This window comes from Lentzea sp. NEAU-D7 (assembly GCF_026242055.1).
In the GTDB taxonomy this organism is placed as follows: Bacteria; Actinomycetota; Actinomycetes; order Mycobacteriales; family Pseudonocardiaceae; genus Lentzea.
In genome coordinates this window covers 1-57671 of the sequence record NZ_JAPJDL010000032.1, presented here as the reverse complement: position 1 = coordinate 57671, position 57671 = coordinate 1, and the positions used below count along the sequence as shown (strand labels likewise).

The 57671-nt window shown below is 71.2% G+C and carries 27 protein-coding genes and 2 pseudogenes (1 of these 29 running past the window's edge); 22 read left to right on the top strand and 7 right to left on the bottom strand.

The features are described 5' to 3' along the window. From ORI60_RS40970 to ORI60_RS40925, 10 genes are all read left to right on the top strand, one after another. Positions 1-453, top strand: the 3' portion of a protein-coding gene (locus ORI60_RS40970) for an L-tyrosine 3-hydroxylase (RefSeq protein WP_266043396.1). The gene continues 315 nt to the left of window position 1, outside the view; the window shows 453 of its 768 coding nt (coding positions 316-768); its start codon lies off the left edge, out of view; it ends in the stop codon at positions 451-453. Beyond that, entirely contained in the window at positions 450-1136 is a 687-nt protein-coding gene (locus ORI60_RS40965) for an O-methyltransferase (protein WP_266043395.1), read from the top strand. The genes ORI60_RS40970 and ORI60_RS40965 overlap by 4 nt, the downstream gene beginning before the upstream one ends. Beyond that, positions 1133-1285: a hypothetical protein gene (locus ORI60_RS40960; RefSeq protein WP_266043394.1), complete on the top strand. Its 153-nt coding sequence runs from the start codon at positions 1133-1135 to the stop codon at positions 1283-1285. Before ORI60_RS40965 ends, ORI60_RS40960 begins: the two co-directional genes overlap by 4 nt. Continuing rightward, complete coding sequence (locus ORI60_RS40955) at positions 1282-3543, top strand: SDR family NAD(P)-dependent oxidoreductase (protein ID WP_266043393.1); 2262 nt, start codon at positions 1282-1284, stop codon at positions 3541-3543. The genes ORI60_RS40960 and ORI60_RS40955 overlap by 4 nt, the downstream gene beginning before the upstream one ends. Then, complete coding sequence (locus ORI60_RS40950; RefSeq protein WP_266043392.1) at positions 3540-4574, top strand: alcohol dehydrogenase catalytic domain-containing protein; 1035 nt, start codon at positions 3540-3542, stop codon at positions 4572-4574. The genes ORI60_RS40955 and ORI60_RS40950 overlap by 4 nt, the downstream gene beginning before the upstream one ends. Positions 4575-4734: 160 nt before the next feature. Beyond that, positions 4735-5619 carry an ester cyclase gene (locus tag ORI60_RS40945; protein WP_266043391.1) on the top strand — a complete coding sequence of 295 codons (885 nt, stop codon included), beginning with the start codon at positions 4735-4737 and terminating at the stop codon, positions 5617-5619. A 30-nt stretch (positions 5620-5649) separates the two neighbouring features. After that, entirely contained in the window at positions 5650-6183 is a 534-nt protein-coding gene (locus ORI60_RS40940) for a hypothetical protein (RefSeq protein WP_266043390.1), read from the top strand. A 19-nt stretch (positions 6184-6202) separates the two neighbouring features. Next, positions 6203-7681, top strand: coding sequence for a multicopper oxidase family protein (locus ORI60_RS40935; RefSeq protein WP_266043389.1), 1479 nt, complete (start codon positions 6203-6205; stop codon positions 7679-7681). A 217-nt stretch (positions 7682-7898) separates the two neighbouring features. Continuing rightward, positions 7899-9200: a glycosyltransferase gene (locus ORI60_RS40930; RefSeq protein WP_266043388.1), complete on the top strand. Its 1302-nt coding sequence runs from the start codon at positions 7899-7901 to the stop codon at positions 9198-9200. Positions 9201-9296: 96 nt separating this feature from the next. Then, positions 9297-10439: a hypothetical protein gene (locus tag ORI60_RS40925; RefSeq protein ID WP_266043387.1), complete on the top strand. Its 1143-nt coding sequence runs from the start codon at positions 9297-9299 to the stop codon at positions 10437-10439. Between the two features lie 63 nt (positions 10440-10502). On the opposite strand, the gene ORI60_RS40920 is transcribed toward ORI60_RS40925, so the two are convergent. Beyond that, the gene (locus tag ORI60_RS40920; protein WP_266043386.1) at positions 10503-13382 is read right to left on the bottom strand and encodes a helix-turn-helix transcriptional regulator; all 2880 of its coding nucleotides are present in this window, start codon (positions 13380-13382) and stop codon (positions 10503-10505) included. Positions 13383-14101: 719 nt separating this feature from the next. Here ORI60_RS40920 and ORI60_RS40915 point away from each other — a divergent pair. The 3 genes from ORI60_RS40915 to ORI60_RS40905 all read left to right on the top strand — a co-directional run bounded on the left by ORI60_RS40915 (position 14102) and on the right by ORI60_RS40905 (position 29964). Then, positions 14102-15325 (top strand): 2-isopropylmalate synthase, encoded by a 1224-nt coding sequence (locus ORI60_RS40915; RefSeq protein WP_266043385.1) that lies wholly within the window; start codon positions 14102-14104, stop codon positions 15323-15325. A 162-nt stretch (positions 15326-15487) separates the two neighbouring features. Then, positions 15488-29119 (top strand): type I polyketide synthase, encoded by a 13632-nt coding sequence (locus tag ORI60_RS40910; protein WP_266043384.1) that lies wholly within the window; start codon positions 15488-15490, stop codon positions 29117-29119. Between the two features lie 95 nt (positions 29120-29214). Further along, a complete protein-coding gene (locus ORI60_RS40905; protein WP_266043383.1) occupies positions 29215-29964 on the top strand; it encodes a thioesterase II family protein in 750 nt (249 codons plus the stop codon). A 53-nt stretch (positions 29965-30017) separates the two neighbouring features. On the opposite strand, the gene ORI60_RS40900 is transcribed toward ORI60_RS40905, so the two are convergent. Continuing rightward, positions 30018-32897, bottom strand: coding sequence for a BREX system ATP-binding domain-containing protein (locus ORI60_RS40900; RefSeq protein ID WP_266043382.1), 2880 nt, complete (start codon positions 32895-32897; stop codon positions 30018-30020). 1098 nt (positions 32898-33995) lie between these two features. Here ORI60_RS40900 and ORI60_RS40895 point away from each other — a divergent pair. The 3 genes from ORI60_RS40895 (at position 33996) to ORI60_RS40885 (ending at position 46358) form a co-directional block, all read left to right on the top strand. Further along, positions 33996-35336, top strand: a complete 1341-nt coding sequence (locus ORI60_RS40895) for an acyltransferase domain-containing protein (protein ID WP_266043381.1) — start codon at positions 33996-33998, stop codon at positions 35334-35336. Further along, the gene (locus ORI60_RS40890; protein WP_266043380.1) at positions 35333-40951 is read left to right on the top strand and encodes an SDR family oxidoreductase; all 5619 of its coding nucleotides are present in this window, start codon (positions 35333-35335) and stop codon (positions 40949-40951) included. Before ORI60_RS40895 ends, ORI60_RS40890 begins: the two co-directional genes overlap by 4 nt. A gap of 190 nt (positions 40952-41141) precedes the next feature. Beyond that, positions 41142-46358 carry a type I polyketide synthase gene (locus ORI60_RS40885; protein ID WP_266043379.1) on the top strand — a complete coding sequence of 1739 codons (5217 nt, stop codon included), beginning with the start codon at positions 41142-41144 and terminating at the stop codon, positions 46356-46358. 116 nt (positions 46359-46474) lie between these two features. Here ORI60_RS40885 and ORI60_RS40880 read toward each other — a convergent pair whose 3' ends face one another. Further along, on the bottom strand, positions 46475-46684 hold the full coding sequence (locus tag ORI60_RS40880; RefSeq protein ID WP_266043378.1) for a hypothetical protein: 210 nt from the start codon (positions 46682-46684) through the stop codon (positions 46475-46477). A gap of 300 nt (positions 46685-46984) precedes the next feature. Further along, positions 46985-47632 (bottom strand): isochorismatase family protein, encoded by a 648-nt coding sequence (locus tag ORI60_RS40875; protein WP_266043377.1) that lies wholly within the window; start codon positions 47630-47632, stop codon positions 46985-46987. A gap of 144 nt (positions 47633-47776) precedes the next feature. Between ORI60_RS40875 and ORI60_RS40870 the strand changes: the two genes are divergently transcribed. Next, positions 47777-49708 carry an anthranilate synthase family protein gene (locus ORI60_RS40870; protein WP_266043376.1) on the top strand — a complete coding sequence of 644 codons (1932 nt, stop codon included), beginning with the start codon at positions 47777-47779 and terminating at the stop codon, positions 49706-49708. Here the strand turns inward: ORI60_RS40870 and ORI60_RS40865 are convergent. Both ORI60_RS40865 and ORI60_RS40860 read right to left on the bottom strand, forming a co-directional pair. Further along, a complete protein-coding gene (locus ORI60_RS40865) occupies positions 49679-51214 on the bottom strand; it encodes an FAD-dependent oxidoreductase (RefSeq protein WP_266043375.1) in 1536 nt (511 codons plus the stop codon). The two genes, ORI60_RS40870 and ORI60_RS40865, sit on opposite strands and share 30 nt — an antisense overlap. Before the next feature lie 4 nt (positions 51215-51218). Continuing rightward, positions 51219-51713: a PhzA/PhzB family protein gene (locus ORI60_RS40860; RefSeq protein ID WP_266043374.1), complete on the bottom strand. Its 495-nt coding sequence runs from the start codon at positions 51711-51713 to the stop codon at positions 51219-51221. Positions 51714-51816: 103 nt separating this feature from the next. Here ORI60_RS40860 and ORI60_RS40855 point away from each other — a divergent pair, with 103 nt between their 5' ends. The 5 genes and pseudogenes from ORI60_RS40855 (at position 51817) to ORI60_RS44850 (ending at position 56476) form a co-directional block, all read left to right on the top strand. Beyond that, positions 51817-52674: a PhzF family phenazine biosynthesis protein gene (locus tag ORI60_RS40855; protein ID WP_266043373.1), complete on the top strand. Its 858-nt coding sequence runs from the start codon at positions 51817-51819 to the stop codon at positions 52672-52674. Positions 52675-53245: 571 nt separating this feature from the next. Beyond that, entirely contained in the window at positions 53246-54091 is an 846-nt protein-coding gene (locus ORI60_RS40850; RefSeq protein ID WP_266043372.1) for a polysaccharide deacetylase family protein, read from the top strand. Positions 54092-54140: 49 nt separating this feature from the next. Further along, positions 54141-54752 carry a GNAT family N-acetyltransferase gene (locus ORI60_RS40845; RefSeq protein WP_266043371.1) on the top strand — a complete coding sequence of 204 codons (612 nt, stop codon included), beginning with the start codon at positions 54141-54143 and terminating at the stop codon, positions 54750-54752. A gap of 45 nt (positions 54753-54797) precedes the next feature. Continuing rightward, positions 54798-55748: an LLM class F420-dependent oxidoreductase gene (locus ORI60_RS40840; RefSeq protein WP_266043370.1), complete on the top strand. Its 951-nt coding sequence runs from the start codon at positions 54798-54800 to the stop codon at positions 55746-55748. A 48-nt stretch (positions 55749-55796) separates the two neighbouring features. Continuing rightward, a pseudogene (locus ORI60_RS44850) lies at positions 55797-56476 on the top strand (hypothetical protein). A 490-nt stretch (positions 56477-56966) separates the two neighbouring features. Here ORI60_RS44850 and ORI60_RS40830 read toward each other — a convergent pair. Continuing rightward, positions 56967-57671 (bottom strand): annotated as a pseudogene (locus ORI60_RS40830) (3-deoxy-7-phosphoheptulonate synthase); the annotation flags it as partial.

Here is a 57671-nt window from a genome sequence, read left to right as displayed (position 1 = left end):
GCGCGGCACTCGGCGATGAGCGGGACGTGGGCGCGCGACCACCGCCACGCCGCCGCTCTGCTCGCGGGAGCGCGGCCCGCCTCAGGGTCGGCGCTGAAGGAGGCGGTGAAGTTCAACCGCCTCGTGCACATGACGGTGGCGGCCCGGCTCGTTCCGTCCGGCGGGTCGCTCCTGCGTGACGCCGGGTGGGACGTCCACCGCACACCCACCGAGGACGAACAGGCGCTGCTCGACGACTTCTTCCTCGTCGACCGGGTGCCGGTCTGCGCGCACGTCTTCACCGCGTCGCTGCAGGCCCGGGTGGCGGCGCTGCTGGCGGACCTCGCGGCGCGGCCCGTGCGCGCGACCTACGAGCGCGACGCAGTGAACCACTTCCAGACCGACCTGCCGGTGCACATCGGCCGCCTCGTCCTGATCGCCGAGGAGGCTCTCGCGGACGGAGTCAACGCATGACCGCAACAGCGGAGCAGCCCGAGAAGGCAGTGCTCCTCACTCCGCAGGTGCTCGAGTACGTCCGGGGACAGCTCCCGCCGTTCACCGACGTCCAGCGCGACCTGATCGAGGCCACATTCGCACTCGGCCAGGTGGCCGAGATGCAGGTTCCTCCGGAACAGGGGGCGCTGCTCACGTTGCTGGCCCGCCTGGCCGGCGCCCGCGTCGCGGTTGAGGTGGGAACGTTCACCGGGTACTCGACGCTCGCGCTGGCCGAGGGCGTGGGCGCAGGCGGCCGGGTGATCACCTGTGACGTGACCGACCGCTGGGCCGGGATCGCCACCGCCGCCTGGATCCGGGCAGGGGTCGCCGAGCGAGTGGAACCGCTGCTCGGGCCCGCCGCCGAGACCCTGCGCGGCCTTCCCCAGGAAGAGTTCGTCGACCTGGCCTTCCTCGACGCGGACAAGGTCGGCTACCTCGCCTACTGGGAGGAGCTCGTGCCCCGGCTGCGCCCCAACGGCCTGATCGTGGCTGACAACGTGCTCTACGCCGGCGAGGCGGCGTCACCCGACGCGGTGGGCAACGCCCGCGCCATCCGCGAGTTCAACGAACACGTGCGCAACGACGACCGCGTCGAGTCGGTGCTGCTGACCGTCGCGGACGGGCTCACCCTGGCCCGCAAGAAGGGCCTGGGGGAGCGATGAGCGCCGCGCAGCTGGTCGCACCGCGGGAGGTCGTCGGAGCCGGTGCCCGCGGCACCGCGGTCACCACCCCGACCGACGGCCACCCGCCGGCCCCCGCGACCCGGTTCGCGGCCGGGCGGGAAGCCGTCGAAGTGCTGGTGCGTCCATGACGGCGGCCTGGGAGGTACCCGCGGACGCGCACCTCGGGGTTTACGTCCTGCGGCCGGACGCGGCGGACGACGACCGCGTCGCGATCGTGGACCGCTCGCGGGGCGGGCGCCGGGAATGGACGTACGGACGGCTGCGCGCGGCCGTCGCCGGGCTCGCGGCCTGGTTGCGCCGGTCGGGGGTCGGCGAGGACGACACCGTGCTGGTGCTGGTCGAGAACAGCGCCGAGTTCGTGGTCGCCTACCACGGGATCCTCGCGGCCGGTGCGGTTGTGCTCGCGCTCGACCCGCGGGACACCGCCGAGCACTGGCGCTCCGCGATCGACGACGCCGGGGCGAAGGCGCTCATCGCGGAGACGTCCCTCGGACCGCCGAAGGTCTCGCTGCCGACCGCGTGCGTCGGTTCCCGCACGCCTGGCGGAACGCCGTGGGACGAGGCGGTCGCCACACCACCGCTGCCGCTGTCCGCGCGCGGGGGTGACCGGACGGCGGTGCTCATGAGCTCCAGCGGCACGCAGGGCACACCGAAGCTCGTGCCGGTGTCGCACCGCAACCTGACCTCCAACCTCGGGCAGATCGCCCACCTGCACCGCGTGCGCGGCGACGACGTCGTCCTGTCGGTGCCGCCGCTGCGGCACGTCTACGGGATGCAGATGGCGATGAACCCGGCGCTGCGGGCGGGCGCCACCCTGGTCATCGGCGCGACCCCGTTCTCGGCCGCCGACTTCACCCGCGACGTCACCGAGGACGGCGTGTCGCTGGCGTACCTGGTGCCGAGCGTGGTGACCGAGCTCGGCGCGGCTGGGAAACCCCTGACATCGCTGCGACTGGTCGTCTCGGGCGGTGCGCCGCTGCCCTCGGTGGACGCCGACCGCTGCGCCGCGGTCCTCGGCGTCCCCGTGGTGCAGGGGTTCGGGATGATCGAGGCGGGGTGCGTGAGCTTCAGTCCGGACGGGGTCGAGGTTCCGCAGGGCTCCACCGGTGTGCTCGTTCCGGGTACCGAGGTGCGGTTCACCGGTGGCGAGGAGGCGGAGTCGGGGGAGTTGTGGCTGCGCGGACCGCAGATCGCCCTCGCGTCCGCGGACGCGGAGGGCTGGCTGCGCACCGGCGACCTCGCGAGACGCGACGAGAACGGCTTCCTGCGGATCACCGGCCGGGTGAAGTCTCTGATCAAGTACAAGGGCCACCAGGTGTCGCCGACTGCACTGGAGGAGGTGGTCACCAGCCACCCCGCGGTGACCGAGGCCTGCGTTGCGGGGGTGCCCGACCGGGTCACCGGGGAGATCCCGAAGGCGTACGTCGTGTTGCACGAGCCGGTCCCCCTCGCGGAGATCACGGCCTACGTCGCGGACCGCGTCGCGCCGCACCAACGGGTGCGGGCGATCGAGCGCGTACGGGTGATCCCGCGCTCCTCGACCGGGAAGCGGACTCGGCCCCCGGCTCTGCGGGTGCTGCTCACGGGCGGCGGACGCGGGCTGGGACGGATGTTCGCGCAGGCGCTGGCCGCCGCCGGGATGTCCGTCGCCGTGGCGGGCCGCTGCCGGGACAGTCTGGTGGAGACCGTCGACGAGATCCGCCGGGCCGGGGGATCCGCGACCTGGGTGCACCTCGACGTGACGGACGGAGATTCGGTGACCCGCGGGGTCGACGAGGTCGTGGCCGAGTTCGGCGGCCTCGACGTGCTGGTGAACAACGCGGGCGTGCCCGGTCCGATTGGTCCTTTGTGGACTGTGAATGAGGCGGAGTGGCGGCAGGCGTTCGAAGTCTCGCTCTTCGGATCGGTGCGGATGACACGGGCCGTGCTGCCCGCGCTCACCGGCCGCGTGGTGAACGTGGTGAGCCGTGCGGGCGCGGTCGGCTGGCCGCACGTCAGCGCCTACGCCGCCGGCAAGGCCGCGTTGATCTCGGTGACGGCGAGCCTCGCCGGAGAGCTGGCCGAGTCGGCGCGGGTGGCGGTGGCGTTCCACCCGGGCCTGGTCGACGCCGGGATGACCCGGTCGCACCTGGAGCGGGGCCGGACCGGGAACCGCTGGGAGGACGACGTGCTCGCGTGGACGGTGAAAGCCCGGCAGTCCGGGCGGTTCACGTCGGCCGAGGACTCGGCCGACGCGCTGGTCGCCATCGTCACGGGGGCGGCGGACCACCTGTCGGGCCGGTACGTCCGGACGGAGGACGTGCTGTCGCGACTCCGGCCTGTGCCGTCCGACGCACCGGCAAGCCCGGACTTCATCGATTCGAGCTGGCGAAAGGTGTCCTCATGAAGGCCGCGGTGTTGCACGGCAAGCACGAGCTGACCGTGGAGAACGTCCCCGACGCGGTGATCCGGGAACCCGGTGACGCGGTCGTCCGCGTGGTCGCCGCCGGGATCTGCGGCACGGACCTGCACGGCTATCACGGGCTTCCCGGCCCGGTGACCGGGCCTCGCTGTGGGCACGAGTTCGTCGGTGTGGTCGAAGACATCGGCAGTGAGGTCTCCACGCTCCGCCGCGGGACGATGGTCGTCGCGCCGTTCAACTTCGCCGACGGGACCTGCCCCCCGTGCCGGACCGGTCTGCACAGCGCCTGCGCCGCGGGCGGCATGTTCGGTGTGGACGGTGACGGCGCCCAGGCCGAAGCGGTCCGCGTCCCCTTCGCCGACGCCACCCTGGTGGCGGTGCCGGTGGACCGGAACGACGAACGGCTGCCTTCGCTCCTCGCCCTCACCGACAGCATGGCGACGGGCCTGCACGCCGTCCGGACGGGCCGGGTCGCGCCTGGATCGACGGTCGCCGTCCTCGGTGACGGCCCGGTCGGGATGTGCGCCGTGCTCGCGGCAGGGGAAGCGGGAGCCGGCCGGATCATCCTCGTGGGCAGGCACGAGACGCGGTTGGGCAAGGGCCGCGACTTCGGTGCCACCGACACCCTGCAGGCCCGTGGTCCCGAGAGCGGTGCCGAGTCCGTCGACTTCGTCCGCACGATCACGCAAGGACTCGGCGCCGATGTGGTGGTGGAGTGCGGAGGCGGCCCGCCGGCGCAGAACACGGCTTTCGCGCTGTGCCGGACCGGCGGCACCGTCTGCGTGATGGGCGGCCCGCCGATCGGCGACGTGACCCCGGTCTTCTTCCGCGGCATCACCCTCACCGGCGGGCTCACGCCGGCTCGCGTCTACCTCCCCGAACTCGTCGATCGCGTGCTGGCGGGCACGCTCGACCCCGGTCCGATCTTCGACGAGGTCGTGGCCCTGGACGACATCGTGTCCGGCTACGAGGCGATGGCCGCGCGCACGGCCACCAAGGTGCTCGTGCGGCCGTAGGGCGACTTCCACCGAACCACACCTCAGCACGTCGAGAGCTGCCTTCGACCCAGCACGGTCAAGTTCTTCGACAACCGCAGAAAGCAGGAGCCAGATGCCACGAAGGACGTACCGATCCCGGACCCGCTCGCGCGTGGTCCTGCCGATCACCCTCTCCGCCATGATGATCGCCGCCTTCGTCCCGGCCGCCACCGCCGCACCGCCGCGGCACCAGCAGGGCGTCTTCGAGTCGATCGCCAGTCCGAAGGAGAACGTGAACAGGGCGATCGTCCTCGGCTTCTACGCCGCGCTGAACCGCGGGGACCTCGGACACCTCGACAGGGTGGTGCGCCCCGACCTCGTCCAGCACCACCCCGCGATCGCCAACGGCCGGTCCGCGTTCCGCGCCCACCACGCCGGGCTGCGCGAGCAGAACCCGAACCTCCGGTTCACCGTGAAGCGGACCATCGCCCAGAACGACCTCGTGGTGGTGCACAGCCACTTCGTCGGCAAAGCCGGCGACCTGGGTGTCGCCAAGGTCAACCTCTTCCGCCTCGACAGGGGCAAGATCGCCGAGCACTGGGAGCTCAACGAGGCCGTCCGGCCACAGGGCATCGGCAACGACATGTTCTCCACGCTCAGCTCGCCCAGGATCTCCCGGTCGCTGCCGTTCTCCACGGACGCTGAAAGCGCGCGCGTCGGCCGTGCGGCATTCGACGAGATCGTCAACCAGCCCGATGACGAACTCCGCCTGAAGGCGCTGGACCGCTACATCGGGGACAACACGTACTACCAGCACTTCCCGGACGTCCCGAACGGGACCGAAGCGCTGCAGCAGTTCCTGCACGCCGCGTACGCGGCGCGGCCGGACTACCGCGCCAACGTGAAGACCGTTGTCGCCGAAGGAGATCTGGTCGCGGTGTTCGTCCACCTGGAGAAGCTCTTCGACATGGAGAACGGTGTGGGCGCCGACCTGTACCGCGTCCGCGACGGAAAGCTGCTCGAACACTGGGCCGTCATCGAACCCACTCCGCCGACTTCGGCCAACCCGAACCCGATGTACTGATCCGCGGAACGTGGGCGGGAAGGTGGCTCAATGCAGTACGAGGTCGCAGTCCGGCAGGCGTCCACGCCGTCACCGGACCGCTCCTGGCCCACGGCCCCGCTGGCCCTGCTGGCGATCGTCCTCGGCGCGATCGTGGCCTGGCAGATCCGGGACTGGTCGTCCTATTTGGACGTGAGCTCGCGGTGGCTGCCCGTCCTCACCGCCGGTGCCGGACACCACTCCGAAGCGGAGGGAACGCTCACCCCACCCCCGGCGATCGTGGCGAACGCCGTTCCCAACTTCGTCGGCATCACGCTGCTCGCGGCGCACGCGACCATGGCGAGCCTGCTGCTCGCCGTGGTCGCCTCCCGGCGGTGGGCGGCAAGGCGCATTACCGCCCTGCTGGTCTTCGCCGCGACGTCGGCCGTCCTCAGCGCTTCGGTGACGATCCCCCTCGCGGGGCTCACCGTCGGCAACGCCATCGCGCCGGGTAACACGATGTCCGCGGCGATCACCGTGTTGCAGTACTCGTTCGTGCTCTCCCTGCTCGCCGCGGTCACGCTGCACCTGCGGCGTTCTCCCTGATTCCCCGAAGGTGATCGACGTGCTGAACAGAAGAGATGCGATCAAGCTCGGTTCCGTCGCCGGCGCGGCCCTGATCTTCCCGACGAAACAGCTGGCGTCCGCGTTCTCCGACGACCCGCCGCAGGTGCCGCCCTTCTCAGTGCCGTTGTCGATTCCCCCGGTGCTGAAGCCCACGCGGAGCACGGCGGACACCGACTACTACGACATGCGGATCGCGGAGACTGAACTGGAAGTCCTCCCCGGCATCCGGACGAGGACACTCACCTTCAACGGGAGCTTTCCCGGCCCGACCATCCGCGCCCGGCGTGGACGTGCCGCGGTGGTCAGGCAGGTCAACGGCCTGCCCGGGCCCGCGACAGTCCACCTGCACGGCGCTGACGTCCTCCCGTCAAGCGACGGGCACCCGATGGACCCGATCGCGCCCGGCCAGGCCAGGGTCTACCGGTACCCGAACGACCAGCGCGCCGCCACGCTCTGGTACCACGACCACACCCACCACCTGGAGGGCGAACAGGTCTACCGCGGCCTTTCCGGCGCGTACCTGTTGTCGGACCCCGTGGACGCACTGCTCCCGTTGCCTGGTGGCGAGTTCGACGTCCCCCTCGTGCTCAGGGACGCGAAGTTCGACAGCAGGGGTCAGCTCGTCTTCGTGCCGGACGACTTCATGAACCGGCCGACGATCCTCGTCAACGGACGGCCACAGCCCTACTTCGAGGTCAAGCGGAAGCTGTACCGCCTCAGGTTGATCAACGGGTCGAACCTGGAGATGTTCAGGTTCCGGCTCTCCACCGGAGCGACGTTCCTGCAGATCGCCTCCGACGGCGGCTTCCTGCGCGTTCCCGCGGTGCGGCAGGAGATCGACCTCTGGCCCGCGGAGCGCGCCGAGGTCCTGGTGGACTTCCGATCGGTTCCGCCTGGCACGGCGATCGTCTTGCAGAACGTGGCGGCCCTGTCCGAGAACAAGCGGGACATCCTGCAATTCCGGGTCGGTGCCGGGGGCCTTCGGTCCACACCGGAGTCGGTCGTCCCCGACTGGAACCGTGCACGTATACCGTTCGCGCCGGGAGGAATTCCGGGATGGCCGGCGAACGACCCGGCGCGGCGAGAGGTCACGAGAACGCGGCGGTTCGTCCTGCGGCTCGACCTCGCCCGCGGCCAGTTCGTCATCAACGACAAGGGATTCGACCCGGATCGCGTGGATGCCACGATCGAGCACGGCTCGACCGAGATCTGGGAGATCGTGAACGACGACGCCGCTCTCGGCATCCAGCACACGATGCACCTGCACCTCGTGCAGTTCCGGGTCCTCGACCGCAACGGCAGGCCCGAGCCCGCCTACGACTCGTACCCGAAGGACACCGTCCGGCTGTTCCCCGGCGACGTCGTCCGCATCCAGGCCACGTTCGACTCCCACCTGGGCCGCTACCCGTTCCACTGCCACTTCCTCGACCACGCGACCCACTCGATGATGGGCCAGTTCGAGGTCGTCCCACGCTGATGACGACACCGGACGACCAACCCGGCGTTCCGCGCACTCGCAGCACTGTCCTGTATGGACTTGAGAGTGTGAATTCTCGGGCCGCAGTGGGGAATTCAAAAGCAGGCACTGCGGAGCGCCAACGGTGACTGCGGAGTTCCGCAGGGTGGTCGCGGACACGGCCACTACCGTCGAGGACCGGACTTCTCTTCGAAAGCACGCCCCTGGAGGTCAAGGCATGACCCGCGTGATCATGGCAGCGATTCCCTTCCCCGGGCACGTGAACCCGCTGCGCCCCATCGCCGCACACCTCGTGACGCAGGGGTACGACGTCACCTTCGTCACCGGCAACAACCTGCGCGACGCGGTCATCGCCACGGGCGCCACCTTCCACCCGTTGAAGGGGTACGCCGACTACGACGGCCCGAACGTGTACCAGACCGTCCCGGCGCTCACCGCGGCCGAACCCGGCGTCGAGCAGATCGCCGTCTACCTTACCGAGGTGCTGGCCAAGCCCATGCGGGAGCAGCACGAGGCCATCCAGGAAGTCCTGGCGCAGCAACCGGACACGCCGACGGTCGTGCTGCACGAGATGTACTTCAACGGGCTGTGGCCGATCCAGCTGGGCGCGCCGGGCATCCGGCCGGCGCGGGTGCTCGGTCTCGGTGTCACGGTGCTTCCGCTCTACAGCGCGGACACCGCACCTTTCGGGATGGGTCTGCTTCCCGACGCGTCCCCGAGCGGACGGGAGCGCAACGCCCGGCTGAACTCGGAGGTGCGCGCGGCGTTCTCGTCCGCCCAACGCCTCGCGGAGCAACTGGTCCGCGACTGCGGTGGCACCGGCACGCTGCCCTCGTACTTCGACGCGCAGGTCGTGGTGCCCGACGAGCTGCTGCACCTGTCCATCCCCTCGATGGAGTACCCGCGCAGCGACCTGCCCGGCTCGGTCCGCTTCGTGGGCGTGCCGTGGGAGGAGGACCACCAGGACGTGCCCTTGCCGCAGTGGTGGGACGACGTGCTCGACGCCGAGAAGGTCGTCCTCGTGTCGCAGGGCACCGTGAGCAACGACGACTACTCCGAACTGATGCTGCCCACGATCGAGGCCCTGGCCGGTCAGGACTGCCTCGTGATCGCCACCACCGGCGGCCGGCCGGTGAGCGACCTCGGGGCCCTTCCCGGCAACGTGCGTGCCGCGGAGTACATCCCGTACACGCGGTTGCTGTCGCACGTCGACGTGTTCGTCAGCAACGGAGGGTTCGGCGGGATGCAGATGGCGCTCAGCCGTGGTGTGCCGCTTGTCCTGGCAGGGGAGACCGAGGAGAAGAAGGACTCCACCGCGCACGCCGCGTGGACCGGTGCGGCCATCAACCTCGCGACGAGCAGGCCTCGCGCCGCCGACATCGACCGGGCGGTGAACGCGGTGCTGCGGGACGACACCTACCGCGCCGCCGCACGACGGCTGCAGGCCGAGTACGCGGAGTACGACGCGCTGCGCACCATCACCGACATGGTCGAGATGGCCGGGAAAGCACTGGTGTGACGAGGAATCGGCCAGGTTCTCCACTCTGAGAACGCGCGAGCTCCCGCAACCCGGACCACGCACCTCTCCGACCACACGGCAGAACGGCACATCAAGATGCACATTTCGCGTACCAGCGGCCGCGAGCGGGCTGACCTGCTCGCGACCTTGCTCTCCGACGACAAGGAGCTCATCGCGGCACTGGAGACAACGCTCACGGAAAGCGACGTGGTGGGCAACGTGGAGAACTTCGTCGGTGCCGTACCGGTACCACTGGGGCTGTGCGGTCCCGTTCTGGTGCACGGGCAGCACGCGGTCGGCGAGTTCGTGGTGCCCATGGCGACCCTGGAGGGCACCCTGGTGGCGTCCTACAGCCGCGGCGCCAAGATGCTGAAGGCCTCCGGAGGCTGTGAGGTGGTCGTGACCGACGACCGCTTCCTGCGGGGCATCCACTACCGGGTGCGCAGCCTTGCCGCCGCGCAGGACCTCGTCACCTGGTGCAGGGCCCAGGAACAGGTGTTGCTGGCCGTCGCGGAAAGCACCAGCGGTCATCTGCGCGCCCAGCGCCTGGACTACGACCACGTCGGGTCCACCGTGCTGGTGTCGGTCGAGTTCACCACCGGGGACGCGATGGGCAGCAACATGGCGAGCAAGGCGATCGCCGCCGTCTCCGAGCACATCGTGCGGCACAGCGGCATCGAACTGGAGGAGTTCCTGCCGTACCCGGAGGACAAGAAGCCCATCCCGGCACGCCTGAAGGGCAAGGCGGTGACCGCGCGGGCGATCCTGTCGGCCGACGTCGTGGCGTCCCAGGGACGAACGGACGTGCGGCGCCTGGACCGCTACGTCCAGGCTTACCGCAGCACCCTGGCCCTGCACGGCAGCTCTTCGCTCAACATCCACGTCGTCAACGGCATGGCAGGCCTGTTCCAGGCCTTCGGGCAGGACATGGCCTACCTGGGCGAGTGCGCCAAGGCGATCGTGGACTCCCGCGTCACCGGCAGCGGCGACCTGGAGATCTCCCTCACCCTGCCGACCCTCGTCGTGGGAACGGTCGGCGGCGGCACCGGCCTGCCGGCCTTCCAGGCGACACTCGCCATGGTCGGCTGCGCCGGCACCGGCAAGGTCGGCAAACTCGCCGAGATCATCGCCGCGGTGCTGCTGGCCGGCGAAGTCGGCTGCGCGGTCGCCCAATGCGCGAACGAGTTCGTCGCCGCCCACGAGTCCCTCGGGCGCAACAACCCCGACGAGGTGAGCTGAGTCTCCTCGACCGGATCCGGCCGACGCCGGACACAGCACCCGCCGTGCGCGTTCCGGCGGAGGTCACCCCCGTGCGGTGTACCCCGCGAGTGCGGCGGGCAGCTGGGTTCGCCTGCGTATGCCGAGCTTGCGGTAGATGCCGGTGAGGTGGAACTCGACGGTGCGCCGCGAGACGCCCAGCTCGTGCGCGATCTCGTCGTTCGACTTCCCGTCGAGCACCAGACCGGCCACGCGGTGCTCGTGCGGTGTCAGGGTGAGCGCGTTGATCCGCGGGGCGGGTCGCGCGACCTTCGTCGGTTCGGCGGGCTGCGGGACCCGCGCGGGTGGTGCGCCGGTGGACGCCAGGCCGTGGATCCGCTTTCCCGGCTCCACTTCGACGCCGCACTGCCGGCCGAGCTCCTGTGCTTCCGCGAGGTGGTGCCGGGCGGTGTCGTGCTGTCCCTTCTCCCACCTCGTGGCGGCGAGTTCCAGCAGTACCTGTGCGTGCAGCATGCGCGCGGGTGACCGGCGCAGGACCGAGTCGGCCTCGGTGAGCCACGGGGTGGCGGCGGTGCCGCCGGTCGCGATGCCCACGGTCAGCAGCGCACGGCCGATCGTGGTGGGTGCGCCCCACTCCCGTGCCAGCGTCAGCTCCTGCAGTGCGAGGTCCAGGGCGGGCTTCGGTTGTCCGAGTCGCAGGTGGGCCAGCGCCGCGGAGGACCGCCAAGGGCGCAGCGTCGGACTGGGTCTGCCCCAGGACTGGAACCGTTCACCGCATTCGAGCTGGTCGGCGAGTGCTCCCTCGGTGTCGCCGAGTTCCAAGCGCACCGCGCCCCTGGCGTGCAGGAGTGCGGTGTGGTGCCAGGTCCGCGGCAGTTCCCTCGCCCCGCCGAACGGCCGGAGCGCGTTCTGAGCCGCGTTGACGTCACCCAGTGCCACCTGCGCACGAGCCAGGGCGTCGACGGCGTTGACCTGTCCGAAGTGGTCGTCCGGAAGCTTCGCTGTTCGCGCCAGGGATGACGCGAGCTCCGCGTCCGCCACAGCCTCCCCGAACGAACCGCGGAGGTGGTGCGCCCGCGACCGGAGGGTGTGCCCGAGCAGTGTGATCAGCGTCAGCTCGTGGCGACGGGCCTCGAACAGGATCTCGTCGCAGTGGCGCAGGACGAGGTCCGCCTCGTCGGCGCGGAGGAGAGCGTCGAGCACCGCGACCACCAGCCGCGGGTTCTGCAGGATGGCGGCCGCACCACCGGACAGGGCCGCGAGCGCCGCCTTCCGGCACGTCGGCAGGTCGGCGCCGCTGCTGCTCGCGTCCTCGGCGACCAGACCCGCCAGCGCGCGCCCGCGCGCGTCACCGCGGCGCCACTCCCGCTCGTCGGCTTGGCGGAAGTCCACCCGCCAGGCCTCCGGGTCGTGAGACGGCACGGTGACCCGTTCCAGCAGGCGGATCATGCCGGTGGTCACCGGGTCGTCCGGCCCGATCACGGCCTTGGCCCTGCGCAGCACCTCGCTCGCGGTGTCGTACGCACCGTCGAGGTAGAGGACCTGCGTGAGGCGGCAGGCCGCCTTCAGAAGCGGTTCCCGGTCGTCGAGTCCCGCCATCCCCTCCTCGAGGTGCACCACGGCCATCCGCGGGTCGAAGCAGGCCTCGGCCAGACCGAGCCGCAGCAGCACGTCCTTCCTCCTGGCGATGGAGAGGTTCTCGGTGAGGGCCCTGGTGAGGAGCCTCGCGCCCGAGCGGGCATCGCCCTCGCCGACCGCCGTGCGGGCGGCAGCTCCCAGGACCTCCACCGCCCACGCGCCCAACTGTGAGGACGTCCGCAGGACATGGTGTGCCACGACCGGAGCCGGGGTCCGCCTGTGGTGCAGGAACCGCGCGGCGCTGGCGTGCAGCTCCTCGCGCTCCCGGTAGCCGATCGCGCTCTCGATCGTGTTCTTGATGACCCGGTGCGTGAACCTCAGCCCGCCGTCCGGCATCAGCACGCCCATTCTGGCGAGCTGCCGCACCCGGTCGGCGGTCTCCCCGTCGCCCACGTCCAGGACGGCGGTCAGGAGGTCGAGGCCGGACGGCTCCACGACCGCCACCGCCTTGGCGACGTCGACGAGTTCGGGCGACTGCCGGTTGAGCCTCGCCAGCAGCGACTGACCCAGTTTCTCGGACTCGGGGCGGAGCAGGGTGCTCACGGCGTTCTCGTCAGGGACGACCGACCGGTCCCGCATCATGCTCAGGAAGTGGTGCGTCACTGTCGGACAGCCACCTGTGCCGTCGAGGAGGGCTTCGGTGAACTTGTCGTCCGGTGTGCGTCCGAGGAACTGCTCGGTGAGCCGCACGAGGTTCTCCGCGGTGAAGAACGGGAGCCTCACGCGCTCGGAGCAGAGCTCCAGCTCCGCGATCAGCAGGGGGTCGGTCGGCCGGATGCCGGGTGTGCGGGTCATCAGCAGCACGACCGGGAGCTTCGCCATGCGATGCGCGAGGTGGTTCAGCCAGCGCGACGACGGCACGTCCGCCCAGTGCACGTCGTCGACGAGCAGGCAGAGCGGCGTGCGCAGTGCGAGCTCCGCGGCGAAGCGGTAGAGGCTGTGGATCGCCCGGTCGACGTGGCTTTGCTCCCAGTCGTCCCCGTGCCCGGCGATGACGTCGCACGCGTGCTGCACGGCCTTGTCGTCGCGGCGGGCGGAGATCTCCTCGCGCAGCTGGTCGAAGAGCTGCTGGACGACGGCGAAGGGCACCTCCCGCTCCACCGGCGACGCCTTGGCACGGCAGACCGTGAACCCGCGCTCGTGGGCCAGCTCGTGCGCCACGTCCAAGAGGGCGGTCTTACCCAGGCCGGGTGTGCCCTCCACCAGGAGCGCGGAGGGTGTGGCGCGCTTCGCCGCCCTCAAGGCGTCGACGATCCGGCCCAACTCCGCACCGCGGCCGACCAGGGTGGTGCCAGCGGCCGGTGGGTGGTGTGCGTCGGAAATCATTGTGCGCTCCGTAGTTGGCAACTGGGCCAATCGGGTGGTGATCAGGTCGCGATTGGATTCACATTGCCAGCCAATCGATTCAAGATACATGTGCCCGTCCGATCGACTTCAAACCGCTGCGGAGAACAATGTGCGAGCTGAATTCGCAGGTGGGACCGGGTCAGGCTGGCCTGGGCGTGGCGACAACGACGTGCCGGTTCGTGAGTGACGCCGAGGTTCGTCACACAGCGACTCGCGCGGTGAACACCGTGTGCGGATGCGGATGAGGCGGTCGGGTGCTGTGGGCTACCGCAGCACTCCCGGCGGTGAGGAGCGATCTGCCTCACTTCCGGTGGGTAGGCGCGCCGTTTTCGGATCTGCGGTGAGGCCGGCGCGGTTCCGCCGCCGCTGGTGAGCGCGCGGTTCTCGAGATCACCGCCTTCGTTGACCGGATTCGAGGGGCGAAGCTGTGGACTTCCGCAGTTCGACCGGCGCGGAGCTGATTAGGGTCGTTCGTGTCCGGTCAGGGGGTGGACGCGCCTTCTGGGGAACTGCGGGCGGACCACTCGCGGAGCCTGCTGCCGAGGTGAATTTCCGCGATGTGCTTTTCGATCCTCCTCACGGTCGAGTTCGTCCATGCGGAGGGATTCACCACACCGGTCTGAAAAATCGATTCTGTGCGAAACGGCGGTGCGCGGAAGTCAGAGCTTTCGAGGACGAATCGGCAATGGTGGGTAGTGATGACTGAGTCGGATGCGGTGCGCGAGTCGGCGCTGGCCGGGAAGGTCGTGCTCTGGGAGGAGGCGGCGCGGGACGGCGCACAGGGCAAGACGCTGATGAGCCCGGACTTCCGGGTGTGGCTGGCCCGGGAGCAGGGTGCGCTGTTCGGCGCGGACGGTCCTCGGCACGTGGTGTTCGCCGCTGGTTTCCCCGCGGTGTGCAAGGAGGAGTTCGAGGCCGTGCGCCAAGTGGCGGTGGAGGCCGAGGAGACGGTGAGTCCCGCCGCCGTGTGCCGTGGCACCGCCGCGGACGTGCGGCAGGCGATCGCCTCCGTGCGGGGGGTGGCGCACGCGCGCGTGATGATCGTGATCCCGGCGTCGGAGGCCATGGCGCAGGCCACGACGCACCTGCCGGTCACGGAGGCCGTGCGCGCCGGTGCCGCCCTGGTGAGCGACTCGCGGGGTGCCGGGATCGCGGTGGACGTGTGCCTGGCCGACGCGTCTCGCGCCGATCACGGTCTGCTCGCGGACGCCGCGCGTGATCTGACGGACGCGGGCGCGGGTGTGGTCGTCCTCGCGGACACCATCGGGGACCAGCTGCCCGCCGAGTCGGGAGCCATGTTCGCGGCCGCGCGCTCCGAAGGCGTCGTGCTCGCCTCGCACGCGCACAACGACCTCGGCCTGGGACTGGCCAACACGCTGGAAGCACTGCGCAACGGCGTGCGGGTGGTGTCCTCCTCCTGGTTGGGCGTCGCCGAGCGGTCCGGACTCGTGGCCACGGAGCAGGTGCTGTTCCTGCTGGCCTACCGCGCCGACCGGGCCAAGGTGCTCCTCGGCGAGGACGCCGACCCGTGGTGCACGCCCCCGGACCTGACCCGGCTGCCTGATGTGGCCCAGGCAGTGGCCGAAGAGATCGGGGTTCCGCTGGGCGTGACCACCCCGGTGGTGGGAACCGGTGTCGGCACGATTTCCACCGGGACCCCGTTCGTGCACCAGGAGCTGTTCCAGCCCTTCGCCCCGGAACAGCTGGGCATCACCCCCAGCGTCGTGCTCACCCACCTGGCCGACGCCCGCGTCGTCACCGCCGTCGCCGCCCGCCTGGGCCACCGGCTCGACGTCTCCGCGGCGCGTGCGGCGACGTCGTGGGTCAAGTCCCGCGCCTTCCAGCAGGGCCACGCCGTGGTGGACGACCAGGCCTTCGCCCACTACCTCGACGGAATGCGTGCGGGAGCGGTTCAGCGGTGATCGTCGGTACCGAGGGCGCGCGAGCCGCGCCGGACACCACCGCCCACCTCGAACACCCGCGGTCCTGACCCGGTCCACGCGGCGTTCGACGCCAGACCCCCGATACCGCGAGACAACTCCCCCCGTACGTCCTCGCAGCCAGTCGAAGGAACCCAGTCGCACATGATCACGCCCGAACATCCTGCTGCCACCGACTCGGACGGAGTCGCCGTCGTCGGACTGTCCTGCCGCCTCCCGAGGGCGGCGAACCCGGACGCGTTCTGGGAACTGCTCGCAACGGGGGCGAGTGCCGTCACCGAGACCCCGGCCGCGCGGTGGGACGCGAACGCCCTCTACGACACCGACCTGTCGCGGCCCGGCAGGGCGAACTCGCGCTGGGGCGGCTACCTCGACGAGGTCGACCGGTTCGATGCGGCGTTCTTCGGCATCTCCCCGCGCGAAGCGGTGGACATGGACCCGCAGCAGCGGCTCGCGCTGGAACTGGCGTGGGAGGCGCTGGAGAACGCCGGCGTCGTCCCGGCAGCCCTGCACGAGCACGCCGTCGGCGTGTTCATGGGCGCGTTCGGATCGGACTACGCCACGCTCGCACAGCGCGGGGGCATCGAGGAGATCGGGCACCACACGGTCACCGGTCTCAGCCGCGCCCTCATCGCCAACCGCATCTCCTACACCCTCGGGCTGCGCGGTCCCAGCTTCACCGTCGACTCCGCCCAGTCGTCCGCGCTCGTCGCCGTGCACCTCGCCGCGCAAAGCGTCCGCTCCGGGGAATGCGAGCTCGCACTGGCCGGAGGTGTGCACCTCAACCTCGCGCCGGAGAGCACCGTCGGCGCCGCCAAGTTCGGGGGGCTTTCCCCGGACGGGCGTTGCCACACCTTCGACTCCCGCGCCAACGGGTACGTGCGCGGTGAGGGCGGCGGGATCGTCGTCCTCAAGCCGCTCGCGAAGGCGCTGGCCGACGAGGACGACGTCCTCTGTGTGATCCGCGGCAGCGCGGTCAACAACGACGGCGCCAGTGACGGTCTCACCACACCGGATGCGACCGCGCAGGCGGAGGTGCTCCGCGCGGCCTACCGCGCCGCGGACGTCGACCCGCGGCAGGTGCAGTACGTCGAGCTGCACGGCACCGGCACCAAGGTGGGCGACCCGGTCGAGGCCTCGGCTCTGGGGCAGGTGCTCGGTGCCGGTCGCGCTCCGGCCGACGCGGTGCGCGTGGGCTCGGTCAAGACGAACATCGGTCACCTCGAAGGGGCGGCCGGGATCGCGGGACTGCTCAAGGCGGTGCTCTCGATCAGCCGGGGACAGTTCACCCCCAGCCTCAACTTCGCCGAGCCGAACCCCGCCATCGCGTTCGAAGAGCTCGGCATCAGGGTCCAGACCGAGACCGAGGACTGGAGCGCCGAGCCCCGGCTGGCCGGGGTCAGCTCCTTCGGCATGGGCGGGGCGAACTGCCACGTCGTCCTGTCCGGACCGCCCCGGTCCCTGCACGGCGAGGCGACCCCGGACCACGCCGAGGCGACCCTTCCGTTCGTGCTCAGCGCGAAGACGCCCGAGGCGCTGCGCGCCCAGGCCGGGAACCTGCGCGGCCGGGGACTCGACCACGCCGGCCTGGCCTGGGCGCTGCTCACCCGCCGCACGGTGTTCGACCACCGTGCCGTCGTGCTCGCCGCCACCGCCGACGAGCTCGACTCCGGTCTCGCCGGGATCGAACGGGGTGTTCCCGGCCAGGGGGTCGTCCTGGGACACGGCGAGGAGGCGGACCTCGGCCCGGTCTTCGTCTTCCCGGGCCAGGGCGCGCAGTGGGCGGGGATGGGTCGCGACCTGCTCGACGTCTCCGAGGTGTTCGCGGAGTCCGTGGCCGCCTGCGAGAAGGCGCTGGCCCCGCACGTGAACTGGTCCTTGACCGAGGTCCTGCGCACCGGCGACGGCCTCCACCGCGTCGACGTGGTGCAGCCGGCGTCCTGGGCCGTGATGGTGTCGCTGGCCCGGCTGTGGGAGTCGGCCGGCGTCCGGCCCGCCGCCGTGCTGGGACACTCCCAGGGTGAGATCGCCGCCGCAGTGGTCTCCGGCGCGCTCGGCCTCGACGACGCCGCGACCGTCGTGGCGCTGCGCAGCAAGATCATCGCCGCCGAGCTGGCGGGCCACGGCGCGATGGCGTCGGTCGAGCTGCCCGCCGACGAGGTTCGCCGGCGCCTGGCAGGTCATCCCGGCGTCGAGGTCGCGGTGGTCAACAGCGTGCGCTCGACCGTCGTCTCCGGAGACGGGGACGCCGTCGACGACCTGGTGGAGCAGTGGAAGCGGGAAGGCGTCCGGGTGCGGCTGATCGCCGTGGACTACGCCTCGCACAGCCCCCAGATCGACTCCGTCCGCCGGCGGATCGTCGAGGCGCTCGCCGGAATCCGCCCGCGCCAGGGCAGCGTCCCGTTCTTCTCCACCGCGGACTGCGCCTGGACGGACCGGCTGGACACCGCGTACTGGGCGCACAACCTGCGAGCACCCGTCCGGTTCGGCGAGGCCGTCGAGGCGCTGCTGGCCCAGGGCTTCCGCCACTTCGTCGAAACCAGCTCGCACCCCGTGCTCGTCGGCGCCGTCGAGGACACCGCGACCGCCGCGGACGTCGACGACGTGGTCGTCGTCGGCTCACTGCGCCGCAACGAAGGGGACTTCCGCCGCTTCCTCACCTCGGTCGCGCAGGCCTTCGCCGGCGGGGTGGACGTCGACTGGTCCACTGTCGTCCCGTCGACGCCCACGCGGGTTCGCGGCGCAGACCTGCCGACCTATCCCTTCCAGCGGCAGCGGTTCTGGTTCGGCGACACCACCGGGACGCCAGCCGGGACGGGACCGGTGCTGCGCGGGATCGATCTCGTCCGAGCCCATGCCGCCGCCGTGCTGCGCACGACCGCGGACGCGGTTGGTGTGCGGGAACCGTTCAAGCGACTGGGTTTCGACTCCGTCATGGCCGTCGAGCTGCGCAACCGGATCAACGCGGCCGCGTCGCTGCGCCTGCCCGCCGGCGCCGTGTTCGACTTCCCGACCCCGGCGGCCCTCGCGGCGGAGATCGACCGGCTCCTCCCCGCGGGCACCTGGGAGACCCCCGTCGCTGTGGAGCCGGTCACCGCGGTCGAGGAGAAGCCCGAGGTGACGCCCGAGGACGACCCGATCGTCATCGTGGGCATGGGGTGCCGGTTCCCAGGTGGCATCCGCTCGCCCGAGGACCTGTGGCGGTTCGTCACCGCGGAGTCCGACGCGATCGGGCCGTACCCGTCCGACCGCGGCTGGGACCTCCGCGCGTTGTTCTCCGACGAGACCGAGATCGCCCGCACCGGTGGGTTCCTCCACGACGCCCCGGACTTCGACGCCGAGTTCTTCGGTGTGTCGCCGCGGGAAGCGCTCGCCATGGACCCGCAGCAGCGGCTGTTGCTCGAAGTCTCCTGGGAGGCGCTCGAACAGGCGGGGATCAACCCGGAACTGCTGCGCGGCGGCGACTCCGGCGTCTTCGTCGGCGCGATGGCCGGTGACTACGGCACCCGGCTGCACGAAAGCCCGGACTTCGTGGCCGGTCACCTCCTCACCGGTGTCGCCGGCAGCGTCACCTCCGGCCGGATTGCCTACGTGCTCGGCCTCGAAGGCCCCGCCCTGTCGGTGGACACCGCGTGCTCCTCGTCGCTGGTCGCGCTGAACCTCGCCGTCGAGGCGCTGCGGCGCGGGGACTGCTCACTCGCCCTCGCCGGTGGCGTGACCGTGATGAGCACACCCGGCATGTTCGCCGAGTTCAACCGCCAGCGCGGTCTCGCGCGGGACGGCCGCTGCAAGGCGTTCTCCGCCGCCGCGGACGGCACGGGCTGGTCGGAGGGCGTCGGCGTGCTCGTGGTGGAGCGGCTGTCCGACGCGCTGCGCCACGGCCACACCGTTCAGGCTGTCGTCCGCGGCACCGCGGTGAACCAGGACGGCGCCTCCAACGGCCTGACCGCGCCGAACGGACCCTCGCAGCAGAGGGTCATCCGCAAGGCGCTGGCCGACGCCGGCCTCTCAGCGTCCGACGTGGACGCGGTCGAGGCGCACGGCACGGGCACCTCCCTGGGCGACCCGATCGAGGCCGAGGCGATCATCGCCACCTACGGCCAGGACCGCGACCGCCCGCTGTGGCTCGGCTCCCTCAAGTCCAACCTGGGCCACACCCAGGCCGCGGCCGGGGTCGCGGGCGTGATCAAGATGGTCATGGCCATGCGGCACGGCGTCCTGCCGAAGACCCTGCACGTCGCCGAGCCCTCACCGCACGTCGACTGGGCCGGCGGTGCCGTCGAGCTGCTGACCGAGGCGCGACCGTGGCCGGAAGGCGCCCGCAGGGCGGCGGTGTCGTCGTTCGGCATCAGCGGCACCAACGCGCACGTCGTCCTCGAGCACGGGCCGGAGCCGGAACAGCGCGTGCGGCAGGAGCAGCAGGTCCCGTTCCTGCTGAGCGCCAAGACGCCGCAGGCGCTGACCGCACAGGCCAGGAGACTCCGCGACCACCTCGCCAGTCACCCGGACCTCGATCCGGCCGACGTCGCCTTCACCCTCGCCACCGGTCGTGGCCACTTCGACCACCGAGCCGCCGTCCTCGCCACGGACGCGACGGAGCTGCACGAACTCTGCGAAGGGCGCGGAGCCCGCGACCACGCCCGGTCCGACGAGCCGGTGGCGTTCCTGTTCAGCGGCCTGGGCGCCCGGCACCCCGGCACGGGCCGGGAGCTGTACGACGCCCACCCGGTCTTCGCCGCCGCCTTGGACGAGGTCGCCGATGAGCTCGACCGGTACCTGGCCGAGCCGCTGCGCGAGATCATGTGGGCCGACGACGCCGCGGTGCTGGACCGGCCGGAGCACGCCGAGCCGGCGCTGTTCGCCCTCGGGGTCGCTCTCTACCGCCTCGTGCGGTCGTGGGGTGTCGAGCCGGACTTCGTAAGCGGCCACTCGATCGGTGAGATCACGGCGGCGCACGTGGCCGGTGTGCTGACCCTGACCGGAGCGGCCGAGCTCATCGCCGCCCGCGGCCGGCTGACCTCCGGCGGGGAGTGGGAGGAGTTCCGCCGCGCCACCGAACGAATCGCCTACGCGGCACCGGCGATCCCGCTGGTGTCGACCCTGACCGGCACGCTCGCGACGGCCGGGCAGCTCCGCTCGCCCCAGCACTGGGCGCGGCACGTCCGCGACGCGGTGCTGTTCCCCGACGCCGTGCGGCACCTGCGCGAGCGAGGCGTGACCCGCTTCGTCGAGCTCGGCCCGGACGGCGTGCTCGCGGAGGAGGCGCGTGACTGCCTGACGGGCACCGACCAGCTCGTCCTGAACGTCCTGGAGAAGGGCAGGGCGGAGACCGACGCGCTGGTGCTCGCGCTGGCCCGGCTGCACACCGCCGGTGTCGCCGTCGACTGGCGCGCGTTCTTCGCGGGGACCGGCGCGCGTCGCACTGAACTGCCCACCTATGCGTTCCAGCAAGAGCGGTTCTGGCTCGGCACGGTCGCGAAGACCTCGGACCTCGCCTCCGCCGGACTCGACGCGGTCACGCACCCGGTGCTGAAGGCGGCGCTGTCCCTCGACGGCACCACGGTCCTGACCGGGCGGCTCGACGAGAACGCGCTGCCGTGGCTCGCCGACCACCGGGTCGGCGGTGCGGTGGTCGTTCCCGGCACGGCACTGCTCGAGCTCGCCGCCCGCGCCGGCGCGCACGTCGGCCGCCCCGGCGTCGCCGAACTGCTGCTGACCACGCCGGTGGTCGTCCCCGCCGGTGACGCGCTCGACGTCCAGGTCCGCGTCTCGGCGGACGGCGCCCTGCGGATCGTGTCGCGCGCCGCGGGCCGGGGGGAGTGGACCACCCACGTCACCGGCCAGGTCGACGGTGCCACCGGTACCGGGTCCCCGGCGGTGCCGTGGCCGCCTGCCGGATGCGAACCGGTCGAGCTGGACGCGTTGTACCCCGGGCTGGCCGAGCGGAGTCTGCGGTACGGCCCCGCCTTCCAGGGCGTACGGCGCCTGTGGCGCGGTGACGGCGAACTCTTCGCCGAGGTCCGGCTGCCCGGGACGACGAACGGCGACCACCTGCTGCACCCCGCGTTGCTCGACGCCGTCCTGCAACCGCTGGCCGCCGGCGAGCTGTTGCCGGACGGCGGAACAGCCCGGCTGCCGTTCTCCTGGACGGGTGTCCACCTCCGCGCGACCGGCGCGTCGGTGCTGCGGGCCCGGATGACCGCCCTCGGCCCCGACACCGTGCGGCTGTCCGCCTGGGACGCCGAGGGCACCCCTGTCGTCGACGCCGACTCGGTGGTGCTGCGGCCGGTGTCCGACGTCAGGCTGCGCGACGCCGTGGCAGCCGAGTCGCTGTACCGCGTCGAGTGGCGACCGGTCGCCGTCACGGCCACCGCACAGGGCACCACGCGGCGGTTGCCGGTCCAGCCGCCGGGTCCGCTGCCGCAGCGGGTGCGCGGCGGACTGGCCTGGGCGCTGGCCACCGTGCAGGGCTGGTTGACCGGTGCGCAGAGCGGTTGCCTCAGCATCGTCACCGGGTCCGACCCGGTCGGCGCCGCCGTGCAGGGACTCGTGCGCTCGGCGCAGGCCGAGCACCCCGGCCGCTTCCAGCTGATCGAGACCGACGGCCGCGCCGCATCCGAGGCGCTGGTGCCGTCCCTGGCCGGCGCGGCGGAACCGCAGATCGCCGTGCGGGACGGTGCCGTGCTGGTGCCACGCCTCGTGCGCCACACCGTGACCTCGCCCGCCTCGGAGACCAGGTGGGCCGGCGGGACGCTGCTCGTCACCGGTGCCGGTGGCGTCGTCGGTACGGCACTGACGCTGTACGCCGTGGCGAACTGCGGGGTTCGCGACGTCGTCCTGGTGAGCCGTCGTGGCGAGCGGTCTGCCGGTGTCGCGCGGCTGGCCGACCGGCTGCGGGCGACCGGCGTCCGGGTCGCGGTCGAGGCCTGTGACGTGAGCGACCGCGCGCAGGTGGAAGGACTGCTGACGCGCGTTCCGGACCTGCGCGGCATCGTCCACGCGGCCGGAGCCGTGGCCGACACGGTCGTCGAGTCGCTCACCGCCGAGGGCGTCGACGCCGTCCTGGCGTCCAAAGTGGACGCCGTCACCCACCTGGACGAGCTGACCAGGGGACGGGACCTCGACTGGTTCGTCATCTGCTCCTCGGTCGCCGGGTTGTGGGGTACCGCGGGGCAGGCCAACTACGCCGCCGCGAACGCCTGCATCGACGCGATCGTCCGCGACCGCGCCGCCGCCGGGTTCCCCGCGCTGGCGTTGGCGTGGGGGCTGTGGGAGGAGCGCAGCGACCTCTCCGGGCACCTCGGTGACGCCGATCTCCAGCGCATGGCCGGGGTCGGCATCGCGCCACTGTCCACACCGGATGCCGTCGCGGCGTTCGGCAGCGCGCTGTGCTCGACCGAACCGGTGCTGGCGCCCGTGCGGCTGGACCTCCGGTCGGTCACCGGTCGGCCCGTGCCGCTGCTGGCCGACCTCGTCCGCACGCCGGTCGCGGCCGAGCCCGTCGCGGCGTCGCCGGAGCCGTCCGCCGGCTTCGAAGAGCTGACCGGCGACGAGCTCCGGGCGGAGCTGACCCGGCTGGTGCTCGTCAGCACCGCGGCCGCGCTGGGCCACGCCCGGCTGCGCGACGACCAGGCCGAGCAGCCGTTCTCGGCGCTGGGAATGGACTCGCTGACCGCGCTGGACCTGCGCAACCGGCTCAAGGAGGCGACCGGCCTGCGCCTGTCCCCGACCCTGGTGTTCGACCGGCCCACTCCGCTGGACGTGGTCGACCACCTGGCGCAGGAACTGTCGAGCAGGAAGGACACCACCGTGACCCACGTGGTCGAGCCCGAGCCGGAAGCGGTGGAGCCCGTGACCCACCTGGTGGAGCCCGAGCCCGGAACGATGGAGCTCGAGCCCGAAGCGGTGGAGGACGACCCGGAGGCGGTGGAGGACGAGCCGGAGGCGGTGGAGGACGACCCGGTCGTGATCGTCGGCATGGCGGCCCGCTACCCCGGCGGGGTCGGCTCGCCGCAGGAGCTGTGGGACCTGGTGGCCGGCGGGACCGACGCGATCACGGCGTTCCCGGACAACCGCGGCTGGGACCTCGACTCCCTCTTCCACGACGACCCCGCCCACCGCGGCACCAGCTACACCCGCCAGGGCGGCTTCCTGCACGACGCCGCGGATTTCGACGCCGCGTTCTTCGGCATCGCACCCCGCGAGGCGCTGGCCACCGACCCGCAGCAGCGGCTGCTGCTGGAGACCTCGTGGGAGGCGCTGGAGAACGCGGGCGTCGACCCGTTGTCGCTGAAGGGATCCCGCACCGGCGTCTACGCCGGCGTGATGTTCCACGACTACTCCACCCGCGTCCGGGACGTCCACGCCATCCCGGACGGCATGGAGGGGATGCTGACCGTCGGCAGCCACGGCAGCGTCGCCTCCGGCCGCATCTCCTACGTGCTCGGTCTGCAGGGGCCGACGATGTCGGTCGACACCGCGTGCTCGTCCTCCCTGGTGGCCCTGCACCTCGCCGCGCAGGCGCTGCGCAACGACGAGTGCTCGATGGCTCTGGTCGGCGGTGTGTCCGTGATGTCCACCCCGGTCACCTTCGTCGAGTTCAGCCGTCAGCGCGCCCTCGCCGCCGACGGCCGGTGCCGGGCGTTCTCGGCGGACGCGAGCGGAACCAGCTGGTCCGAGGGCGCGGGCATGCTAGTGGTGGAACGGCTGTCCGAGGCCAGGCGCAACGGGCACCGCGTGCTCGCCGTCGTCCGCGGCAGCGCGGTCAACTCCGACGGCGCCTCCAACAGCCTGACCGCGCCGAGCGGGCCCGCCCAGCGCAAGCTCATCGAACAGGCCCTGGCCGACGCGCGGCTCTGCGCGTCCGACGTCGACGTGGTCGAGGCGCACGGCACGGGCACCGCCCTTGGCGACCCGATCGAGGCACAGGCCGTGCTCGACACCTACGGCCGGAACCGCGACCGCCCGGTGTGGCTGGGCTCGCTGAAGTCCAACACCGGCCACACGCAGGCCGCCGCGGGCGTCGGCGGCATCATCAAGATGGTCATGGCGATGCGGCACGGCGTCCTGCCGAAGACCCTGCACGTCACCGAGCCCTCGCCGCATGCGGACTGGAACTCCGGCTCGGTGGAACTGTTGACCGAGGCACGGCCGTGGCCGGAAGGCACCCGTCGTGCCGCGGTGTCGTCGTTCGGCATCGGCGGCACGAACGCCCACGTGATCCTCGAAAGCCCCGCCGAAGCCGAAGCCGTCCCGGCGCCTGATCCGCGTGCGGGGGCGATCACGCCGTGGGTGCTCAGCGCCAAGACCCCGGAGGCGCTGCGGGCGCAGGCGGCGAAGCTGGCCGGTTTCCTCGACCGGGAGCCTTGCCACGCCGACGGCGCCGTCGCGGCTGCTCTCGCGGGCCGGTCGCGGTTCGACCGGCGTGCCGTCGTCCTCGGTGGCGACCGCGACTCGTTGCTGGCGGGCCTCACCGCCGCGGCACACGGCGACGACGCGCCGAACCTGGTCGTCACAACCGAGAGGCACACGGGGGAGACCGCCTTCCTGTTCGCCGGTCAGGGCAGCCAGCGCGCCGGCATGGGACGCGAGCTGCACGAGGCGTTCCCGGCCTTCGCGGCCGCGTTCGACGACGCGGCCGAGGTGCTCGACCCGCTGCTCGGCACCAGCCTGCGCGACCTGGTCTTCACCGGCGACGGCCTGGACCGGACCGAGCACGCGCAGCCCGCGCTGTTCGCACTCGAGGTGGCCCTGTTCCGCCTCCTCGAAGCCTGGGGGGTGCGACCGGACCGCGTGGCCGGGCACTCCATCGGCGAGATCGCCGCGGCCCACGTGGCCGGCATTCTGTCGCTGAGCGACGCCGCGACGCTGGTCGCCGCCCGCGGCAGGCTGATGGGTGCGCTGCCAGAAGGCGGCGTCATGGTCGCCGTGGAAGCGACCGCCGCCGAGGTGGCCGAGCTTCTAGCCGGACACGAGCACGAGGTGGCGATCGCCGCGGTCAACGGGCCCAGGGCCACAGTCCTGTCCGGTACCGCCGCCGGAGTGCGGGCGATCACCGAGGAGCTGCGGTCGCGGGGTCACCGCGCGAAGGCCCTGCGGGTGAGCCACGCGTTCCACTCTCCGCTGATGGGTCCGATGCTGGAGGAGTTCCGGGACGTCGTGTCCCGCCTCGAGTTCTCGGAGCCGCGCATCCCGGTGGTGTCCACCCTGACCGGGCGGGCCGCCGGCGCGGGCGACTTCACCACCGCGGAGTACTGGGTCCGGCACGTGCGCGAGTCCGTCCGGTTCCACGACGCCGTGCGCACGCTGGAGGCCGGTGGCGTCAGCACCTTCGTGGAGCTGGGCCCCGATGGCGTGCTCTCGGCGATGGCGACGGCGGGTCTGTCCACGTCGGCCACGGCGTTGCCGGTGCTGCGCAAGGACCGTCCGGAACCGCGTGCGCTGCTGGACACCATCGCGAAGTTGTTCGTGCGCGGCATCTCCGTCGACTGGTCCGCCGTGCTGGGCGAGGTCGCGTGGCCGCACGTGGAGTTGCCGACCTACGCCTTCCAACGGCAGCGCTACTGGCTCGACACCCCGCTCGCCACCGGCGGCGTCGCCGGCACCGGCCTCGATGCGGTCGGGCACCCGTTGCTGACCGCGTCGATGTCCCTGGCCGGCAGCGGCGCCACCGTCCTCACCGGACGGTTGTCGGCCGCACGCCCGTCCTGGGCCGCCGCCCACCGCGTCGGCGGTGCCGCCGTCGTCCCCGGCACGGCCCTGCTGGAGATGGCCGCCGCGGCCGGCGACCAGGTCGGCTGCCCGAGGGTGGCGGAGCTCCTCTTCCAGGCAGCGGTGGTGCTGCCCGCCGAAGGAACCCTGGACGTCCAGGTGGAGGTGTCCGCTCCGCAGGACGACGGCAGCCGTGCCCTCACGCTGCACTCGCGGCACTCGGCCGACGCGCCGTGGACCGCACATGCCACCGGCCGTCTCGCTCCTGCCGCGCCCGGCGCGGGGGAGAGCCTGACCGAGTGGCCGCCCGCGAACGCGGAGCCGGTCGACGTCGACGGGCTCTACCCCCGCCTCGCCGAGGACGGTCTGGGCTACGGGCCCGAGTTCCGGGGCGTCCGCAGGGCGTGGCGCCGTGGCGACGATGTCTTCGCCGAGGTGGCGCTGCCCGCGGCAGTGCAGGACGAGCCCGGCGACTACCTGGTGCACCCCGCGCTGCTGGATGCGGCGCTGCACCCGTTGGCGGCCGACGCGCTGCGCCTGCCGTTCTCGTGGACGGGGGTGCAGGTGCACGAACGCGGTGCCGCGTTCCTGCGGGTTCGCCTGCGGAACCAGGGGCAGGACTCGTTCGGCGTCGTCGCCTGGGACGACGTGGGCATGCCGGTCCTGTCAGCGGACGCTCTCGTCGCGCGACCGGTGGTGCGTGAGCAGGTGCGGGCGATCGGTGCCGCACAGGCACCGGAAACCCTGTTCCGCATCGAGTGGACGGCGCCGGAGGAGCTGTCCGGGGCGCGGGGAACCGGGCACCTCACGCTGACCGTCGACAACGGCGACCCCGCGCTGCCGCTACCGCAGCGGGTCAGGACCGCGCTGGACGTGTCGCTGACGGCGGTGCGCTCCTGGGTGGCGCAGGACCACGACCCCGGTGCGCGACTGGTCGTGCTCACCCGCGGCGCGGTGGACGGCGACCCGGTCGCGGCGGCGGTGTGGGGCCTGGTGCGCTCCGCGCAGACCGAGCACCCCGGCCTGCTCCAGCTGATCGACCTCGACGGCAGCGCCGCGTCGGACAAGGCGTGGCGTGACCTGGTCGGCGGGGACGAGCCGCAGCTCGCGGTGCGCGGCGGACAGGTCCGCGTGCCGAGGCTGGCCGGTGCCGGACCCGCCGGGCCTTCCGCTCCCGAGTGGCGTGGCGGTTCGTTGCTGGTCACCGGTGCGGGTGGAGTGGTCGGGTCCGCGTTGACCCGGCACGCCGTGCGCGAGCACGGGGTCCGGGACGTGGTCCTGCTGAGCCGCCGCGGTGCGGACGCGCCCGGCATGGCCCGGCTGTCCGCCGAACTGCGCGAGCTCGGCGCGTCCGTCACGGTGGAGGCCTGCGACGCGGCGGACCGCGACCAGCTGGCCGGGGTTCTCGCGCGGATCCCGGCGGACCGGCCGCTGGCCGGTGTCATCCACGCCGCCGGCACCTCGCGGGACGCGACTGTCCAGTCGCTGACCGCCGAGGCCCTGGAGGCCGTTCTCCCGGCCAAGGTGGACGCCGTGACGCACCTCGACGAGCTGACGAGGGACTCCGGACTCACCTGGTTCGTCGTCTGCTCCTCGGCCGCGGCCTGGTGGGGCACGGCCGGGCAGGCCAACTACGCCGCCGCCAACGCCTGCATCGACGCCATCGCACGGCGCAGGCACAACGCCGGCCGGCACGCGCTGTCCCTGGCGTGGGGGCTGTGGGCCGAACGCAGCGAGCTGTCCGGGCACCTCGACGAGGCGGACCTGCGCCGGCTCGTCCGGCTCGGGATCACTCCTCTGTCCACAGAGGACGCACTGGCCGCCTTCGACACCGCCTTGCGCTCGAAGGAGCCGATGCTCGCCCCGATCGCGCTCGACACCCGTCAGCTCGCCGACAGCGAGTCGGCGCCGCTGACCCCGCTGCTGCGCGGGCACGTGAAGCCGCGCCCGGTGGCGCAGACCGCGCCGGTGCCGTCCATCGCGGCCGAGCTGGCGGGCAAGGACGAAGGCGCTCAGGAGGCCCTCCTGCGCGACCTGGTCCGCGGGCTGGTGGCTCAGGTGCTCGGGTTCGGGAGCGCCGGCGAGGTGGAGGCGGACCGCGGTTTCTTCGAGATCGGGTTCGACTCGCTGACGGTGCTGGAGCTGCGCAACCGCATCGAGAAGGCCACCGGGCAGTCGGTGCCGCCGACGGCGATCTTCGACCACTCGACGCCGAGCGCCCTCGCGAAGTACCTGCGGATCCAGCTCGGCGGCGAACAGGAGGCGGAGCGACCGCTCGACGTGGGGAGGCCTTCGCTGGCCGGGACGACGGTGCTGCTGACCGGCGCGACCGGTGGTCTCGGGCAGCTCTTCGCCCGCGAGCTGGCCGACGCCGGGGCGAACCTCGTCCTGACCGGACGCGACCAGGCCGCACTCGACGAGCTGGCCGACGCCATCGGCGGACCGGCGCTCGCACTGGTGGCCGACGTCACCGACGGCACGGCGCTGACCCGCGCCGTCGAGCGGGCGGAGCAGGAGTTCGGCGCGGTCGACGTGCTGATCAACAACGCCGGTGTCGGCGGTCCGGCCGGACCCCTGTGGGAGGTGGACGAGGACCACTGGTGGCAGGCGATGGAGGTGAACGTGCGTGGAACCGCGCGCGCCTGCCGGGCGGTGCTGCCGGGCATGGTGGAGCGCGGCCGCGGACGGGTGATCAACATCGTGAGCTCGGCCGGCAAGCACCGCTGGCCCCACGTCTCCGGCTACTCGGTGTCCAAGGCCGCCGCGATCAAGCTCGGCGAGAACCTCGCGCCGGAGCTGGCGGGTACCGGGGTGTCGGTGCTCAGCTACCACCCCGGGCTGGTCGACCTCGGGCTGACCCGCAGGCAGCTGGAAGCCGGCCAGACCGGTGACCGCCACCTCGACGGTGTGGGCGCGTGGATGGCGGACCAGCGCGACAGCGGCCGGTTCACCGAGCCGGAGGTCTCCTCGGAGATGCTCGTGAAGCTGGTGTCGGGCGAGGCCGATGCGTTGTCCGGCAGCTACCTGACCCCCGAGGACGACCTGGACCGCCTGCTCGGCGGCTGACCGGTGCCCGGCCCGCCACCGCGCGGTCCGGGCCCCGCCGACTCGCGCCGGCCACGGCGTCGACGCCCCAGCAGCACGACCGGAAGAGGAAGAGCATGGCGAACATCGTCCAGGGCGACCGCTGGTCGAGGAAGTTCCACACCACCTCCGAGGAAGCTCCGCACCTGGTCTGCTTCCCGTACGCGGGCGGCTCCGCCGGGTGGTTCGCCCGGCTCAGCGCGCACCTCGCCGGGGACGTCCGGGTGTCCTCGATCCAGTACCCGGGCCGCCTGGACCGCCTTCACGAGCAGCCGATCGGTGACCTGCACGTGCTGGCGGACGAGGTGGTCGCCGCTCTGGACACGAGCCGGCCCGTGTCGCTCTTCGGGCACAGCATGGGTGCCGTGGTGGCCTTCGAGGTGGCGCGCCGGCTGCAGGCGGCCTCCGTGCCCGTGCCACACCTGTTCGTGTCCGGCCGTTCGGCACCACACCTGCTGCGCAACGCGGGCGTGCACCTCATGTCCGACGACGACCTGATCACGGTGATCGAGTCGCTGGGCGGCGTCCCACCGGGTGTCCTGCGTGACGCGGAGCTCCGCGCGATGGTGGTTCCGGTGGTGCGCAACGACTACCGGGCGATCGAGACCTACCGGTGCGCACCCGCCGCGCTGATCACCGCACCGATCACCGCACTGGCCGGCACCGACGATCCGCTCGTGCCCGTGCCGGCCGCGAGCGAGTGGACGCGGCACACCACGGGGACCTTCGCCATGCATGAACTACCAGGGGGACACTTCTTCCCGGTGGGCCAGTGGGAGACCGTCGCGGCTCTCGTGCGACGCCGGCTGTGCGGCGAGGTCTTCTGAACGCCGGAGAACCGTTGTGGTGGTGCAGTGTTCGATGTGCCTGCTTTCCAGGGTCAGGTGCGGGGGACGAGGCCCGCGAGCGCGGAGGACAGCTGGGTGCGCCGGCGCACACCGAGCTTGCGGTAGATGTTGGTCAGGTGGAATTCGACGGTGCGTCGCGAGACGGTGAGCCTGTGAGCGATCTCGTCGTTGGAGTTGCCTTCGAGGACCAGCGTGGCGACGCGGAGCTCGTGCGGCGTGAGCGCGAGTGCGGTGAGCCGGGCGGCGGGTGGCGCGGCGTTGGTCGGTGCGGGGTGGTGCGGGACCGGTGTGTGCGGCGCGGTGGAGGGGGTCAGGCCGGCGAGCCGTCGATCCGGCTCCACTTCGACGCCGCACTGCCGGCCGAGCTCCTGTGCTTCCGCGAGGTGGTGCCGGGCGGTGTCGTGCTGTCCCTTCTCCCACCTCGTGGCGGCGAGTTCCAGCAGTACCTGCGCGTGCAGCATGCGCGCGGGTGACCGGCGCAGGACCGAGTCGGCCTCGGTGAGCCACGGGGTGGCGGCGGTGCCGCCGGTCGCGATGCCCACGGTCAGCAGCGCACGGCCGATGGCGGTCGGTGCGCCCCACCCCCGTGCCAGCGTCAGCTCCTGCAACGCCAGGTCGAGTGCGGGCTTCGGTTGTCCGAGTCGCAGGTGGGCCAGCGCCGCGAAGGACCGCCAAGGGCGCACCGCCGGGTTGGGCCTGCCCCAGGACTGGAACCGTTCACCGCATTCGAGCTGGTCGGCCAGCGCCCCCTCGGTGTCGCCGAATTCCATGCGCGCCGCGCCCCTGGCGTGCAGAAGTGCGGTGTGGTGCCAGGTTCGCGGCAGGTTCTCGGACCTGTCGAAGGGCGCGAGCGCGTCCCGCACGGCATCGAGCTCGCCCAGCGCCAGCTGAGCGCGAACCCAGGCGTCGGTGGCGTAGACGTGTCCCAAGTGGTCCGAGGGCAGTTTCGCCGTCCGTGCGGAGGACAACGCGAGCTCCGCGTCTGCGGCGGCTTCGGTGAACGACCCCTGGTGGTGGTGTGCCCGCGACCGCAGCGAGTGACCGATCAGGGTGATCAACGACAGCTCCTGCCGATGAGCCTCGAACAGGATCTCGTCGCAGTGGCGCAGCACGAGCTCCGTCTCGTCGGCGCGCAGCAATGCGTTGAGCACTCCGAATATCCGCTGGGGGTGCTGCAGCACCGAGGTCGCACCTCCGGACAGGGCCGCGAGCGCCGCCTTGCGGCACAGGGCCAGCTCCTCGCCCCGGTTGCTGGTGTCTTCGGCGATCAGCCCCGCCAGCCTGCGGCCGAGCTCGTCACCGCGGCGCCACTGCCGCTCGTCGAACTGGCGGAAGTCCACCTGCCCCGCCTCCGGGGCGGGTGCGGGCACGGTGATGCGTTCCTGCAGGCGCACCACCTCGACGGCCGCGGGGAACTTCGGTTCGATCTCGCTCATGACCCGGTGCAGCACCTCGCTGGCGCTGTCGTAGGCACCCTCGAAGTAGAGGATCTCCGTGAGCCGGCAGGCAGCCGCGAGGGCCTCCTGGGGATCGTCCAGCCCGATCATCCCCTCCTCCAGGTGGACCGCCGCCATGCGCGGGTCGAAGAACGTCTCGGCCAGACCGAGCCGCAGCAGCAGGTCCTGCCTCTGCGCGGCGGAGAGGTCCTCGTCGAGAGCCCTGGCCAGCAGCCGCGCGCCGAAGCGGGCGTCGCCCTCGGCGATCACGGTGCCGGCGGCGGTGCGCAGCGCCTCGACCGCCCAGGCACCCGACGGGGACGGCGTGTGCAGGACGTGGCGTGCCACGGCCAACGCGGGTGCCCGCGTGTGGTGCAGGAACCTCGCGGTCCTGGCGTGCAGCTCCTCGCGCTCCCGGTAGCCGATCGCGCTCCAGATCGTGTTCTTGATCACCGGATGCGCGAACGCCAGCTCGCCGTCCGGTGTGAGCACCCCCATTCCTTCGAGCTGCCTCGCCCGCTGGGTCGCCTCGCCGTCGTTGATGTCCATGACCGCGGCCAGCAGGGCCAAGTCGGACGGCTCCACGACCGCGACCACCTTGGCGAGGTCGACGAGCTCGGGCGACTGGCGGTTGAGCCGTGCGAGCAGCGACTGACCGAGCTTCTCGCATTCGGGGCGCAGCAGGTCGTTCGCGACGTCCGCCTCCGGCGGCACCGACCGTTCCCGCATCACGCCCAAGATGTGCCGCGTCACCGTGGGACAGCCACCGGTGGCGTCGACGAAGGCCTGGGTGAACTTCTCGTCCGGTGTCCGCCCGAGCATCCGCTCGGTGAGCTGCGCGACGTCGGACGAGGTGAAGAACGCGAGCTTCATCCGTTCGGAGTAGATCTCCAGCTCCGCGATCAGCAGGGGGTCGGTCGCCAGGATCCCGGGGGTGCGCGTCACGAGGATCACGACCGGGAGCTTGACGACGCGGTGCACGAGGTAGTTCAGCCAGCGCAACGACTGCACGTCCGACCACTGCACGTCGTCGATGGCCAGGAACAGCGGTGCGCGCTGGGCGGACTCCATCGTGAAGCGGTAGAGGTCCCGTATCGAGCGGTGGGACTGGAACTCGCTGTCCTCGACCGCATCGGCGGTGAGGTGCCGGGAGACGAGGTCGTACCAGTCAGGTGCGGCTTCACCGTCCTGACCGGGCAGGAGCCGTTCGAAGAGCTGCTGGGCCACGGCGAAGGGCATTTCCTGCTCCATCAGCGAGGCCTTCGCCCGGCAGACCACGAACCCGCGCTCGTGGGCGAGCTCGCACGCCACGTCCAGCAGGGCGGTCTTGCCGATCCCGGGCGTGCCCTCGACCAAGAGTGTCGACGGGGTCGCTCGTTTCGCCGATTCGAGGGCCTCGACGATGCGTTCCCACTCCGCACCGCGACCAACGAGGACGGCACCGCTGCCCGAGTGCTGGTGTGCGTCGGCGACCATTTGTGCGCTCCGTAGTTGTCAACTAAGCCAATCGGGTGGTCTTTGTTTCAAATCGGTCCGCGTCGGCTTGCTGCCGATTCCACGGCACGAGTACCCAGTCAGTCAAGTTCTTGATCCTCCGTGTGTCGTGAATACTTTTCGCAACCGAATCTCCAGGTGAGAATCGCAACCGAATCTCCAGGTGAGAACGACCTGGGTGCACCTGGACGGGCGGAGAAAGCCGCACTGGATGTGCAGCCCTTGGGATTGACCTCATTTGTCACGGGGACGACCCCGCCCGACGCATTCGTACGGGCCCGTTCGAATGGTTGTGGGCGCGATTGTCGAGTGGCGGAACATCCCTCCGCGGCTTTCCCGTGGTGTCCCGATCGGATGGGCGGATCAGTGAGTCGGCAGGTTCACGCCGTGGACAACCGCAGTTGTCCTGATCGGTGATCGTTGATGTGCGTCACTCTCCCGCAACGAGCTGAGCTGGTCGTTCGATCCCGTATGAGCGCGTGGTGGCACCGTCATCGCTGGTGAGCGGTCATACTCCCGCCCTGGGCGCTGTGGCCTTCCGGGTGACGGCGATCGGACTGCGGACTTCCGCAGTCCGATCGCCGCGAAGCTGTTTAATCTCGATTTCGTCCTGTTGGGAGGATGGTCGAGAAGGAGCGCGGTGCCGGGTGGCGGTCGCACGGGCCGCCGGAGATGCCGAGAAAACATCGGTGACAGTGGTCACTGGTTTTCGGCAGATGCGCACCGGTCGTCGGGACCTCCGTCCGTGTTCTCGCCTGCAACGGCACTGGTTGCCGGGGAGAATAGTTTGGCGCCGACCGCGCGAACGGGTGCGATCCGCTGTTCGGAACGCGTGGTCGTGGCGGTGCGCACACGACTGACATTCTGTCGGCCAAGCGATGTCCCGGCTTCTCCCGGAGCTGGCCCTCGCCTTCCCCCGGTGCTCTGAAACCCGTTTTCCGCTCCATCGTGAGGATCATCATCGTGTCTCATTCGTCGTCCGCCGAGCCGGTGTTCCTGTTCCCAGGGCAGGGTGGGTACCTGCCCGGTTGCCTTTCCCGCGTGTGCGCCGGCCGTGCACTGCCGGCCGTTGTCGGACAGGTGGACGCACTTTCGCTCCGGTACGGCGGACCCACGATCTCCGGTCTGCTGGAGGGCGCGGACGCGCCGCCGCTGGACACCCTGCTGGCCAGTGACGTTCCTGCCCTGAGCCTGGCCATCTTCGCCACCGAACTGGCCGTCCTCGACCTCGCCCGCGAGCTCGCCGGCGTCACACCGGGTCTGGTGATCGGCCACAGCTTTGGTGAGTTCGCGGCGTTGACCGCGGCGGGAGCCCTGGACCTGGCGGACGGGGTGAGGCTGGTGATCGCCAGGGACCGCGCGCTGCGCGCCGCGAGCGACACCGAGGGAGGAATGGTCGCGTTGCGCGTCGGACGGCAGCGGGCGGACGCCGTCGTCGGCTCCCTGGCCGACCGCGGTCTCGCGGTCGCGGCCCACAACGGCTACGACCAGGTCGTGGTGTCGGGCCCGCACGAGTCATTGGACCGGCTGACGGCGCTGGCGGGCCTGCTCGGGATCGAGGCGACCCGTCTGCGCGTACCTTACCCGTTCCACAACCGGCTGCTGGGGGAGGCGAACCGGCTGTTCGAAGCCGACGTGGCCGGGGTCCGGGTGCGCGCCCCGAGGGTGCCGATGTACTCGCCCGTGCTGGGCCGTCACGTCGACACGGAGCAGGACGGCCGCGAGATCCTGACCAGCCACCTCGAACGGGAGGTCGGCTTCCTGTCGGCGCTGGTGTCGGTGCGGGGTGACGGGTTCACCCACTTCCTCGAGTGCGGTGCCCGCGCCGCCCTGACCGACCTCGTGAACGCGAACCTGCCCGGAGTGCGGACCGCGGCGCCGTTGCGGCAGCGCCGGACGTTCGACGAACTGCGCGGCGTCTTCGCCGCGTTCTCCAGCACGGAGGCCGGGGCGGACGCGGTGCCGGCGGCGAGCTCCTGGACGGCCGCGCCACCGGTCGTGAGTGCCGGATCGTCCGCGTCGCCGGCCGCGATTCCGGGAACGGACGTGCCCTCGGTCGAGCAGGCACGGCCGACCGCACCGCAGGTCGAGCAGGCCGTGGCTCCCGCCGCTCCCGCTCGCACGACCGAGCCCGTGCCCGTCGAACCCCCGCCTTCCGGCGCCGGGGACGTCACAGGCCTGGTGGACGAGCTGCGCACCCTGTACGCCTCGGCTGTCGGTTATCCGGAAGAGGTGTTCGAAGCCGACATCGAGCTCGAGGCGGACCTCGGCATCGACTCCATCCGGCAGACCGAGCTGCTCCAGCGGGCTCGGCAGAAGTACGACCTCCCCGAGGCCGACATCCGGATCACCGACTACACCACCCTGGAGTCGATCGCCGGTCTGCTCACCGAGCTCGGCGCCGGGCGGGTGAGGGCGTGAACAGTCCCCGTGCAGGCGCTTTCGCCGACCGCATCTGCCTGGTGACGGGAGGGTCCAAGGGACAGGGCCGGGCCATCGCGCGAGAACTGGCTCGCGGCGGTGGCCATGTGATCGTGAACTGGTTCCACGACATCGATGCGGCGCGGCAGACCGTCGCGGACATCCTCGCGGAAGGCGGCTCCGCGGAGCACCTGCGGGCGAGCGTGGCCAAGCAGGACGCGGTCGAGGAGATGTTCGCCGAGGTCGCGCGTCGGCACGGCCGGCTCGACGTGCTGGTCAACAACGCCGCGCGCGGCGTCTTCGAGCCCGGCCACGTGCTCACCGACCGCGACTGGGAGAGGGCGATCGACACGAACGTCCACGGTCCCCGCCGTTGCTGTCGTGCCGCGTTCCCGCTCATGAAGGAACGCGGCGGCGCGATCGTGAACCTGGGGTCGATCGGCACCAGCGTCGTCATCGACAACTACAGCTGCGTCGCCGTGTGCAAGGGCGCCCTGGAGCAGCTGACGAAGTACCTCGCCGTGGAGTTCGGTCCGCACGGCATCCGCGTGAACATGGCTTCCGCCGGCATGCTGGTCAGCAAGACCGTGGAGCTGTTCCCGCGCAGCGAAGAGGTGCTGGAGGCGACGGTCGCGGGCACCCCGCTCGGCCGGCTGGGCACCGTGGAGGAGCACGCGAAGCTCGTGGCCTTCCTCGCGTCGCCGGAGGCGTCCTGGATGACGGGGGAGAACGTCGTCAACGACGGCGGGATCCGCCTGGGAGGCGCGCTGATCCGCGCCGGGGGCACGTGGGGCGATGCCGCTCGCCCGGCCGCTGCGCTCGCCGGGCCCGGTGTGCCGGTGGACAGTGCGTCCGCGAATGCCCCTGACCGCGTTTCCGAAGCTGCTTCCGGCAGCGCGCCCGTACGCGCGTCCAACAGCGTGCCCGTCCGCACCTCCGGCCGCGCGGCCGGGAACACCCCTGACCGTGCGGAGGACGACGGCGCCATCGCCGTCGTCGGCATGGGGCTGGTCGTCCCCGGCGCGGAGTCGCCCGAGCAGTTCTGGGAACTGCTGCGCACCGGCGAGCCCGCATTCAGCGAGCCGGGGGACCGCTATCCGCAGGACACCTTCTGGGCCGGCGATCCGGGCGATCGCGATCGCACGTACGCGCGCACCGCGGGCTTTGTCCGGATGGGACGGCATGAGGACGTCGCTCCCGACGCCAGCCTGTCGTCGTCCTGGCTGCGTCACGCTCTGGAGCAGGCGTTGCCGGACGGGCCGTCCTCCCGTTCGTCGCTCTTCATCGGCGCCTGTTCCGACGGTGACCAGCACTTCGAGCAGGCCATGGTCGTCGAGGGGTACGCCCGCCTGCTCGCCGAGAACTGGCCCTCGCCGTCGGGCCCGGACGCGGAACGGCTGCGCCCGGTGCTGCGGGAGCGCTACCGGCTGGCCGCGGGCAGCCCCGAGGACCACCTGCCGGACGGGGTCGTGCGCAACGCGGTGCGCGGCCTGCTGCCGGACACCACGCCCGTCACCGTCGTGGACACCGCGTGCTCCTCGTCGCTCTACGCCATCGACCTGGGCGTGGCGGCACTGCGGGAAGGCAGCACCGACCTGGCGCTGTGCGGCGGCTACTTCATGGTCACCCCGCGGTTCAACGTGCTGTTCAGCAAGCTCGGCGGCCTCAGCCACCGGGGCGCGGTCAACGCGTTCGACGGTTCCGCGGACGGCACGCTCTTCTCCGACGGCGCGGCGGTGGTGGCACTGCGCCGGCTGGCTGACGCCCGGCGCGACGGCCAGCAGGTGCTCGGCGTGCTGGCGGGGTTCGGCGCCGCGGCCGACGGCCGCGGCAAGGCCATCGCCGCTCCCAACCGCCGCGGGCAGGAACTGGCGATCGCACGCGCCGGGCACGGACGGGAGCGCCACCCCGTCTGGGTGGTCGGGCACGGCACCGGCACCCGAGCCGGTGACGAGGTCGAGCTCGCCGCGCTGAACGAGTCGGCGGCCGGCCGGGAAGTGCTGTGCACCAGCAACAAGTCCCTGATCGGGCACACGGGGTGGGCCGCGGGCGCGGTGTCGGTGATCCACGCGCTGCTCGCCCTGCGCCACGACGTTGTCCCCGCCCAGCGGCCACAGCCCGGTGCGGCGGCGACCGCGGAGCACATCACCGTTCCCATGCGGGACACGCCTTTGCCCGCCGGACCGCGCCTGGTCGGCGTCTCCGGATTCGGTTTCGGCGGGACCAACGGCCACCTGTTGCTCCGCGACGAGCCAGGTCCTGGCGAGTCTGTGCCCGCCGCACGGCGGCCCGCGATGGACGACCGGATCGTCCTGGTCGCGTGGAGTGCCCACCTGCCGGGCGCACCGGCCTCGGCCGAAGTGGCGGCGCGCCTGGGCGACGGGCGAGCTCCCGCTGACGACACCGGCTTCCCCCTGCCCTACCCGGCGCCGGAGTGGAAGGTGAGCAGGCTTCCCGCCGCGGTGTCGGACGCCGTCGACCGCACCCAGCTGATGGCGTTGGACGTGGCCGAGCGCTTCCTGGCCGAGCACGGGCACCTGTGGGAGGGGCGCGAGGAGACCACCGGTGTCGTCGCCGCGCACTACGGGCCGACCCTGTCCTGGTACCAGTCGGCGCTGCGCTGCTACGCCGACGACCTGCTCGCCGTGACACCGGGCGAGCTCGATCCGGACGAGTACGCGGAGGCCGCACGAGCCGCTGGCCGCGCGGTGCGGGCGGGAACCCCGGAGTTCACTCCGGACACCCAGCCCGGTCTGATGGGCAACGTCATCGCGTCGCGCATCGCCAACCGCCACAACCTCAACGGCGCGGTGCAGCTCGCCGACGCCGGACCGGACGCCACCGCGCACGCGCTCCAGACGGCGGTGCGGCACCTCCGCGGCGGAACGCTGGACCTGGCGCTCGTGCTCAGCCTCAACGGCAACAGCACCGACGAACTGCGTGCTCTGCTCGGTCGCGGTCCTCTCGGCGAAGGGGCCTTCCTGTTCGCCCTGGCGCGGGAGAGCACCGCGGCGGCCGCGAGGTGGCCCGTGCTCTGCGAGATCTCGGTCGCCACCGGGGGTGCCGAAGCCCGAGCCCCACGGCCGGTGGACTACCTCGGCGCCAATGGCGCGTGCGACCTCATCGGCGAGCTCGCCCGGCTGCGCGAGACCCCCCGCGTGGTCGCCGGCGGCCCTTCGGCGCCGGGGATCGTCCTGACACCGCACCGGGCCACCCGGCCTGCGCCGCGCAACGAGCGCTATGTCTGCACCTACGTCGAAGAACCGGCTCCCGACGCCGAGTGGACCACCGCTCCCGGGTCGGACTGGCTCGTCGTGGTGCAGCCCGGATGCGAGGAATCGGTACCCGCACGGGTGCGGGAGTCCGGTGCACACGTCCGCGTGCTGGACGAAAGCGCACCGGTCGAAGCCCAGTTCCCCGACGCCGCGACGGGCGCGGGCCGGTTCAGCCACGTCCGCCTCTTCGCCTCCACCGGTGGGTCGGCGCCCGGCGAAGCCGTTCCGGAGGGAACCCTCCGCGCACACGAAGCGCTGTTCCTCGCGGCGAAGTCGTGCCGCGACCGGATCGACGCCGGTGGCTCGCTCGGCGTGCACCTCGTCGACGAGCTGCGCAGCGGTGTCCCGCACTCCTCCACCGGCCTGTTCACCGGCATCGTGAGCAGCCTCGCCTGGGACCTCCGCGGCGCGCGGCTGGCCGTGGTGATCAGCTCGGAGGCCGGCGGCTGGGAGACCCTGAACCGGGAGCTGGCCGGGTACCGCGGCTATCCGGCGGTGCTGCACCACGACGGTGTGCGGTTGCGCACCAAGCTGGTGCCCGCGCCGCTCGACCTGAGCTCGAACGTGTCGCCGCTGCGACCGGGATCGGTGGTCGTGGTCACCGGCGGCGCGCGGGGGATCACCGCCGCCTGCGCCAAGGAACTGGCCGCGCGCACGCCGCTGCGGTTGTGGCTGCTGGGGTCGTCCCGGCTGCAGGACGTACCGGACGAGCTGCTGGACGCCGGCGCCGAGCAGCTTCCCGGCCTGCGGGCGGCCTTCCTCCAGGCCGAACGCGCCCGCACCCCCGGTGCCACGGTGCGAGAGGTCATGGCCCGGTTCGACCGCCTGCTCAACGCCCGCGAGTCGCAACGGAACCTGCGGGAACTGCGTGCGCTCTGCGGTGAGGACGCGGTCGACTACCTCACCTGCGACCTCACCGACGCCGAGGCCGTCCGCTCGACCGTCGAGGCGATCCGGCAGGTCACCCCGGACGTCGACCTGCTCGTGCACGGCGCCGGCCTGCACAACGGCGGCGACATCTCGCGGTTGACGATCGACGGGCTGCGGCACGTCCGCGGGGTCAAGGTCGACGGCTACCGCAACCTCAAGGCCGCGTTCGGCACCGCCCAGCCCGCCCAGTGGTGCAACTTCGGCTCGGTGGCCGGCCTCGTCGGACTGCCCGGCGAGACCGACTACGCGCCCGGCAACGACTTCCTCCACGGCGCGGCCCGCCAGGCGGCGCTGGTCCGCGGCGCGGACGAGCGCACGCTGATCTGGCCGATCTGGGCGGAGATCGGCATGGGCGGATCGGAGCTGATGCAGGGCAACAACGAACGGGCGGGGATCATGGCTCCGCTCGCCCCGGCGGAGGGTGTCCGGCACCTGGCCACCGAGCTGAGCACGCCCTCGGTCGCCCAGCCGCTGGTGGCGTTCCTCAACGCGAAGGAACGCGCGACGTTCGGCGAGCAGTTCCCCGGCTTCGTGCACCCGGTGCCGGAACGCACCCGGTGGATGCTCGGCACCCCGCACCGCATCACGCGCGCCGCCACCCAGTGGTTGCTGGACCTCGGTGAGCGCACCGCGGGTTTCCTGGTCGACCACACGGTGAACGGCAAACCGACCATGCACGGCACCGGACTTGCCACCATCGCGGCCGAGGCGGCGACGGCGGTGATCCCGGGCTCGCCCGTCCGCACCCTGGAGAACCTGCGGTTCTCGGCGTTCGTCGCGCCGAAGGCCGGGCCGGGCAACCCCTACCGGGTGACCGCGCGGCTCGACGGCCCGGACCGCGTGCACGTCCGGATCACCAGCGACGTGGTGGACCGGCGTGGCCGGGTGCTGCGCGCGGACCGCGAGCACTTCGCGTGCGACGTGGTGCTGGGCTCGCTCCCGGTTCCCCCGCCCGCACGCAGCGTCGTGACCGACCGGCTGTCGGAGGACCCGTACTACCGCGAGGACAGCGCGGTGGTCCTGCGCGGGGTCTACCGCGCGAGCACCGACGGCAGGGAGGGCCCGGACGGCACCAGTTCCGTCTGGGTGCTGGTCCAGGCCGGTACCGAGGCCGACCACGCACTCCTGGAGAACCCGCCGGTTCCCACAGTGATGCTGGACGCGCTGGCCCGGACCCGGTTGCTGCGCACCGACGGCAACGGCGTCCACCTGGTCGCGGTGCCGCGCTTCATCGACCGCATCGAGTTCTTCACGACCGGAAGCGACGCGACGGTGAGCAAGTCCCACCCGGACGGCATCCGGCTCATCCACGTCGACGACGCGAACGTCGAGGAGGCGGTGAGCGCGGACGGGCGGGTCCTCATCCGCATCTCCGGTTGCGAGACGTTCGACGTAGGCGACACCAGCTGAGCGCGACGGCCCCGATCACCGCGATCGGGGCCGTCACGGAATCCGGCACCAACCGGATGCCCGGCCCCACCGGCCCGGCGGCTGATGTCGTCGCGCCGGTGGGCTCCGCGCTCGTCATCATCGCCCGGCCGCATCCGCCCTGCGGCCGGCTCCTGGAGCTGGCCGGGAGATCCCGTGAGGTGGAGGCGGCTTGACCGAAATCTGTGAGGTAGCAATGACGCGTTCGAGTTCTGGTAGCCCTGACAACGACGTCGCCGTCGTGGGTCTGGGCCTGCGGTTGGCTGGTGGCATCTGTGAACCGGCGGACTTCTGGGCCGGCTTGATCGCGGCACGCAGTGAGGTCGGGAACGTTCCCCACGACCGGTGGTCGTCGTATCGGGCACACGGTCCCGCGGCCGCCGCCGCGGTGAACCGGGCCGTCAGCCGCGCCGCGTACTTGGAGGACGCCGCGGGCTTCGATGCCGAGTTCTTCGGTGTCACACCGAAAGAAGCGGTTCTGATGGACCCGCAGCAGCGTCTGATGCTGGAGGTGGTGTGGGAGGCACTGGAACACGCCGGGATTCCGCCTTTGTCGCTCGCCGGTACCAACGCCGCGGTGCTGATCGGTGTGGGTGGTGGTGAGTACGGGCAGATGTTGCTGAGCGATCCTGAGAGGATCGGGCCGTGGAGCAGCATCGGCGGGGCCTACTGCGCTGTCGCGAACCGGGTTTCGTACTTCCTCGACCTGCGTGGTCCGAGCCTGGCGCTGGACTCGGCGTGTTCGTCCTCGCTCGCGGCGGTCCACTTCGGACGGCAGGCGCTGCTCTCCGGCGAGTGCGACGTCGTGATCGCGGGCGGGGTGAACCTGATCGCCGCACCCGCCCAGACCCTGTCGCTAGGAGCATCGGGAGCGCTGGCGGCCGACGGCAGGAGCAAGCCGTTCTCCGCCTCGGCCGACGGGTACGGGCGGGGCGAGGGCGCTGGTGTGGTGGTGCTCAAGAGGCTGGACCACGCCCGGCGCGACGGCGACAATGTCCTGGCCGTGGTTCGCGCCAGCACGGTTCGGCAGGACGGTCGCACGAACGGGATCATGGCGCCCAACGGCATCGCGCAGCAGGAGATGCTCCGGTCCGTCTACGCGCAAGCAGGCATCGATCCGTCCTCTGTGGACTACCTGGAAGCGCACGGCACCGGCACCCCTCTCGGTGATCCGGTGGAGGCGGCCGCGGCCGCGGCCGTCCTCGGGGAAGGCAGGACGCCTGACTCACCCCTGCTCATCGGGTCGGTGAAGGGCAACGTGGGGCACCTCGAGGCGGGTGCCGGAGTGGTCGGCATCATCAAAACGGTGCTGGCCATGCGCGCCGGTGTTCTCCCACCCACGGTCGGAGCGCGGGACGGTGTCAACCCCGCGGTCGAAGCGGAGCGGTCGATCAGGGTGGTGGCCGAGCCGACCCCCTGGCCCGAGATCGCCGGCAAACCGAAGCTGGCCGGTGTGTCCAGCTTCGGCTACGGGGGCACCATCGCGCACGTCTGCCTCGCGGAAGGCGACCCGCTGGAACCGCACGTGGAGCGAGGCATCACCGATGGTCCGTCGCTGCTCGTCCTGTCCGCCGCCACCGAAGAGGCGCTCGCGCCGACGGCGGCGAGGCTCGCGGACGCGCTGGAGGCAGGGGAGCAGGACGTCGAGGCGGTGGCGGCCACGCTGGCGTTGCACAGGTCGCATCTGCCGTGGCGGACCGCCGTGGTCGCCTGTGACCGCGGTGAGGCGGTCGATCGCCTGCGGGCGTGGTCCGCGACCGGGAAGGTGCCGGGAGTGGTGCACGGCCGGGCGACCGAGCAGGCTGCGGGGCCGGTGTTCGTCTTCTCCGGGCACGGTTCGCAGTGGGCGGGCATGGGACGTGAGCTGCTCCGGTCGAACGAGCCGTTCGCGGCCCTGTGCGAGCGGCTCGACCCGATCTTCCGCGAAGAGGCCGGGTACTCGCTGATCACCGAACTCGACGAAGGGGACAGCACGAGGACGGACCGCATCCAGGCGACGTTGTTCGCCATGCACCTGGGCCTCGCCGAGGTGTGGCGGTCCTGGGGCGTCGAACCGGTGGCGGCGCTCGGCCACTCGATGGGGGAGATCGCCGCGGCGGTGACCGCGGGGGTGTGGAGCGCGGAGGACGCTGCCCGGTTCGCCTGTCGTCGTGCGGCACTGCTCGGGACCGTGGCCGGCCGGGGTGCGATGGTCCTGCTCGAGGTGCCGTTCGGGGAGCTGGAAGAACGGCTCGCTGGCGACCCCGCCCTGTCGGCGGCGATCGAACCGGCTCGCGGGTGGTCCGTGCTGGCGGGAGACGCGGCCGCGGTGGAGGAGTGCGCGACCGTGCTGGCCGGTGAGGGCCGCGTGGTCCGCCGCATCGCTTCCGACGTCGCCTTCCACAGCTCGCACATGGACGAGCTCGTCGACGACCTCGGCGTCGCCATGCTCGGGCTGTCGACCGGCGCACCGTCCTTGCGGCTGTACGGCACGATCTTGGACGACCCGCGCTCCGACGCGCCGCGCGATTCCGGTTACTGGCAGCAGAACCTCAGGCGTCCCGTGCGGTTCGCGGCGGGGGTGGAAGCGGCGGTCCAGGACGGACACCGCCACTTCCTGGAGGTCTCACCGCATCCCGTCGTCGTCCACAACATCGCCCAGATCGCGGAGTCGCTGTCCGTTCCCGCGGTCACCGCCGCGCACTCGCTGCGTCGCGCGCAGCCGGCGCTCGCGGAGATGACCGGACAGCTGGGCAGGCTGCACTGTGCCGGAGTCCGGGTCGACTGGCGGGCGCACTGGCCGCGCTCGGCAGCGGTCGCGTTGCCGCGCACGGCTTGGCAGCACGACCGGTACTGGCTTCCCGAAGCGCCCGCCGACCGAGGCACGGGTGGTCACGACCCCCGATCTTTCACCCTGCTCGGTTCCCGGCTGAGTGCCGCGACCGTGCCGCCCTCGGCCGTGTGGCAGACGACCCTGTCGCCCGAGAACAGGCCGTACGACGCTCCGCACACCGTGCACGGCGTCGACATCGTTCCCGCTGCCGTGCTGTTCTGCACCCTCGCCGACGCCCTCGGGGGCGACGCAGACGCGCCGCGCCACCTGCGTGACATCGTGCTGCGCACACCCCTGCCGGCCGAGCAGGACCGCGCCGTCCAGGTCGTCTGCCAGGACGGCAGGGCGGTGCTCTCCTCCCGCCTGCAGGAGGCGTCCGAGGAAACCTCCTGGACCACGCACACCTCCGCTCGAGACGGCGGTGCCGGCACGCTGCGCGCCGACTCGAGCGAGGTGGCCGCGGACCCGGCGGTTCCCGTCGGCTCCGACGAGGTGCTCGACCTGCTCCGGCCGCTGGGCGTGTCGGGACTGGCCTTCGACTGGCAGGTCGACCACCTCCGCCACGACGACGAGGTGGTGCGCGCGACCGTCTCGACGCCCGGTCGGACGCCGCACTGGGCGGTGGTCCTCGACGCCGCCACCACGTTGTCCTCGCTGCCGCTGGCCCGGCAAGGCATCTTCCGCATGCCCGCTTCTGTCGAGTCGGTCGAGTGGACCGGTCCCGCTCCGTCCTCGGTCCACCTGGTCGCCCGGCTGCGCGGCGGCACCGTCGACGTCATCGACCTGGACCTGCGCGGGGACGACGGGCAGTTGGTGGCCAGGGTGACCGGACTCCGGTTCGGCGTTCTCGACGCGGACCAGACGGTGCTCGCCGATCCGAGGACCTTCCTGCACGGGCTGTCCTGGCAGCCGCTGGAGCTCCCAGCCGCCGAGACGCCCGCGGGCGCGGTCACGCTGGTCTCGACCGAACCCTCGGTGACCGCGGAACGGCTCGCGGAACGCCTCGTGCGAGCCGGCCTGCGGTGCACGCTCGTCAAAGCAGCTCAGGACGTCTCCCCGCCCGCGGGCGACGCGCCCCACCACGTGGTGTACCTGGCGCCGTCCGCCGGACCGGGACACGAGTACGACGCCACCGTCCGCCTCCTGACCGAGCTCGTCGACGTGACCCGGTCCGCGGTCGAGGCCGGCCGGCCTGGGACCAGATTGTGGGTCGTCACCCGCGAAGCCCTGGACTGCGAAATCCCGTCCGGACTCACGCACCGGCCCCTGTGGGGAGCGGCGAGGGTGATCGCCTCCGAGCACCCGGAGCTGCGCGGTGGCGTGCTGGACCTGGAGGAAGGCGCCGGTGACGCCGCGTTCGACCTGGTGGCGCATGTCCTCGCCAGTCCCCCCGCCGAGGACTGGCTGGTCATCCGCAACGGCAGGCTGCTCGCCGGTCGCGTCGTGCCCCGTCCGGATCGCGGCCAGACCCCGCCGGTGAGCTTGCGGTCCGACGCCACCTACCTGGTGACCGGCGGTCTCGGAGCCCTCGGCCTGGAGGCGGCGCGGCACCTGGTCTCGCGGGGAGCCCGCCGGCTGGTGCTGACCAGCAGGCGAGGGCTGCCCGTGCGGTCGACCTGGAAAGGGCAGCACGACGAAGCGACCCGGCGCGCCATCAGCGTTGTCGAGGAGCTCGAAAGCCAGGGCGTGACGGTCCTCCCGATCGCCCTCGACGTGACCGACGCCACCGCCGCTCGTGCGGTGCTGACGCCCGATTCCCTCCACATGCCGCCCATCGCGGGCGTGGTCCACACGGCCGGAGCCGTGCACGGCCGCCTAGTGGACGACCTGGACGAGGACTCGATCCGGGAGACGCTGCACGCCAAGGTGCGCGGGGCGCTGGTCCTGCACGAGCTGTTCCCGCCCGGCAGCATCGACGAGATGGTGCTGTTCTCCTCCACCGCACCGCTGGTCGTGCTACCCGGCTGCACCGCCTACGCCGCCGCCAACTCGTTCCTGGACGGCCTGGCCGCACACCGGCGGCACCAAGGCGGGAACACCACCTCCATCGCCTGGACGGTCTGGCGCGACACCGGCATGGGCAAGCTCAGCGCCGACGGACTCCAAAGCATGCAGGCCCAGGGCTTCGGTGACATCACCCCGTCCGAGGCGCTGCGCGTGTGGAACTGCCTGCATACCACAGACGACGGCTACGCGCTGGTGGTCAGGCCGACCACGCCGCCGCCGGGAGGACGCCGCGCGCTGTTCGAACACGTCCGCGACCCCCAGAACGGCGAGCCGCGCGAGGGAACGGCGACCGAGCCGGTCACCCTCCTGCGCGACCTGCCCGCGAACGAGGTGGCCGACGCGGCGATGGCCGTGATCCGCAGCGTGGTGGCGGCCGAAACCGGTGTGCCGGAACACCGGATCGAACCCGAACGGCCGTTCTCCGACATCGGCCTGGACTCGGTCATGGGCATCGCCATCCGGGGGAAGCTCCAGCACAGCACCGGAATCGAGCTACCCGCCGGCATCCTCTGGACCCACCCCACACCGGCGGCCCTGACGCGCTACCTCGCCACGGCGGTGGCACGTTGAGCTCGTGACGGCAGGAGAACGACCTGGAGCCGCATCGAGGTCCGATCCAGTGGGAAAGGCGCCTGCGGCACGATGAGGTGGTCGTGCCGCAGGCCGGAAGCCGCGACGGCCGAGGCTCACAAGCCGGTGACGGCCGAGATCAGCAGCAGGCAACCGAGCGCGACGAACGACAGCGCGGCCGAGACCGCGAGGGCCCGCCACAGGCTGCGGGCGATCAGCAACGGCAACGCCACGGCGAGCGCGCAGGCGACGAACCCGGTGTCGCGGTAGCCGAGCACGAACAGGTGCCACAGGCCTTCCATGCCGGTCCGGGCTTCCCGGCTCACGTCACGCAACCACCGGTTCGTCCTTTCGGGACGGACCAAGTGGAGGGTGCCGGGCGAGGGCCTGAACACCCTTTTGGTACGCCCGAGGCGGACGCGGCCGTCTGTCGGTGCGGTTTTCCACAGTGTGGCCGAAGCCGTCGCGGACCACGATGGAGCTGTTCGGCGGAGCGGGCACCACGATCCCGCTCGACGAGCCCCGTTGCCCGTGAGAAGAGAGAAGCGGCGCATCTGGTTCAACTGTTCCCGCCCGGAAGGCGGTTGTTGGAAAATCGATTCAGGGCGGTGAACGCCGTGAACCGGTCAGGTCGCAGTGGACGAGAGGTCCGCGAGCACTGTGTCGGTTTCTGGAGTCGCTGCGCAGAGCCGGGAAGCGTAGCTGATCGCGAGACGGTGGTACTCCAGCGTGAAGTCCGCGATCGCGTCGGAGACCAGAAAAGGCTGGATGTCGTTGGCGTAGGCGTCCGTCGCCGTGGCCAGGCATCCCACGTGCGCATAAACGCCGCAAATGATGAGCTGATCGCGTTCGCGTTCTGCCAGTTCTTCGAGCAGTGCCGACCCGTGAAAAGCGCTGTACCGCCACTTGGTGAGCACCCGGTCGTCCTTTCCCGGGCTCAAGACGGTGACGATCGCGGCGTCCTCCGGCCCGCTGGTCATGCCGGGACCCCAGATGTCCTTGAGCAGACCTCGCTGCTCAGCGGTCATACGGCCTGGCTGCGCGGTGTACCACACCGGGATGCCGAGCTCGGCGCACCGCCGTCGCAACCGGACGACGTTGTCGAGCAGGTGCGTTCTCGGTGACTGCGCCTCGGGGAAGAAATTGACGAAGAAGTTCTGCATGTCATGAATGAGCAGCGCGGCGCGGTTGGCCGAAGGACGCCAGTCGACGACGTCGCCGGGGAGTTCGCTCCGGTCCGGCATCGAATACGGAGAAATGGTGGGTATGGACACGGTACCTCATTTTAGACAATCCAGCGGTCCGTCAAGCGCACTGGACACCGGTCAGATCCACGAAAGTTTCGGGTGCCAGCATGTTACACCCGATCAGGAGAAGCGCACGGTGTCCTGGATGTGTCGCCGGAATGGAGGGAAGACGTGGATGCGGCTTTCGAGGAACTGATCGGCGGATTGTCGAGCTCGCGTCCGCGGCCGTTCGCGCTGCTGTACCGGCCTGCTCAGGGGAATTTCGTCGAGCTGTTGCGAGGTTCGTCACAAGAAACCGATCTACTGGAAAACATCCCGTTGCGGCCGGAGGAGGACGTCCTCGTGGTCGTTCCGTACCGGCAGCTCGCCGAGGCGGGTCTCCCGTGCATCGACGACGACGCTCCGCTGATCACATTGCGGGTCGTGGACCGAACGCGCGCAAAGCCGGCCGACGCCGTTCTCGCGCTGCCCGACGACGACGTCGAGCTGACCAACGCCGGCTTCGACCTCGACGACCAGGAGTACGCCGAGGTCGTGCGCACGGTGCTGACCGAGAAGATCGGGCGGGGTCACGGCTCCAACTTCGTGGTGAAGCGCACCTTCACCGCGGACCTGCCCGGCTACTCGCTTCGAACCGCGCTGTCGATCTTCTCCCGTCTGCTCACGGCTGAACAGGGAGCGCACTGGACCTTCCTCGTGCACACCGGCGAACGCACGTTCGTCGGTGCCAGTCCGGAACTGCATCTGGGCTCGTCCGCGGGTACCGCCGTGATGAACCCCATCAGCGGCACGTACCGGTATCCCCCGCAGGGCCCGGCTCTGCCGGGGTTGCTCCGGTTCCTGGCCGACGGCAAGGAGATCGACGAGCTGAACATGGTGCTGGACGAGGAGTTGAAGATGATGGCCGCACTGTGCCCGTCAGGTGGCGTGGTGAGCGGTCCGCGGCTGCGGGAGATGACCCGGCTCGCGCACACCGAGTACCTGGTCACCGGACGCAGCGACCTGGACCCCAGGGAGCAGCTGGGTGCGACCATGTTCGCCCCCACGGTCGTCGGGAGCCCGGTGCGGAGCGCCTTCGACGTGATCGCCGGCTGCGAGACCGAGGGGCGTGGCTACTACTCGGGCGTCCTCGCGCTGATCGAGACCGGTCCGGCGGGGGAGGTGGAGGTCGACTCCGCGATCTTCATCCGAGCAGCGGAGATCGATGCGGGCGGGCGGCTGCGCGCCGGCGTCGGCGCCACGCTGGTGCGGCACTCCGATCCGGAGACCGAGGTCGGTGAGACGCACGTCAAGATCGCCGGTCTGCTCTCAGCACTGGGAACCGGCGGCCCTGGCCCGCGGAACGGCTCACCCGTCGCTGTCCAGGGGTTGTCGGGACATCCCGCGGTGGTGCGTGCGCTGTCGCGGCGAGCGGAGCGCCTTTCGGCGTTCTGGCGGCGGCCCCCGGAGGAGCGCAAGGAGGTGAACCTCGTGCTGGCTGGACGCAGGGTGCTCGTGGTGGATGCCGAAGACGGCTTCACGGCGATGCTGTGCGTTCAGCTGTCGGCTCTGGGGCTGGACCCGGTCATCCGCCGGCACAGCGACGTGGTCGACGTGAACGGGTTCGACCTCGTGGTTCTCGGTCCCGGCCCCGGCGACCCGCTCGACCGCGGATGCCCGAGGGTGCGGGCGTTGCGCGCCTGGACCAGAACAGTGCTGAACACCAGGACGCCGCTGCTGTCGGTGTGCCTGAGCCACCAGATCCTCTCGGCGCTGCTGGGCCTGCGTGTCGAGAGGAGGAGAACACCGAGTCAGGGCGAACAGCGTGAGATCACTTTGTTCGGCACCCGGCGTACGGTCGGCTTCTACAACACGTTCAGCGCGGTGTCCACAGCAGACCTGCTGCGCCACCCGCTGCTGGACGGTCCCGTGGAGGTCGTTCGAGATCACCGCACCGGCGAGGTGCACGCGTTGCGCGGGAACACCTTCGCCTCCTTGCAGTTCCACCCCGAATCCGTGCTGACACTGGACGGTCCGGAGATCCTCGGCCACGTCGCGTCGTCGTTGCTGGCGCCACCGGTCCCGGCCCGCTGCTCAGTCGGTGGCCGCGGCGCGGCCGGCTGAGTCGCCGAACGTGAGTGCCTGCCCCAGGGTCGTTCCGGTACCGGGGTACGCCATCCCGAAGGGGCTCGCCGCGGCGTTGCCCGCCGCGTAGAGCCCGGGGACCACCGAACCGTCCACATGTACCACCCGGCCCCGCTCGTCGGTCCTCGGCCCTCCTTTGGTGCCGCCGAGGCCGGCGTGCACCGCGACCGCGTAGTACGGCGGCTCGCTCAACGGCCGCAGGGTGAACTCCCCGCCCGCGCTGTCGTACTCTCCCCGGCCTCGGCCGAACTCCGGGTCCGAACCGGCTTGCGCACTCGCGTTGAAGCGGTCGACGGTGTCGACGAACGTCTCCGGTGGCACGCCCATGAGGTCCGCGAGCCCGGCGGTGGTGGACGCCCGCAGCAACCATCTGGGCTCCGGGTCACCGGGACGCATGGAAACGATGGGATACCGGTCACGGACCTCGGCGTCGAAGACCATCCAGGAGGGATCGGCCTCGAACCGGAAGTCCTGTGCGGAGAAACCGTGCATCGCCCTGCCGACGTCGTTGTAGTTCTGGGCCTCGTTGGTGAACCGGCGCCCGCGCCGGTCGACCATGATCACGCCGGGCCTGGCGCGCTCGGCGAACAACATCCGGTACACGGGCTCTCCGTCGATCTCGTCGCCGGGAACGCGGAGGGCAGGACACCACCACGCCTCGGACATGGTGCCGAGCGCCGCTCCCGCGGCCATCGCCAGCCGCAGCCCGTCACCCCGTGAGCCCGGTGCGCCGATCAGCCCGCGCACCGGAGCGCGCAGGAACGTCCTCACCAGAGCAGGGTCCCGTTCGAAACCGCCGGTGGCCACGACGACCCTGGCCCGGCGGCGTTTTCCGCCGTCGACGACGACGCCGTCGGGCGACCAGTCGGTCACCCTCGTCGAGGTCCGCACGTCGACACCGGCTTCCAGGGCCGCATGCAAGAGCGCGGCGACCATCGCCTGTCCGCCCACCAGCGTCCCGGTGCGCGACCGCTCCCTCACCAGCTCGGGCGTGGCCGCACCGGTGACCATCTCCGTCACGGTCAACGGTGGTCGCCACGGCAACGGGGAGCGCACGAGCGCGGAAACGGAGGAGGGCACCACGAGTGGCAACGGCTCCAGCGACCGCACCCCTCGCCCCATTCCACCGGGTAGCTCCCGATGGCAGTCCGGGTAGGGCAGCGGTTGCCAGCGCAGCGCGGTGGTGGCTTCCAGTCGTTGCGCCACCAGGGGAGCGTTGACGAGGTAGCTTTCCAGAAGTACCCGCGAGATGTCCCCGACGGCGAGCGACTCCAGGTGCAGACGCGCCTGTTCGACGCTGTCCACGGCAGGGCCGCGGACGTCCACATGGTTGCCCGGAATCCACACCGCACCACTCGACAAAGCGGTGGTGCCCCCGACCGTCGACGTCGCCTCGGCGAGCGTCACCTCGGCGCCGGCCGCTCTCGCGGCGAGCGCGGCGGCGAGCCCGGCGGCGCCGGAGCCCAGCACTACGACCTCAACCACGTCTCTACTCCGGGATCCCGCCCCTGGTGACCAGCGGGACCTCGATCCCCAACGCACGCATCTGCTCACACGGGTTCATGAACTCCCGCAGCTCGGTGATCTCACCGTCGCGGAGCTTGAAGGAGTGGAGGAAGTGGTTGCGGTAGATGCCCGGAGGGTAGTCGGGGAACAGGATCCGGCCCTCCCCGTCGCACTCGACCCAGAAGTGGTTCGGGTCCTGGGTCTCGAAGATCTTGACGTTCGTCCACTTCCAGTCGGGGAAACATTCGAGCGACCACGCGGCCATGTCGGCGAGCTTTTCCCGGCCGCGCACCGCAGCCGGCTGCCCGGTGTCCGTCGTCCACAACCCTCCGCGGGCGTCCTCGGCGTACAAGCGGTGCCGTTGCAGCCGGGCCGGCCCTTCGGTCACCCGCAGGTACTCCTCCACCACCGCTCGGTTGCGGCGGCGCAGCTCCACATCGTCTGCGAAGGGGTTCCCGCTGCCGGATCCGTCGGACATGGCCTCTCCTGGGGTGATGGCTTCATCGGTCGTGGTGTGCTGTTCAGCAAGCCCCGCAACGGATCCGGCACGTGCCGGCGGTGCGGTCGGTACTCTCGCGGACATGTACCCGTACGTGATCATGGACGTGTTCACCGGAACTCCTCTGGAGGGCAATCCGGTCGCCGTCCTGCTGTCAGCATCGGGGTTGTCGTCGGCGCAGATGCAGGCGATCGCTGTGGAGACCCACCTCTCCGAGACCACCTTCGTCCTGCCCGCCAGGGGATCCGGGGACGTGCGGGTCCGGATCTTCACCCCGACGTGCGAGCTGCCCTTCGCCGGGCATCCCACGCTGGGGACCGCGATCGCGCTTGCGCACCAGTCCTACCGCGAGTCCCTCGTCATGGAGACCCTCGTGGGCGACATCGAGTTCACCTTCGAGCGCGGAGCCGGCGGGACGGTCTCGGCGAGCATGAAGCAGCCCGTCCCGGTGTGGGAACCCTACGAACACCTGGAGGTCCTCTCGGCAGGGCTGGGAGTTCGTCCGGCGGAGGAGACCGTGTACGCCTACCGGAACGGGCCCCGGCACGTCCTGTTCCCCTTGCGCGACGTCGAGGAACTCTCCAACCTCGCGCCGGACCTGCGAGTGCTCGCGACCCTGCAGGACATGAGCGCCTTCTGCTTCGCGGGGGAGGGGCTGCGGTGGCGAGCGCGGATGTTCTCGCCGGCCTACGGTGTGGCCGAGGACGCGGCAACCGGTTCGGCGGCCGGTCCGCTCGCCGTGCACCTCGCTAGAACCGGCAGGATCTCCTACGGCGACCGCATCGAGATTCGGCAAGGGGTCGAGATGGGACGCTCGTCGACCATGACGGCGACGGCCTGGGGTGCGGGCGCGCACCCCGAGCGCGTTGTGGTGAGCGGGACCGCGGTCCCCGTGGCGCGAGGTGATTTCCTGCTGCAAGGCGACGAACGCACCTCGTGAGCACCTGCTGCGGCGTGGAGCACCGCCACCGGCCATCGGGCGGGTGCCGAGATCGATGGCCGGACGTGCCTGTGCGCTGCCTGCTCCCACTGCTGGCCATCTCCTTTCAGCTGAGACCGGAGCACGTCGCTTGACGACCGGTCGCGGTCTCAAATGGTTCGCCGATCTGATCACGACCGCTGAGGATCCGCGCTGTGGACAACCGCAGTGTCCGCAGTGGAGGTGCTCCGCCCTCCCGCGGCGGTGGATCGTCCCTCCAGCTTCGTTGCGGGAGTTGGGATCTCGTTACCGCTGGTGGAAGTGGATCTTCCTGGTGACGGTCAGCGCCTGTGCCCGGTTCGGCAACAGGACTGCGGGCTTCCGCAGTCCGGACGCCGCCGAGCTGGCTAGCGTCGTTCGCATCCCGGTCGGAGGGTGATCACACCTTCCCGGAGCGGTAGGCGCCTGCCGGCGGTGAGTTCCGGCGGCGAGGTTCGCCGACACCGTGCCGCTCGAGCGAGAAAGGTCCTGAAACTTGCCGAATGCGGGTTCTTCACCTTGGGAATGGGCGGATTGGCAATGGCAAGCCGCGGTGGGCGAAGCGGAGGCGGGCGTCCGGCTCGTCCCGGAGAACTGGCCGGGGAATGCGAGCGTGGCCGTCGCGATCTCGGTCGACGTCGACAACGAGACGTTGCCCCTCTCCCGCGGCGAGACGGGGCCGGGCCTCCTGGCACAAGGCCAGTACGGTGCGCGCGTCGGTCTGCCGCGGGTTCTCGAGACACTTCGCCGGCACTCCGCACCCGCGACGTTCTTCTACCCGGTCGTATCCACCATGCTCGACCCCGCGGGGCTCGCCGCGGTACAGGCCGACGGACACGAGATCGGGCTACACGGCTGGATCCACGAGAAGTGCGGTGAGCTGACCGCGAACCAGGAGCGGGAGCTCGCTCTGCGCAGCGCGGATGCGCTGGAGGCCGCGACCGGTGTTCGGCCGGTGGGCCTGCGGACCCCGTACTGGGACTTCACGGTGCACACGCTGCCGATCATCAAGGAGCTCGGACTCGAGTACGACTCGTCGCTGATGGCCGACGACCAGCCCTACGAACTCGTGCACCGGGGCGAGGCGACCGGGGTGACCGAGGTCCCGGTGTCCTGGATCCGGGACGACGCCCCCTACTTCCCCGACGACGCCCTGGGAAAGCAGGTCCTTGCGCCGCGCGAAGTCCTGCGCATCTGGCAGGACGAGTTCGACGCGGCCCACGCCGAGGGCGGCCTGTTCACCCTCGCGCTCCACCCGCACATCATCGGGCACCGGTCCCGCGTCAAGGTGCTGGACGAGCTGCTGGCGCACATCGCCGCCCACACCGGCGTCTGGTGGGCCACCCATGCCGAGATCGCGCGACACGCGGCGGCGCACCGGACATCCCCGGCGAAGTGATGACCACCCCGACCCCTGTTCCGGACCGAGAGGACATGACACCGTGCCGATGATCGAAGAAGTTCGCCAGGACCAGACCAAGTCCCTGGTCGACGTCTACACCCGAGCCTTCCACGACGACCCCGTGTTCTCCTGGATCTTCCCCGACCCCGAAAGCCGCGAGGAAGCCAATCGGCGGTTCTTCACGGTGATCGTGGAATCGACGTTCGCCGGTGGCGGCCTCGCCCTCCAGATCGAGGACTTCAGCGCCGTCTCGCTGTTCTACCCGCCGTCCGTCCTGCCCAGCGCGGAGGAGCACGCCGAACTCATCGGCCTGCTGGAGGAACGGCTTGGCGACCAAGCCGAGCGGGCGGTGGCGTTTATGAACCTGCTCAACGACAACCACCCGCGAAACGTCCCGCCACACCTCTACGGAACATATCTCTCCGCAGTCCCCGGACGGCAGGGGAAAGGACTTGGGACCAAGCTGAAGAAGGCCCAGTTCGCCCTCGCCGACGGTGCGGACGCGGGCGTGTACGGCGAAGCCAGCTGTCTGCGCAACCTGGCGTTGTACGAGCGGCTCGGCCAGGTGCGGCTGGGCGAGGCGATCACCTTGCGGGGCGGGCCGTCGCTGTACCCGATCTGGCGGCCGCGGGCGAGTGACCGAGCCACGACGTCCTGAGGACGCCGAACGTCTGGACAGTTCGGTGGAACCCGAGGAGGGCACATGAGCCGGTGGGGGATCACCATTCCTTTGCCCGGGACACCTCTCGCACTGCACCGCAGGATCGTCGAGGAGCTCCCGGACCTCGGGTACACCGATGTCTGGACCTCCGAGAAGGCGGCCACCGACGCCTTCACCCCGCTCGCACTGGCCTCCCAGTGGACGGAGCAGCTACGGCTGGGCACCGCGGTGGCGTCCGTCTACACCCGCGGTCCGGCGCTCCTGGCGATGAACGCGGCCACCGTCGCGGGGCTGGCACCCGGCCGGTTCGTGCTGGGGATCGGCGCGTCGTCGAAGGTGATCGTGCAGGGGTGGAACGCCGCGGAGTTCACCACACCTCTCCGCAGGGTTCGCGACACGCTGCGGTTCCTGCGTTCGGCGTTGGGCGGCGAGAAGGTGACCGAGACGTACGAGACGTTCTCGGTCAACGGTTTCCGATTGGAGAACCAGGTGGATCCGGTACCGCCGATCGCGGTGGCCGCCCTTAGGCCGGAAATGCTGCGGCTGGCCGCGAAGGAGGGTGACGGCGCGATCACCAACTGGCTCGCCCCCGGCGACGTGTGCCGGATACGGGAGGAGGTCGGTCACGGTGTGGAGCTGGCGGCCCGAATCTTCGTCTGTCCCACCACCGATAGGGCGCTGGCGCGCCGGCTCGGCCGGCGACTCGTCGCGGGCTACCTGACCGTGCCCGCCTACGCCGCCTTCCAGGACTGGCTCGGACGGGGTGAGGCGCTCAAGCCGATGCACGACGCCTGGAGCCGCGGTGACAGGCGCGAGGCGCTGGAGCTGATCCCCGACGAGGTGGTCGACGACCTCGTCGTGCACGGGGCGCCGGAGGTCTGCCGCGACCGGATACAGTCTTATGTGGACAGTGGTCTGTCGACGCCGATCATCGCCTTGGTCCCGACCGGCGACGATCCCGTCGGCCAGGTCAGGAGCCTGGGACCAGTCTAGCCTCGGTCTTTCAAGGTTGGTTGCCCTGACGTGCTTTGATCTTGTGTCGTGGTGCGCAGGCATGAGCTGACTGATGAGCAGTGGCAGCCGTTGTTGCCGTGGTGTGATCTGCCGGAGTGGTCTGGGCTGTGGAAGACAGTCTGCAACCGGTTCAGGCGCTGGTTGCGCAATGGCGCCCTGATCATGCTTGGTGTTCAAGGTGCGGGCGATCGACGAGCTGGACTGTGAGGTCTCGGTCGATTCCGTCATCGTGCGAGGTCATCGGCACGCGGTTGACGCCTGCCCGCCGCACGTGTGCTCACATAGGGGACGAGCGGGTCGTGTGGCGGGCAGACCGAACCAGATGATCATGCTACTGGCAGGTCTCGGGGCGGTACCTCGACCATGATCCATCCCCCATGCGATGGGCACGGCTGACCACTGGCGACGGTGCACAACGGCGGAAACATCAACGACTGCACCATGTTCGAGACCGTGCTGGCGGGCGTGTGGTCCTCGCCGACATGACCCGGCCGGCCCGCAACGCGCGCCGTGACCAACGCGCCAACCGGGGGCGGGCCGGTGGCTGTCCACCGTTGTTCGATCCGGTGATCTACAAGCGCCGCAACATCGTCGAACGCTGCTTCAACCGACTGCAGCAGTTCCGCGCGATCGCCACCCGCTGTGACAAGATCGCTCTGTCCTGCCAAGTCATCGTCGACCTGGCCACCCCCGCCCTCGGGCTTTGAGGACAGGCCATAGCGCCGCGGCGCGGTGATCGAAGCGCTGTCTGGCTCGGGCGCGTTGGCCATCTTCGGCGGTTGGCTCATATCACGTGACCCAGCTGATCTCGCCAACGCCGGGGCCACCTGCGAGGCCGTCGAGCGGTTCTCCGGACCTCGGTCGTTCCTGTCCCGAGCTGAGCGAATCCGACGACGTTGCGTTACCGGTGCATGGCGGCGCCGCCGCGGCCAGGCTCGCGGCGATCACTCCCATCCGGTCGAGGACGAGGCGTGTCACGTCGAAGTCTGCCGGTGCGCCGACTTCATGTCTTCGGGCGAGCGTTGCTCGGTGGCCGGAGTCGGCCCTGTCGGATGGGATGAAGAACATCGGCGGGCCACTGGTGGTGGCCAGCAAGTGCCGGCGGCCGACCGGTCAGGACGTTCGCCGGTAGGGGTGCTCCTGGTGCAGGCGGAGCGGTTCGGCGACGAGGGCGTCGTACCGGAGACGGAACTCGGTTCGCAGCATCTCGGCGACGAGGAACGCGAGTTCGAGCGATTGCTGCGTGTTCAGGCGCGGGTCGCACGCCGTCTCGTAGCGGCCGGCGAGGTCGTCGTCGGAGATCTCCTGGGCGCCGCCGAGGCACTCGGTGACGTCTTCACCCGTGAGCTCGATGTGGATGCCGCCGGGGTGCGTGCCGAGACGGCGGTGCACCTCGAAGAAGCCCTGGACCTCGTCGACGATGCGGTCGAAGTGCCGGGTCGTGTAGCCGGTCGACGACTCGTGCGTGTTGCCGTGCATCGGGTCGCACTGCCAGATGACCTTGTGGCCGCTGGCCTCGACCTTCTCGACGATGGCGGGGAGCACGTCGCGCACCTTCTGGTTGCCCATGCGCGAGATGAGCGTCAGGCGGCCCGGCTTGTTGTGCGGGTCGAGGCGCTCGACGTACTCGACGGCCATCTCCGGCGTCGTCGTCGGGCCGATCTTGAGACCGATCGGGTTCGCCAGCATCTCGGCGAACGCGATGTGCGCGCCGTCGAGCTGGCGGGTGCGCTCACCGATCCACACGAAGTGCGACGACAGGTCGTACAGCTTGGGCTCGTCGCCCGTCGTGTCGAGGCGCAGCAGCGCGCGCTCGTAGTCGAGCAGCAGCGCCTCGTGCGAGGCGAAGATCTCCGTGCCGTGCAGCGACTGGTCGTTCACGCCGCAGGCGGACATGAACTT

Coding starts and splice junctions, on each gene's coding strand:
- ORI60_RS40950 (WP_266043392.1), top strand. CDS start 3,540: ATGAAGGCCGCGGTGTTGCACGGCAAGCACGAGCTGACCGTGGAGAAC.
- ORI60_RS40930 (WP_266043388.1), top strand. CDS start 7,899: ATGACCCGCGTGATCATGGCAGCGATTCCCTTCCCCGGGCACGTGAAC.
- ORI60_RS40905 (WP_266043383.1), top strand. CDS start 29,215: ATGGCGAACATCGTCCAGGGCGACCGCTGGTCGAGGAAGTTCCACACC.
- ORI60_RS40945 (WP_266043391.1), top strand. CDS start 4,735: ATGATGATCGCCGCCTTCGTCCCGGCCGCCACCGCCGCACCGCCGCGG.
- ORI60_RS40845 (WP_266043371.1), top strand. CDS start 54,141: ATGATCGAAGAAGTTCGCCAGGACCAGACCAAGTCCCTGGTCGACGTC.
- ORI60_RS40840 (WP_266043370.1), top strand. CDS start 54,798: ATGAGCCGGTGGGGGATCACCATTCCTTTGCCCGGGACACCTCTCGCA.
- ORI60_RS40900 (WP_266043382.1), bottom strand. CDS start 32,897: ATGGTCGCCGACGCACACCAGCACTCGGGCAGCGGTGCCGTCCTCGTT.
- ORI60_RS40915 (WP_266043385.1), top strand. CDS start 14,102: ATGACTGAGTCGGATGCGGTGCGCGAGTCGGCGCTGGCCGGGAAGGTC.
- ORI60_RS40955 (WP_266043393.1), top strand. CDS start 1,282: ATGACGGCGGCCTGGGAGGTACCCGCGGACGCGCACCTCGGGGTTTAC.
- ORI60_RS40910 (WP_266043384.1), top strand. CDS start 15,488: ATGATCACGCCCGAACATCCTGCTGCCACCGACTCGGACGGAGTCGCC.
- ORI60_RS40920 (WP_266043386.1), bottom strand. CDS start 13,382: ATGATTTCCGACGCACACCACCCACCGGCCGCTGGCACCACCCTGGTC.
- ORI60_RS40965 (WP_266043395.1), top strand. CDS start 450: ATGACCGCAACAGCGGAGCAGCCCGAGAAGGCAGTGCTCCTCACTCCG.
- ORI60_RS40860 (WP_266043374.1), bottom strand. CDS start 51,713: ATGTCCGACGGATCCGGCAGCGGGAACCCCTTCGCAGACGATGTGGAG.
- ORI60_RS40940 (WP_266043390.1), top strand. CDS start 5,650: ATGCAGTACGAGGTCGCAGTCCGGCAGGCGTCCACGCCGTCACCGGAC.
- ORI60_RS40925 (WP_266043387.1), top strand. CDS start 9,297: ATGCACATTTCGCGTACCAGCGGCCGCGAGCGGGCTGACCTGCTCGCG.
- ORI60_RS40960 (WP_266043394.1), top strand. CDS start 1,133: ATGAGCGCCGCGCAGCTGGTCGCACCGCGGGAGGTCGTCGGAGCCGGT.
- ORI60_RS40855 (WP_266043373.1), top strand. CDS start 51,817: ATGTACCCGTACGTGATCATGGACGTGTTCACCGGAACTCCTCTGGAG.